Genomic DNA, 43,515 nt, shown 5'->3' on the forward strand with positions numbered 1-43,515 from the left:
GAGACCGAAGGCGTGACACTGGGGAATATCCATGAAAGTGAACGACTTTCTGGATTTCCCAGTTCCGGAACCTCAGTACAAGATACCCATCACGAAAAGTGCGGAAGAACCTTATTTCGTGCGGAACAAGGAGCCGTCGGTCGGGCTGTTCAGCGATCTGCTGGAGGGCGGGTCGGATCTGGTGGCGGCGCTGAACAGTCAGCTTCAGGCGCTGGCGCCGCTGATCCGGTCACCGGAGGCGGTGAACGGAGAGCTGTCGACGGACGATATTCATCTGTTCGCACAGCTGCACAGCCTGTCGATCATTGCCGGAATTATTTACCCGCCTGAGGTTGAGCGGTACCGGCAGGCGATGTCGCGGCTGTCGGGCGTGGCGCTGCTGGACGAGCACGCGATCTGACCGGTTGCGGTGTTTCCCTGGCGTGGTCTGTTCAGGCGGCGTCGGGGATGAGCGCGCTCTGATCGGTGCGGGGCTGTGCGGAAGTGGCTGTGTCGCCGGGCAGGCGGCTGATGATTTTATGGCCGGCGGCTTCGAACCGGTCGGGGCCGAACAGGCTCAGGACATGGGAGCGGGCGCGGGTTCCGACATCGCCGAGACGTTCGGGATGCAGCAGCACTTTGAAGAGGGTGTCCGCGAGCGCCTGTGGGTTTTCGGGCGGAACCGTCCAGCCGGTGACATCGTCTTTCACGGAGTGCGACAGTTCGCCGACGGATGAGGCGATGACGCCGAGGCCGGCCTGCATGGCTTCATGCGCGGCGATGCAGAAGCCTTCCCGCCGGGAAGGCTGTAGGTAGAGATGCTGGCCGGCGAGGAAGGTTTCGGTGTCGCTGGTAAAGCCGTTCAGGCTGAGGCAGTCCAGGCCGTATTCCCTGATCATCTCCTGGAGTCTGTTTTCCTCTTTTCCCTGTCCACCGATGGAGATTCTGAAAGGCGGCATGTCTTTCAGGGGCAGCAGACGGAGGGCGGCGCAGAGGATGTCGTATCCTTTGGCCGGGTGGAGGCGTCCGAGCGAACCGATGCGGATGGTCTCGCCGTAACGCCAGGGGCGCGCGGGTTTTACGTCCGGTGCGGCGGAGAAGATCGGCCATGTGCTGACCCGGCTTTCGGGCAGGGAGAGGCGGCGGCGGGTGAGATCTGCGACGAAGGTGGAATCGGCGATCCAGTGGCAGGAGAGGTGCCGCATCCTTTTCAGCAGGATGAGGTTGTCCCATTTCAGCCAGGCGTTGTGCTGCCAGCTGACGACGGGGATTTTCAGCTGCCGTCCGGTGATCTGCCCCAGCAGGGTGGCGCGGGTGAGGGAGGTCCAGATATGGGTCGGGCGGAGGGCGGCGACTTCCCGCGTGAGCCATGTGGACGCGGCGATGTGGTCCTTTTCGCCGCCATCGCGGGTTCTGATGTCGAAGCCTTCGTTTCGGAACCATGCTTCTGCCAGGCGGTCGCGCGGGGTCAGGACGAGGAGGGTGATGCTGTGTCCGGCGTTGCGGAGGAATGCGGCGACGGGTTTCAGGCCGGCTGCCGCGCCGCCGCCTTCGAGAGAATTAATGACGTAGGCGATACGCATAAGGCACTCCGCCAGTCCGGTTTCAGGCTGGTGTTCGGGTTGCGCCGCGGCAGGTGTCGGCGGGCGCGGGTCCGGGCAAACGGGGGGCTGAGGCTGTTTCGTGCGTGAGAGTGCCTGCGGGATGTCAGCGAAATGTGCAGAAGCGTATCGAACTGTAACCCGCGCATGACATAAGACGGATCACGCAACTCTGAGACGGATTGTGTTCTCCGGCGTGAGCTCTGGACGGATGTCGTGGCGATTGCGGATCGGTCTCTTTCCCGGTGCGCCGGTTACTGGTAGAGAGCGACTGTCGCGAGAGTGGCGGAACGGTAGACGCAGTCGACTCAAAATCGACCGCCGCAAGGCATGGGGGTTCGAATCCCCCCTCTCGCACCATCCAGACCGGACAGGTTATGACAGTTACCGAAGCCCCCGCCGTAAGTCGTCTCCGCAAACCGGACGTTCGCCCCGCCAATCCGGATTTTTCTTCCGGGCCATGCGCCAAACGGCCGGGCTGGACGGTTGAGGCGCTGTCTGGGGCGCTTCTTGGCCGGTCGCATCGTTCGCCTGAGGGGCGGGCGCGGCTGAAAGAGGTGATTGACCGCTCGGCGCGGGTTCTGGGGATGCCGGCGGCCTGGCGGCTGGGCATTGTTCCGGGGTCGGATACGGGCGCGGTGGAGATGGTGCTGTGGTCCCTGCTGGGGAGCCGGCCTGTCGATGTTCTGGCGTTCGAGAGTTTTTCCGCGACCTGGGCGAACGATATTACGGCGCAGCTTCAGCTCGATGCGCGGGTGCTGAAGGCGGAGTACGGTCAGTTGCCCGATCTGTCGCAGGTGGACTGGTCGCGGGATGTGGTTCTGGCGTGGAACGGGACGACGTCGGGCGTGCGGTTTCCGGATGATGCGGCGATTCCGGCGGAGCATGACGGGCTGGTGATCTGTGACGCGACGTCGGCGGCGTTTGCGATGGATCTGCCGTGGGAGAAGCTCGACGTTGTGACCTGGTCCTGGCAGAAGGCGCTGGGGGGCGAGGCGGCGCACGGGATGCTGGCGCTGTCGCCGCGGGCGGTGGCGCGGCTGGAGGCCGGTCCGGCGCCGCGGCCTTTGCCGAAGGTGTTCCGGCTGACCGCGAAGGGAAAGCTGATCGAGGGGATTTTTAAGGGCGACACGATCAACACGCCGTCGATGCTGTGTGTTGAGGATGCGCTGGACAGTCTGAAATGGGCTGAGAGTGTGGGCGGGCTTGCGGCGCTGAAGGCGCGGAGTGCGGCGAATCTGGCGGTGCTGACGACGTGGGAGGCGGCGTCGGACTGGGCGACGTTCCTTGCTGAGGATGCGGCGGTGCGGTCGGGGACATCCATCTGCTTCCGGATTACGGCGCCGTGGTTTGTGGCGCTGGATGCGGAGATGCAGGCGAAGGCGGCGAAGCGGATTGCCGGTCTGCTGAACGATGAAGGTGTGGCCTACGATATTGCGAGCTATCGCGATGCGCCGCCGGGTCTGCGGATCTGGGGTGGGGCGACGGTGGAGACGAGCGATATCGAGGCGCTGCTGCCGTGGCTGGACTGGGCGGAGGCTGAGGTCCGGGCGGAGTTTACGCGGTAGGGGCAGCGCTGCCGGTGTGGCTGGCCGGGGGTTTACGGAGCGACTTTCTGAGTGACTGCTGATGAGAATGGTGCCCCGGATGCAGGCGTAACCGGCGGTGAGCCTGTGTCGTCCGGTCTGGCGCGGCGGTTTTCCGCGCTGGCTTTTTCGCTGGTTTCCTCAATCGGGCCGCTCATGGTCTGCTCCGTGCCGGGCGCGTTTATTATGGTCTGGTATCAGTGCCATATCGGGCTGTTTCCGGCTTTTATCGGTCATGCGAGCCTCTGGGCGATGCTGGCTGTCAGTGTGGTCAGCGTTGTTCTGTATGCCCTGCTGCTGATGTACGGGATGGTGGCTGGTTTCTGGCTTTATGCGCTGCCTGTCCTGTTCCGGCGGCAGTGGTGGCATATTCATGAGACACCTGAGGAGCCGCCGGCGGGACGCGCGAGCGGAGGGTTCTGGCGGACGCTGAAGTCGGATGGCGCATGGCGGGCGTGGGTGCGGTCCGCTGTGTCTCTGGCTGTTATTCTGGGTTTTGTGGTGCTGATGACAGTGGAGAATGCGGCGCTGCACCATATGGCGTTACCGCATTTCGGCGTGGCCGCGCGGGCTCCGGCGCGGACACAGGCGGAAGGTCTGTCCGGCGTTATTCCGGCGGTTCTGGCTGTTCTGACCATTCTGACGCAGTCCCGTTTGCTGGCGGTGTTTATCGGCAATCTGCTGGCCTGCTGGGTGGCGACGCTGATCTGGAAGCAGCTTGCGGGGCTGGCTCCCGGTGGGCCGGTCTGGTCGCTGAGAGACTGTGTGCCGGTAATGCGGCGGCAAAAGCGGCTTTACTGGTATGCGGCGCTGGTGATCGTGGTGCTGCTGAGCATCGTGACGCGGGTGCTGGTCGAGCTGGCTCCTTTCTGGGGGTTGCTGTCCGGCGCTGTCGGTTCCGCGCTGTTTCCCGTCTGTCTGTGGTGGGGAAGCAGTCTCGCGCTGCCGAGAGCACTGCCGCCTGTACAGCCGGTGCATAATGTCGTGTCGCTGAAGGGCGTGGAGCTGTTTTTGTGGATCTGTATTTCACTGTTCATGCTGTTTTTCTTCATGCTGATCGGGGCGCTCAACGGCGATGACCAGAGCAGTGTTGAACTGCTCGTTTATTTTGGATTCTGTGGTTTCATAACACTGTGGATTGTCGACGCGTTTCCGTGGCGCAGGCGACGGCAGGCTGCTGCTCTGCTGCTGATTCCGGCCTCGGTATGGTTTGTCATGCTTGTGCTGCTGCCAGGGGTGGGGCCGCGCATGGCGCGTCAGTTCATCTCGGTGCTGAATTTTCGCACGTCTGGTCAGGAGCAGGTGTTCGTTACCGATGAGGTGAGCGACCGCATTACCGGGTTGCTGGATGCGTACAGAACGCCGGGTCCGGAGGTGTGTACGACGAGCGTGGGCGGGCGTTCGTTCCGGTCGGTTTCCGTGCGGGTTAACGGCGTGCGTATGCCGCTGGTGGTGTTGTGGAATGACGGGAGTGACAAAAGGGTTATCGGGTTCGACCGGGAGATGGCGCGTCCGGTTCCGTTCGATTTTCCGGCTGTTTCCGTTGATGCGGCCAGTGTGATCGAACTGCCGTGGCGCTGGGTGGCGGGATGTGATGAGACCGCTTTTCCCACGGGTCCGGAAGTGCCGGAGAGTGATAAAAGACCCCTGTAAGGGATTTAGTTTTCAGAAACAGGGCCGGAGTTCGCGTAATGAGAATCAGCCTGTTTCAGCAGGTTTTCGGTGTTGTCTGATTGCGTATGGCGTATTGCCGTTCCGGTGTGGGTGACGGGGCGCGAACTGATAGTTTTCGGGTCGGGGCCGCTGCGCCGGGCGGTGGCCGGAGACCGGGGACGATGTGTGCCGCGTGCCGGAGGCAGGTTCTGAGGGTGGCGGTGAGGAGGCTGCGGGTCCGGGACAATGCTCCTGCAGGTTCGCGCGGGGGTGGAAAGAGGTTCCTGTCTGCTCCGAAATAATCACGAAAGAATTTCCTGTTTTCGGCGTCGAATGCGGCGTGGAGGCTCAGTTGTCTCGGGTCTCTGATGCGGCCGCCCAGCCGGAAAATCCGGAAGTGGGAAATGACGTAGACCAGGCGGTCTCTCAGCCATGAGTAATTGCCGTGTCTGTCGTAGCGGGGGACGGCTGTGTTGACCTGCCGGGCGAGGAACGCCTGAAAACGGGTGAGGCTTTCGTTTTCGCGCGGGGTGTCGAAATTCATGCTGTCCGAGAGGCGAGAGAGATTGCAGACGTCCAGAAAATCTTTTCTGATGTCGCGGTCGCGGAACAGTTTTCTCTGAAAAAGCCGGGGTCTGATGGCTGACCGGCCAAAGATATCGGACCATTTTCCGAGCATGTTCCGATAGTTGTAATAATGCGAGCCGGTAAGATCCTCATTCTGGAAGTCCGCGATCCTGCGGGTGTCGCCGCCTTTTACGCCTGTGCTGTAAAGGCTTTTTCTGACTTCGGACTGTTCTCTGAAATAACAGACGATCTCGACTGAGGAAAAATTGCGGTAAAGAAAATCCCTGAGGGCTTCGATGCTCTCTTTGCTGGTCATTCTCCGGTGAAAATGTTCGGAACTGATGATCATGGTGTCGTGTGAGCGGGCGGCCTGTTTTATTTCCGCCTCAAAATCGTCGATGAAGGTTGCGAACCACACGGCTTTGCCGGCTTCGTCGCGTACGCCTTTATCGAGGAGGTAGTCGTCGATTTCCGGCTGGAACCAGGCGCAGAGTGCCCGGTTGTTGCCCGTTTCCGCGACGTCGCTGAGCGCGACGCGGTTTTCTGACAGAGTGGCTCTGTTGGCGTAGAGCCAGTTCTGGATCGACGTTGTTGCTGTCTTTTCCGTTCCGATATGAAGAATACATCGCATGTTCTGTCATCCGGATGTCAGCCTGAACCCGGAATGACCATCCATGCCGCAGTCGCTGCGCGCCAGCGGAAGTCGGTTTCTGTATGTATCGACTGGTGTCGGTTTCTCTCGTTCGTATCAGCCTGTTTCCTGATGGCTGATTCAGGGGGTGTCCTTTGCAAATGCGTTTGGAGCGGGTTTCGGGGCTTTGCTCCGAGCCCCACAAAGGGATGCGATCCCTTTGATCCCGGTTTGTGAAAATAAATGGGACGTAGAGGCTGAAGCCTGCTCAGGGCTCCGTCTGAAAAATATATAAGAGACTGTTTTAAAATCTTAAAATGGACAAAAACTTTCATAACAAACAGACGATATTATGTTTTTGAGTCCCGATCGTCTGTTTGTCTCACCCATGATCAAAACGTGATTCATGATAAGTCTTTGATAAAATAAAAGTTTTTGGGTGCCGCCTTTTTTCAAAAAGGCGGCGTTCCCTGAAGCTTTCTGAAAACTTCATCAGAAATGTCTTTGTAATTTATCTGACGTTTCACGAGCGGGCTTTTTAAATAGTTTCTGAATATTCTTTGGAATCATGAAACCGTCCGGACGAAGCTGCTTTGGGGGATGAGAAAACAGTGAGCGTCTGAAAGATATTTTCAGGCCGGGGGAAGCTTTATATTCAGTGTCTGGCTGAGCACATCGCGAAAGGCCCTGTTTATGGCTGTCTGAGAGAAGTGAGTTCTGATCAGTCTTTTTCCGATCCCGGATTGTTTTCGCAGAAAATCCGGATTGCGGCAGGCCAGGAAGATGGCCCGGGCGAAGGTCGGGGCGTCGGTGGCGAGGCAGTCTCTCTGATCGTCGTGCAGGGGGAGGCCTTCGGCGGCGACGGGGGTCATGATGACGGGGACGCCGCGTGCCCAGCTTTCGAGGATTTTGCCCTTGATTCCGGCGCCGAAGCGCAGAGGGGCGATGGTAAGGCGGGCGTCGGCGAAGATGTGCCGGATGTCGGGCTCGTATCCGCCGATGACGAGGCCGGGGCGGGCGAAGCTCAGCACTTCGCCGGTGATGGCGGACCCTCTGACGGTGATGGTGAGGCCGGGATCGAGCTTTTGCAGGACGGGGACGATGGCGTCGGCGAGCCAGCGGACGGCGTCGATATTCGGGGCATGGCCGAAATGGCCGAGGAAGACGATGTTGCTGCGGGTGTCGGGCGTGTAGCGGGTGGCCGCGACTTTCAGGGCCCAGGGAATTGTCACGACTTTTGCTGTGGGCAGGGCTTTTTGCAGGGAGCCGGTCTCTGGCGGAGAGTGGGTGATGACGAGATCGGCGCGCCAGGCGGCCATGCGTTCGCGCATTTCGCACTGCATGGCGAGATGTTTCAGTTCCGGGCGTTTTTCGACATCGGCCTGCCGTGCGAGGCGGATATGGTCGAGATCGGCGACGGACCAGATGATCCGGGTCATCGGGCAGAGGCGGCGGATGAGCTCCAGATAGACCGATGCATTGCTGAGACGGTGGAGATAGATGACGTCGAAGGCGTTGCCCGCGTTGCGGAGGATGGCTTCGACTGTGTCCCATAAGGGGGGCTGGAAGACGGTGATGCCGGCTTTTTCCAGGGCTCTGGTGCGGAGCTGACTGTCAGGGCATGGGAGAGAGGGAGCGAAGGCGACGCGGAAGCCGAGAGTCCGCAGGGCCTGCACGTGGGAGAGGATGGCGACGGAGCCGGCGTCGCGGTTGCTGTCGGGGAGGCTGTCGTCGATGACGAGGACCTGCGGCGCTTCGTCATCCTGTTCGTGTTCGTTGCGGCGTTTTCTGTGGCTGATGCGGCGTCTGAGGAGGCCTGCGGAGTCTTCCGCGTCCTGTCGGCGGATTTCGGCGATGCAGGACTGAAAGAAGGCGAGGGCTTCGGTGCGTTTGCGGTCGCCCTGCAGGCCTTCTGTGGCACGGGTGACGGCGGCGCGGAGGGCGTCGTCCAGGCCGCGTGAGGAGGGGAGAAGACGGGGGCCGCCGGGGAAGGGGATGTCGAGATCGGTGATGATTTCGATGGTGTGGCCGGTCAGCGGGCCGGGCCGGGAGGAAAACAGGAAATCGAAGCCGTAACGTCCGTGGCCGAGGCCGGCGTTGCGGAGGTCGGGGCGGAAGGCGTTGGCTTTCACGAAGGCGATCTGCTCGCCGTCCAGCATGATGCGGAGGCCGACGGCGCGGTCGGGGCGGTCTTCGTCGCGGACCCAGCCGGCGATGCGGGTGTGGTCGAGCATGTCGAGCGCGCCGGTGATACCGGCGGTCACGCCGCCGATGGCGGCGACGGAGGGGACGAAGCGCGGGGCGCCGGCGGCGGAGCTGCCGTCGGGGAGGCGGACATCGATCAGGGTGAGGTCGTTATCGGGGAGGCCGTCGGGCCAGATATGGCTGAAGGCGCAGCAGCCGTCGCTGTGGCCCGGAATGATCAGATCCTCGCGCCAGGATTCGGCGGGGAGGGTGGCGACTTCGATGCCGTTGCGCAGGATGCGGACGGGGACGGGACTGAAGGGATCATCCTCGTTTCTTGCCCAGCCTTCGACGGAAAGCTGGTCGAGTTTGTCGACATAGGCGCTGATGTTCGGGACGGGACTTTCCGGGTGGGTGGGCCGGGAAAGTCTGTCCGGTTTTGTCTTTTCGCGCACGATTTGCGGGGATCAGGCGGCTTTCGCGCGGGCGCTGGTCTGGCTTTCACGCACTCTGAAGCATTCGTTGCCGGTCAGGGCGATCCGGCGCGGGAGGCCGAAGACGAAGCGGCGGGTTGCGGGGCGGTCGCCCGGTTTGTCGGCAGGCCTGTCCGGGAGGACGGAGCCGATGAAGGTTTCGTCCATGAAGACGTCGAGCGCGGGGGCATCCGTCGCGCCGTGGGGCAGAGTGACATGGCCTTCGATGCTGCGGGCCGTGATGCTGTCGATATGGATGGTGACAGCGCTGTTTGTGGTGCCTACGGACTCGGGAAGGGCCAGGCGGGCGCGGATATGTTCGAGCGTAGCGCCGTCTTCGAGGCGGGGGGCGCAGTATTGCGCGGGTTCCGGCTCATGATCGGGCCAGAGTTCCGCGAAGGAGGCGGCGTTGTGGAACATGTTGCGGCTGTGGTCGTCCACGAAGCTTTCCGACGGGGCGCCTTCGGCGAGGAGGACGTCGTGGGTTTCGAGTTCGACGTGGAAATATTCGAGGGTTTCTCCGGTTTCGCCCCGGCGGATGGTGGTTCCGTTGAGGAGACAGTGGGCCGGAATAAGGTAGCCGTCGATGAACATGGCGTGCAGGGGCGAGACGGTGAGGTCGCGGCGTGGCAGGGCGTTTCCGAGGGAGCCTTTTGTGAAGACGACGGGGATGAGATCCGGATTGCCGCGGGCGAAGCGGCCGTCATAGGAGCGGTAGCCGATCCAGCGGATGGGGCGCAGGGCGCCGGAGGCGGTGCGGACGTGGTCTCCGGTTTTCAGGTCTTCGACGGGTGTTTCGCCGGTTTCGGTGGCGATGAGGGTGCCGCGGCAGTAACAGGGGGCGGGGGCGCCGTAATCGATCCGGGTCGATCCGTCGGAAGCCGCGCTCACGCTGAAGCTGCCGCTGTAATCGCCGAGCAGGGCGATCTGTCTGGTGACGTCGCCTTCTGTGATTGTCAGGATGTTATCGGCTCCGACGGAGATCTGCTGTGAGCCGGAGCCGGCGTATTTCAGGTCGGTCACGTCGATGGTGCCGGAGGTGTATGTGATGCCGCCGGTGATGATGGTCCCGGTGCTTATACTGAGAAGACCGCCATGGAGGACGATATTGTTCAGTGTGGCGCCGCTGGCGGCGTAGACAGCGCCGTCCTGATCGATGGTTGTGTGGATGGCGGTTGCGCCGGATTCCACGGTTTCCGTCGAAATGGCATTGAGCTGATAGTAGCCGGAGCCATATGGATTTATGACCCACGGGTTGGATATGCCGTCCATAACCGTATCGACGGCCGTGCCGCCGGACAGAATGGTCTGGGTGGACGGCACCGCGACGGTATCGTCGATCATTCCGAAGGAGATGGTGGATGTAAAATGGGCTCCGTACGATGTCCCGCCGGCATAGATGATCTGGGAGGCTCCCGAGATTTCTGAGTTGCTGGCTATTGATCCGCACATCGCGTTATAGCTGTTGCCGTAAACGCTCTGCCGGCCGCCTTCGATGGTGGAGTTGTATGAATTTCCGCCGGCGTCGACGATTTCGTTGCTCCAGAGATCGATGGTTGCGCTGTATGAGCTTGCACCGCTCTCATCGACGAGAATATCGCTGCTGACGTCTGCGGCGAGGATCGTGTAACCGGCGACTGCGTTTGTGACGGTTCCGTAGATATCTGCTTCGGTCGGGGTATCGCTGACAACGGCGGGAAAGGGTTGTCCTATGGTGATGCCTGAAACGGTTACGCCGGGCGCGAAAGCGATGGTGGTGTGGGACGGCATGACGAAGTTGCTGGTGTCCTCGGTGACGATCCGGCTCGCGGTAATGCCGGGAGGGCTGCCAGCGGCGAATGAGAGGGTGGTTCCGCCATCGCTTCCTGATGTCAGTTCAAAGGTCGAGTAGCTGTATGTGGCGCTGCCGAGACTGACGGAGCCGGCGACGCTGCCGTCGGGGCTGAGGATGTCCAGCGTGTTTCCGGACACCAGTTTTGTCGTCATGCCGGACTGCCAGTTCAGCGAGGCGAGTTCGATTTTGTCTCCGGGGCTGAAATCGGTGATTGCGCCGGGCAGGGCTGATGCGTCGGAGACGACCAGGGTGCCGCTGTAGCCGGACATGAAATCGACGGTGGCGGAAGCAATCTGTGCCGGATCGCTGACGAGAAGGGTGCCATTGGTGACGCAGAGCGTGCCCGAAAAGGCGGACAGGACCGGTCCGGCGCCGGTGAGGTCGAGTGTGGAGGTTCCTTCCTGGACGATCATGCCCGCGCCGGAGATGGTTCCGGTGTCCAGCTTCGCCGGGCCGGTGAAGACCAGCGACGCGCCGCTGTCGATGGTGATGTTTCCGGCGAGGGCGGTGTCGTCCGTGGCGACGAACGAGCCGCCGCTGACGACGTGAACGTCTGCGCCGGCGTTCAGTGTCGTTCCGAAGGCGAAGCCGCCGGAGGAGAGGGTCTGGAGACCGCCGGAGGAGACGGTGATGGCCGAGACGATGCTGTCGGTGACGGTCTGCGTCCCGCCGGACAGGATGGTGCCTGAGGTTGCGGCGGTGCCGGACGTTCCGCATTCGAAGACGGTCTGTGTTCCGCCGTTTCCGATGGTGAAATGGCTGTCTGTTCCGCCTTAGCTTATGGATTCGCTGCTGCTGGTGATGACCGTGCCGGTGGCGGCTGTGCCGGGGCCGATGGAGAGGGTCGCATTCGCCGGAATGTGGAGGCCGGATACTGTGGTGCCGGAGCCGGGTGAGATGACTCCGCCGCTCATGGACAGGCCTGTCAGGTCGGCGTCCGTGACTGTGCTGTAATCGCCGGAGCTGGCGAAGATGACGGAGCCGCCATTTCCGATGGTGACGTCTTCCAGTGTCGCGCCGCTGTGCATGGTCAGGGACGTGCCGCTTTCGACCAGCGAGCTGACGAGGTGGCTGTCTTCGCTGAGGATGACGGCGGTGTATTGTGAGAACTGCCCGGAGGTGATGGTGCCGTTTCCGAGGCTGATCCGTGCGCCGCTGGCGACCATGCTGTGAATGGCGCCGCCATTGTCGATGGTGGCTGAGAAGGCGCTTCCGGAGAGAGTGTCGATGGTTCCGCCGTCGACATTCAGGGTGGACGAGGTCACGGCGGCGGAGCTGACGGTGCCGCCCTGATCGACGGTGAGCTGTCCGGCGGTGACGGAGGCTGATTTCTCGGTGCCGCCGGAGAGGACGTGTTCGAAAGCGGTCGGGGTATTATAGCCGGAGGGGTAGCCGTAGAAGGAGGAGCCGAGGACGACGGTGCCGGAGGCGAGGCCGGCGACTTCGAGCGTGCCGCTGAGAACGTGGACACCGGAAACGGAGCTGTCCGGGCCGACGAGGGCGGTTGAGCCGTCGTAAATCACGGATGGTACGCTCGAAGATGATGTGTCTCCGGTCGTTTTCAGTAATATTCGGTTAATAATGAGAAACGCTTTTGTTATCCGGGAAAACAGCGGCTGTTCTGTTGATGAAGTGATGTTTTTCCGGTGAAATTTTCGGATGATGACCGGAATGATGCCGGGAGGACGGCATCGGTTACCGGGGATGTGCGGTCGTGGTCACCAGGGGATCCTGCCCGATAATGGCGCAGCTGTGATCCTGGAGCTCCTCGGCTGAGGCGCGGTTCTGGCGGGCGGGATCGGCGACATCGTCGAGGAGCAGAAAGCCCTTAGTGTTGTCGGAGAATGTTTCGGGGACGACGGCGAGGGTGTGGTGGCCCATCTCATGTTCGGGATCGCGGAGCGAGCGGGCGAGCAGGAGAAAGGGTTTTACGCCGGTGATATCCGGTGTGTTGATGCGCATGGCGCGGTAGGGGTGGCCGAGCAGCGGAGCGGGAAGCGGGGTCCAGGTCGTTCCGACGGCGCTGCGCATATAATAAAGAGCGACTTTCACGTCGGGCCGGATGCATTCGACATGGATGTGGAGCTGGTTCTGTGAGCGGCCGTCCTGCGAGTTGATGGCCAGGGCGACATCGCCGCGTGGCAGGCGCACGCCGTAGCCTTCGCCGACGCGGGAGACCTGTGTCCAGGCGTGGGCGAAGTAGTCCGGGGTGGCGGGGTCGCGGAGGGACGAGGCTTCCATGCCGGGGGTGCGGTCGGTCGGGATCAGCAGGTATTGCGACCGGCCTTCGATGCTTTTCAGGACGGCGATCCGGTGCGGCATATCGAGGACGGTGCAGGGGCCTTTGCCGGGGGGTGTTCCTGTGCTGCTGTCTGAGGCGTTACCTGGGGCGGCGCTGCCCGTTCCGGTCTGTAGCGGGACGCAGCGTTCGTGGACGATATGCCACAGGGCGTCCGGGTTTTTCGCGTGGGCGGCTGTTGCGGCTGTCAGGGCGAGGCAGGCGCCCGCGAGAAGGTGTCGCAACATGGTCGGTTCTGGCTCCGTTTTCGCGAATGGGGTCCGTGACGACCGGTATTGTTGCATATCCTCATCGGAATCGTCACCGCTGGCGAGTGGCGATTCAGGAGGATGCGCAGGCCTTTTCGCCACGGATCAGCCGGGTCCATTCCTCGCGCAGGACGGCGTCTGCTTCGGCCATGCCGGTGTTCAGTCCGAGCTGGCGGAGGCTGGTGACGCCGTATTCGCGGATGCCGCAGGGGACGATTCCCTCGAAGGCGGAGAGGTCGGGATCGACGTTCAGGGAGATGCCGTGCCAGCTGACCCAGCGTGTGACGCGGACGCCGAGGGCGGCGATCTTGGCTTCGGTTCCGGTGCGCGGATCGACGACCCAGACGCCGACGCGGCCTTCGCGTCTTTCGCCTTTCACGCCGAAGCGGGCGAGGGTGGCGATGAGCCAGTTTTCGAGAAAGCAGACATAGGCGCGCAGATCGCGGGCGGGGACGGGGCCGTGTTCGCGCTGGAGGTCGAGCATGAGATAGGCCACGCGCTGTCCGGGGCCGTGATAGGTCCACTGGCCGCCGCGACCGGCGGGGTAGGTGGGGTAGCCGCGCGGATTGAAGAGATCGCTGTCTTTTGCCGATGTGCCGGCGGTGAAGAGCGGGGGGTGTTCGAGAAGCCAGATTCGTTCCCGGGCTTCATGGGCGCGGATGTCGCGGACGGTCTGTTCCATCCGGGCGATGGCGAAGGGGTAGGGGACATATCCGGCGGATCGCTCCCACAGGACGGGGCGGATGCCACCGTCTGCGTCGCCTTCCGGGACCGGACGAAATTCTTCTTCGCGAATCGTGAGTTCTGCCGTTGCGGCCTGATCGGTCATGGGTTATACGCCCCTCCACTCCTCCGGTATCGCTCAGATGATGCCGGTTGTCACGGGCGGCCGTGGCGGAATGGTAGACGCGCAAGCTTGAGGTGCTTGTGGGGGAAACCCTGTGGAAGTTCGAGTCTTCTCGGCCGCACCAGTGATCCTTTTTCAGGATTAAAGTCTGTAAAATAATACGCTGTCTGTAATGCGGGACGGGGGATGATCCCCTGACCGCAGGTCAGAGCGTCGCGTCCATGGTATGTCATATATTTGCCGCGCTTTTTACGTTTTTAACCTCTAGAATGAACGGGCAGGACCGATCTACAGTCTCGCATCCGCCCGGAGTGCGCGTCTGTCGTGTAACTCCGCCTGCCGTATCATGAATGAGGGTATCATTTCGTGACAAAGCCTTTACGTAAAGCTGTTCTGCCTGTTGCCGGGCTGGGCACAAGATTCCTTCCGGCCACGAAAGCCATGCCGAAGGAAATGCTGCCTGTTGTTGACAAGCCCCTGATACAGTACGCAGTCGACGAAGCGCGTGCGGCCGGAATTGAAGAGATCTGCCTGATTACGGGGCGGGGCAAAGATTCTCTGATCGATTATTTCGATGTTGCATTTGAGCTCGAGCATACGCTGCGCGCGCGGAACAAGGTGGATGCGCTGAAGGCTCTTGAGCCGAGCAGCATCGAGGCCGGTTCCCTGATTGCGGTGCGTCAGCAGGAGCCGATGGGGCTGGGTCATGCGATCTGGTGTGCGCGCAGCTTCATTGGTGACGATCCGTTCGCCATTCTTCTGCCGGATGACGTGGTGCAGTCGGGTGTGCCGTGTCTGAAGCAGCTTGCGGATGCCTATTATGAGACGGGCGGCAGTGTGGTTGCTGTTGAGGAGGTGCCGCGTGAGCGCACCAACCGCTACGGCATTCTTAAGCCGGGCAAGGATGACGGGAAGCTCGTCGAGATCACCGGGCTGGTTGAGAAGCCGAAGCCGGAAGACGCGCCGTCAAATCTGTCGATCATCGGCCGTTATATCCTGACGCCTGAGATCATGCCGTTCCTGTCGCTTCTGGAGAAGGGCGCGGGCGGTGAGGTGCAGCTCACGGATGCGATGGCGAAGACGATCGGCAAAACGCCGTTCCATGGTCTGCGTTATGAAGGAGAGCGGTTCGATTGCGGCAACAAGATCGGCTTCCTTGAGGCACAGATCGCGTTTGCGCTCGAGCGGCCCGACCTTGCGGACGATGTCCGCGAATTTCTGAAGAAATACAGCGGAGCCGCGGCATGAGTTTCAGACATACTTTTGAGGCGACGAGCCTTCGCGAATATGACATTCGCGGCATTGTTGGCAAGACGCTGACGGTTGAGGACGCGTATGCGATCGGACGGACGTTCGCGAGCATCGTGATCGGCAATGGCGGCAAAACCGTTGTCATCGGGTATGACGGGCGTCTGTCCTCGCCGTCGCTGGAAGAGGCGCTGGTGAATGGCGCCGTGGCGTCCGGCGCGGACGTGACCCGCATTGGCCGTGGTCCGACGCCGATGCTGTATTTCGCTTCCGTAACGCTGAAGGCGGACGGGGCGATCATGGTGACGGGCAGCCACAATCCGGCGAATTATAACGGCTTCAAGATGATGCTGGCCGGCAAGCCGTTCTTCGGCGAGCAGATCAAGCATCTGGGCCATCTGTCGCATACCGGCGAAGTCGTCCCCGAGGCGAAGGGCACGGTGAAGACCATCGACATCAAAGAGCAGTACATCACCCGTCTGCTGAAAGATTACGATGGTGGCGACCGCAAGCTGAAAGTGGTCTGGGATAACGGTAACAGTGTTGCTGGCGATATCCTGAAGGATCTGCTGGTAAGGCTGCCGGGTGAGCACATCATCCTGAACGGTGAGGTGGACGGAAACTTCCCGGCGCATCATCCTGACCCGACGGTGGCCAGCAATTTGACGCAGCTGATCGATGCTGTGAAGAAGGACAAGGCTGACCTGGGCATTGCTTTTGACGGCGACGCGGACCGGATTGGTCTGGTTGACGATAAGGGCGAGATTCTCTGGGGCGATCAGATCCTGGTTCTGCTGGCGCGTGATGTGCTGAAGCAGCATCCGGGCGGCACGATCATTGCCGATGTCAAAGCCAGCCAGGTGCTGTTTGATGAGGTGAAGAAGGCCGGCGGCGAGCCGCTGATGTGGCGCACGGGTCATTCGCTGATCAAGTCGAAGATGGCTGAGACGAAGTCGCCGCTGGCGGGTGAGATGTCGGGGCACATCTTCTTTGCCGACAAGTGGTATGGCTTTGACGATGCGATTTATGCGTCGATCCGCGTGCTCGGTATTGTGGCGCGGATGAAGGAGCCGCTTTCGGCGTTCCGTGAGGCGCTGCCGCAGACGATTTCCACGCCGGAAATCCGCTTTGACTGCGACGACCATCGCAAGTTCAAGGTGATCGAGGAAGTGGCCGAGCGTCTTCGCAAGGACAGCGCGGATGTGTCCGAGATCGATGGTGTGCGCGTGAACACGCCTGACGGATGGTGGCTGCTGCGCGCTTCCAACACGCAGGCCGTGCTTGTCGCGCGCTGCGAGGGCAAGAGTGCACAGGGGCTCGAGAACCTCAAGAACGCCCTGACGATTCAGTTGGAGAAGTCCGGGCTTGAGAAGCCTGATTTCTCGGGTGAGAACGCGGGGCACTGATCTCAGTATCCTGAGTTTCAGTCTTCTGAGCGGGAGGCGTCTTGTCTGATCCGGACACCTTCCGCTCCTTTCTGGAACCCGGCCAGTGGGTGACGCATCCTGACCATCCCGAATGGGGGACGGGTCAGGTGCAGTCGGCCATTGGCTCACGGGTGACCGTTAATTTCGAGCATATGGGCAAGGTTACGATTGACGCCAGGGTTGTGACGCTGGTCATTTGCTGAGAGTCTGTGTGATGGTCCGGAGATGATGTTCTGTGTGAGCACTTCTCTGTAATATTCTGATTTTAAAATATATTTTTTGTTTTATGTGAGTTTTCCCGTGCCGGGTGCCTCACTGTTGCGGCAGGAGAGCCGTGCGCAGAGAGAGCCTTCACGCGAGTGTGGACTTCGCGCTATACAGGACCGATGCAGTCCGGTTTTACTGACAGTTCTGGCAGATCCATATCCTATCTCCGGGTTTCGGTGACGGACCGGTGCGACATGCGCTGTGTCTACTGCATGGCGGAAGATATGGTGTTTCTGCCGCGCGAGGATGTTCTCGATTTCGACGAACTGGAGCGGCTCTGCGCGATCTTTATCGGTCGCGGGGTCCGGCGTATCCGGCTGACCGGCGGCGAACCGCTGGTGCGGCGGGATATTGACGGATTTATCGGCCGGATGGGGCGCTGGCTGCGACCGGAGGATGGCCGCGGGCCGGGGCGGCTCGATGAGCTTACGCTGACGACGAATGGCAGCCAGCTTCCGGCTCATGCGTCGGCGCTGGTCGATGCCGGGGTCCGGCGGATCAATGTGAGTCTCGACTCTCTCCGGGCGGACCGGTTTGCGCGGATTACGCGGCGCGGGCGGCTCGGGCAGACGCTGCGCGGGGTCCGGGCGGCGCGTGAGGCGGGGCTTGCGGTCCGGATCAATACGGTGGCGATGGCCGGCGTGAATGACGACGAGTTTGACGATCTCATTCGCTGGTGTGGTGAGATCGGGGCCGATCTGTGTCTGATCGAGACGATGCCGATGGGGGAGACGGGCGAGGACCGGCGGGAGCAGTATCTTCCGCTGTCTGATGTGCGGCGCGATCTGTCCCGCCGCTGGACGCTGGAGCCGGTGCGGGCGGCCGCAGGTGAGGCGGGTGGCGCAGGGCCGGCGCGCTATGTCCGGATCGGCGAGACGGGGCGGCGGCTCGGGTTTATTACACCGCTCAGTCACAATTTCTGCGACACCTGCAATCGGGTCAGGCTGTCATGCACGGGACAGCTTTACACCTGTCTTGGCTCGGAAGGGGCAACGGATCTGCGGGCGCTGATGCGCGATGGCGGTTCGGATGCGGATATTCTGGCGGCGATCGACGGGGCGCTGGCGCATAAGCCGGCGCGTCATGATTTTCGTATTTCCGGTCCGGGCGGGGCTGCCGGGGCGATGGCAGGGGTCGGGGTGCAGGGGCCGGCGCGGCATATGAGTGTCACGGGCGGCTGAGTTCCGGATAGCTGAGGCTTGTCGCCGCCGGGTTTGAGGCTGCCGGGCTGTAGCGGCGCAGTTTGCTGTGGCTGAAACTGTCGCAAAAAACAGACGCGGACCGGTTCGGGTGTTGACGCTGTGTTTCCTGGAAATGACAGTGTTGCCGTAGCTGTTGCCGGGCCGGGTTCGCTGTTTCTCAACGAATCCCGTGTTTTATACCGGTCAGCATGGGCAACGGGGCCGGGAATGAGTGAGATCAGTAAAGTCAGTCCAGCAATCATGGAGGTCGTTGAACGTTCACTGGAGCAGATTGAGACATCTCTGGATGCGCGAGTCGTTCTTGCCGTGGATGCGGGCGCGTATGGCGAGGGCACGCCGTCGGCGGACAGCCCTTACTGTATTCAGTTTGTCTATGTTCACCGGCTGGACTGGTATCTGCAACTGACGCCCGGCGCTGACCGGATCACGCTGCCTGTTTCGGATGATTTTACGCTGACGGGGTGGGATATCGGGTTGCTTCTGAGAACCATGAAGAACGGGGACGCGGAAAAGACCGGGTGGCTGCGGAGTGCGGTGGTCTATCGGGCGGATGCGGATGTTCTGGCGCGGCTGCGCAGTTTTTCGGAGCGGAGCTGGCGGCGTTCTCAGGAATTCGCGCGGCAGCTGGAACGGGCGAAGGCGCTTTCGGGCACCTGGCGTTTCGGGAGCGATACGACGACGCATGATTTCGTCAAGGCGATGCAAGCGATTCTGGCGACGCGGTGGATTGCGGAGGATCGTGGTGCCGTTCCCTGTGATTTTGACGAGCTCCGCTCCGGTCTCGACGACGATCTGAACGAGGAACTCGGCAGGCTGCTTCAGGCGAATGCGGAGGCGTCGGCGGAGACTATCGCACCGCAGTCGCCCCGGTCTCAGGTTTTTTTCGGGAGTGAACTCCGGCGGCTGATGGACGTTGAGATCGGGGAAAGCGCGCAGGCGGATCCTCCGCCATTCGACCGCCTTTATGCGGAGCTGGTGCGCCGCTTCGGCTGAATTATCCGTGCGTCTGGTTGCGTGACGTCGGTCATGTGCTTCCGGCTGGGTGGTTTCCATCACGCGGTGCCGGCTATGTGAGTCTGGCCATTTGATTCTGGTCATTTGAGAACCGGGCAGACCCGTTCAGACTGATTGTTGCGGAGAAGGCCTTATCGTCTGGCGGGACCGGTGGTTCCGTCTGTGCGCGGTCACAGGAAAAGAAGGACACTCTGATGACGCAGAGTAATGAGACCATCACAATTCCCGGTTTGCCGTTTCCGGCATCCCGCATTGCCCTCGGGACCTGGGCGATTGGCGGCTGGATGTGGGGCGGACCGGATGACGACAATGCCGTAAAGACGGTTCATGAGGCGCTGGATCTCGGGATCAATCTGATCGATACGGCGCCGGTTTATGGATTTGGCCATTCGGAAGAGGTGGTCGGGAGAGCAGTTGAGGGGCGCCGTGACAAGGTGCTGCTGGCGACGAAGCTGGGGCTGAACTGGAAGGACGGCAAGGTTTTTCGGGACAGCCGGCCGGAGCGGCTGCGGCAGGAGGTCGAGGATTCGCTGAAGCGGCTGCGGACGGACCGGATCGATCTGATTCAGGTGCACTGGCCGGACCCGAAGGTGAGCATCGCGGAGGTGGCGCGGACGCTGGAGGGGCTGCGGAAAGAGGGCAAGGTTCTGGCTCTCGGTGCGAGCAATTTCTCGGTTGAGCAGCTTGACGAGTTCCGGGCCGAGGCGCCGCTGGCGGCGATTCAGCCGCCGTATAATCTCTTCGAGCGGGAGATTGAGAAGGACATTCTGCCTTATGCGAAGAAGCATCATCTGGTGGCGCTGGCCTATGGTCCGCTCTGCCGGGGGCTTCTGTCGGGCAGGATGACGGCGGAGTCGAAATTCGGCAAAGATGATCTGCGGAGTTCCGATCCGAAGTTTCAGGCGCCCCGTTTCGCGCATTATCTGAAAGCGGTTGAGGATCTGAAGGCGGTGGCGGACCGGCACGGGAAGTCCTTGCTGGCGCTGGCGATCCGCTGGGTTCTGGACCGGGGGCCGACGATTGCTCTGTGGGGGGCGCGGAAGCCGTCGCAGATCAGCGGTGTGGACGATGCTTTTGGCTGGTCGCTGACGAAGCAGGATATGCGGGATATCGATGAGATTCTCAGCCGGGATATTCCCGATCCTGTCGGTCCTGAATTTATGGCGCCGCCTGATGCCTGATGCCTGATGCCTGATGCCTGATGCCTCGCCGGACCGGGCGTGGAGGCTGCGGGCTGGTCGCGCGGTCTCCGGGCTGGGCGGGATATCCGGTTCGCGGTTTCGGTGTGACGCCAGGCTGAGGGGAGTCTAAGGTGCTTTGTGGAACGATTTTTGGTGAAAGCCGGAGATCGTTTCGTTTCTGGTTGTAATATCGAGAGTGGGAATGGTCCGGCGGGCGCTTTATGTGCCTGAGTCCGGCTGTCTTCCCGCGGTCTGTTCAGGGTGCTGTGCGCGCTTTGTGTTGCCGGTACGGCAACAGGTCGGTCAGAATATTATACTGGACGCGGCACGGTAAAAAGCAGTTAGTTTCGGTCTCAGGATGGTGCGGGTGGGGGATCACTCGGTCGCGCCGGGGGGCGCGACCATCCGTTCCATAACGCGGCGATTCATGCGAGAAGCGTGGATGGTGCGATTGCAGAACGATCGGAGAGCGTAAGAATGGCCAGTGCTGCTGAAACCCGGAGCGAAGATACGCGGCTCGCGGCGCTGGCGGAGCGGGCCAGGCGGGATCTGGATCTGATCCGGTATCCGCGTGAGGAGTGGATGCGTCGGGTTACGCATGATGGTCAGCCGGTGCTGGATGTGGCGATCATTGGGGCCGGACAGGGTGGTCTGGCGGCGGCTTTTGCTCTGAAGCGGCTCAACGTTGATAATGTGTGTGTGTTTGACCGGGCCTGTCGTGGTGGTGAGGGGCCGTGGGTGACGTTTGCGCGGATGATTACGCTGCGAACGCCGAAATATGTGACCGGTCCGGATCTGGGTGTGCCGAGCCTGACGCCGCGGGCGTGGTATGAGGCGCGGTACGGGGATGACGCCTGGGAAAATCTGAACAAGATCTCGCGTCAGGACTGGCAGGCCTATCTCGACTGGTATCGGGACACGCTGGATCTGCCGGTCGAGAACGATCGCAGCTTTAAGCATGTATCGTGGGAAGACGGTGTTCTGAAGCTGACCTTTGCGGATTCGCAGGGGAATGAGGCGGTTCGCTATGCCCGCAAACTGGTGCTGGCGACCGGGATTGACGGGGGCGGGTGCTGGAATACGCCGGCGTTTATCCGGGACAATCTGCCGCGCGAACGCTTTGCACATACGTCCGAGGCGATTGATTTCGAGGCGCTGCGCGGGAAGCGGATCGGCGTTCTTGGCGCCGGGGCGTCGGCTTTCGACAATGCGGCGACGGCGCTTGAGGCGGGCGTCGGGTCTGTGGATCTGTGTCTGCGGCGGAAGGTTGTGCCATCGGTCAATCCGTATCGCTGGATGGAGAACACGGGGTTTCTGTCACAGTTTTCGGCGCTGCCCGATCTGCTGCGCTGGCGGTTCATGGCGCATATCTACGATCTGAATCAGCCGCCGCCGCAGGATACGTTCTGGCGCTGCCGCAAACATAAGAATTTTGCGTTCCATACGGGCTGCCCCTGGGACAGCGTGAAGATGGAGGGCGATGAGATCGTCGTATCCACGCCGCTGGGTGAGAAGCGGTTCGACTTCGTGATTATCGGCACGGGCTTTACTGTCGATCTGTCGCAGCGTCCGGAGACGGCGTCTTTCGCCTCGTCCGTGGCGCTGTGGAAGGACCGGTTTACGCCGCCGGCGGGTGAGGAACATGCGGCGATCGCGGCGCATCCTTATCTGGGCGACGTGTATCAGTTTCTGCCGAAGGAGGCGTCGGACCCGAATGCAGCGATGCTGGCGGCGATCCATAATTTCACCTTTTCGGCGACACCGAGCATGGGGCTGTCCGGTTCGTCGATCAGCGGGATGCGGTTCGGGGTCGAGCGGCTGGCGCGGGGGCTGACGCGGGATCTGTTCGTGGCTGACGGGCAGTATCATCTGGACAGTCTGCTGGCTTATGACACGCCGGAGCTGGTGAGCACGGAGCCGCCTGTCGAAGTCTGAAAAACTGTTCGCAGACTGAGGGGCTGTATTGCGTGACCGGCCGGTCCTGAAGCCACGGGCCTGAATTTCCCAGTCTGAATTTCTGGCCTGAATTTTCCGGTCTGAATCGGCTGATCTGATCGGATATCCTGATGTTTCCGGTGGTGTTTCCCGGGGGCTCGCGGCGGAGGCGAAACGGGGTTACGCTGATGCGGTCATCGGTATTTCGGGCATGGGCCGCGAAGCGGGCGGCTGTGCCGGCGGGGAGAAGAAGCATGGGCGGAACTCAGTCTGAGGAAGAGGAGCGCGCCGAAGTGCTGGCGACGGCGCGGGATGTGGCTGTCATGGCGCGGCAGGTTGATCTTGTGATTTCCGAAGACTGTCTGCCGGGCGTGATTTTCAACACTGAGTTGCTGCGCGGCTATGTCGGGCTGGTCGACGGTCTTGTGCTGCCGGATGACTGCGAGCCGGCGTTCGGATACGTGCCATGACGCTGCGCGCTGCCACTCTGGCGAGTAATATTCGTTTCGGTCTGCGGAAGGCGCGGGACGTTATCGAGACCACCCTGCATACGCTGGAGACGCATGACCCGGCTTATGGCTGTGTGACCCGTCTGCTGTCTGAGCGCGCGCTCCGGGCGGCGGATACGATCGATGCGCGGATTGCTGATGGCGAACCTGTCGGTCCGCTGGCGGGTGTGCCGTTCGGGGTCAAGGATCTCTTCGATGTGGAAGGGATTGTGACGACGGCGGGGTCCACGGTGCTGCGGGAGAATGCGCCTGCCGTGCAGGATGCGGCCGTTGTGCGCAGGCTTGTGGCGGCGGGGGCCATTCCGGTGGCGACGCTGAACATGGATGAGTTTGCGTACGGTTTTGCGACGGAGAACGCGCATTACGGCACGACGAGGAATCCGCGTGATCCGGAGCGGCTCGCGGGCGGATCTTCGGGGGGATCGGCGGCGGCGGTGGCGGCGGGGATGCTGCCGCTGACGCTGGGGTCCGATACGAACGGGTCGATCCGTGTGCCGGCCTCTCTCTGTGGTGTGTGGGGGCTGCGGCCGACTCAGGGGCGGCTGCCGCTGCAGGGGGTTTATCCGTTCGCGGCGAGTTTCGATACGATCGGTCCGTTTGCGGGGACGGTCGGTGATCTGAAGCTCGGGTTTGAGGCGATGGACGGGAAGGCCAGGGGCGAGGCGCCGGATGTCGGCGCGCTGCGGGTCGCGCGTCTGGACGGCTGGTTCGGGCGTGATCTTGCGCCGGGGCTGGTCGACGGTCTTGACCGGATCATGGCTTTTTTCTCTTCCACAAAAACGGTGGAACTGCCGGAAGTGGCGCGGGCGCGGGCGGCGGCGTTCATCATTACGGCTTCGGAGGGAGGCAATCTGCATCTTCCCCGGCTGCGGCACCGGGCAATGGAGTATGATCCGGCGACGCGGGACCGGCTGATGGCGGGGGCTCTGCTTCCGGCTTCTCCGATCATTCAGGCGCACCGGCTGCGGAACTGGTTCCGTACGCATATGCATGAGGTGTTTCGCGATCATGACATTCTGATCGCGCCTTCGACGGTGGGGCCTGCGCCCCGGATCGATCAGCCGATGATCACGGTGGGCGGGAAATCCGTTTCGGCGCGGGCCAATCTCGGACTGTTCACGCAGCCTCTGACGCTTGCCGGATTTCCGATCCTGGCCGCGCCGCTGGCTCCGGACGCGGGCGGGGCCGGCGGGGCTGAGGCCGGTCTGCCGCTCGGGGTGCAGATCATTGCGGCTCCCGGACAGGAGCAGGCGCTGTTCGCGGTCGGGGCGGCGCTGGAGCGGGCCGGTGTGCTCGGATATCCGGTGCGCGGCGCGACGGAGGGCTGACGGACATGCTGCATACGGCGCGGTCTTTACGCGGCATGGTGACAGCGCCGCATCATCTGGCGTCTCAGGCCGGATTGCAGGTGCTTCGGGCGGGCGGCTCGGCCATTGAGGCGGTGGTGGCCACGGCGGCGGCGCTGGCTGTGGTGTATCCGCATATGACGTCGATCGGCGGGGACGGATTCTGGCTGATCTGCTGGCCGGACGGGCGGACCGAGACGATCGACGCCTGCGGCGGCGCGGCGGCGGCGGCTGATCTGGAGCTTTACCGTAAGGCGGGGCTGGACGCCGTGCCGTGGCGGGGGCCGCTGGCGGCGAACACGGTCGCCGGGACGGTCTCGGGCTGGGCGCTGGCGCTGGAGCGGGCGAAGGCTGAACGCGGTGGGGTGCTGTCTCTGGCGCAGATTCTGGCCGAGGCGATCCGTTACGCGGAGGAAGGCGTGCCGGTGACGGCGGGCGGTGCGGCGATCGCGGCGCAGAAATCGGCCGAGCTGAGGGCAGCGCCGGGTTATGCGGCGGTGTTCGAGCCGGACGGGCGGCCTTTGCTGGAGGGCGAGATTCTGCGGAATCCGGCTTTGGGCGCGACGCTGCGGGAGCTGGCTTCCGCCGGATTGCGGAGTTTTTATGACGGGGTGCTGGCGGAACGGATTGCGGCGGATCTGGCGGCGGCGGGAAGCCCGGTGAGCGCGGCGGATCTGGCGGCTCATAAGGCGCAGCTGCGGGCTCCGCTTTCGGTCCGGATTCATGATGCGACGCTGTTCAATATGGCGCCGCCGACGCAGGGGATTGCCTCGCTGCTGATTCTGGCGCTGTTCGACCGGCTGAAAGCGGATGAGGGCGAGAGTTTCGCGCATATTCACGGGCTGATCGAGGCGACGAAGCGGGCGTTCCGGTACCGGGACACGCATGTCGGCGATCCGGCCTATATGACGGTTGAGGCGCAGCATATTCTGGATGATGCGGCGGCGCTGGACCGGATGGCGGCGGCGATCGATCCGCGCCGGGCCGCGCCGTGGCCGCATCCGTCTCAGGCGGGGGATACGGTGTGGCTCGGGGCGACGGATGCCAGCGGGCTTTCGGTCAGCATGATTCAGAGCACGTATTTCGAGTTTGGCTCCGGGGTGGTTCTGCCGCAGACGGGCATTGCCTGGCAGAACCGGGGGGCGAGCTTCCGGCTGGCGGAGGACGGGTGGAACGCGCTCCGTCCCGGGCGGAAGCCGTTTCACACGCTCAATCCGGCGGGTGCGCGGTTCGATGACGGGCGGGTCATGGTGTACGGGACGATGGGGGGCGAGGGGCAGCCGCAGACGCAGGCGGCGGTGTTCTCGCGCTATGCCCGTTACGGCATGGGCCTGCAGGCGGCGGTGACGGCGCCGCGCTGGCTGCTGGGGAAGACCTGGGGCGAGGAGAGTGTCACTCTCAAATATGAGGACCGGTTCTCACCGGAACTGATCGGGCAGCTCGGGGCGGCGGGGCATGCGCTGGAGCGTGTGGCGCCGTTTACGTCGATGATGGGTCATGCCGGGGGGCTGGTGTATCATCTTGACGGGGTGATCGAGGGGGCGACGGACCCGCGCAGTGACGGGGGCGTGGCGGCGTGGTGAAGGAGGAGCCTGGCGCGGAGACGCTGTCCTCCGTGAGTCTGTCACCGGGCGAGCGGGCGGTGTCGCGGTGTGACCGGCTGGGTGAGGTGCCGTTCAGCGACGAGGTCGATCTGCTGTTTCGTCCATGGCTGGGTCCGGGGTTTCACGCCACGATCGAGGCGGTTTCGGGCTGGATGCGCGCGGCGGGGATGAGTGTTCGCCGGGACAGCGCGGCCAATCTGATCGGGCGGTATGAGGGGCTGGCACCAGGTGCGCCGGCGCTGCTGTTCGGTTCGCACCTGGATTCTGTGCGCGATGGCGGGCGGTATGACGGGATGCTCGGGGTGATTGCGGCGATCGAGGTTGTTTCCGGCTTTCATGAGCGTGGTGAGCGGTTTCCGTTTGCGCTGGAGGTGATCGGGTTCGGGGACGAGGAAGGGTCGCGCTTTCCGGTCACGATGCTGACGACGCGGGCCGTGGCGGGGGTTCTGGAAGAGGACGATCCGGAGGCGGCGTTTGCGAAACTGCGGGACGCGGACGGGGTGACGGTCGCGCAGGCGTTGTCCACGGCGGGTCTGACGCCGCTCGGGATGGCGGCGGCGCGGCGGGATGTGTCGGAACTGGTCGGGTATGTGGAGGCGCATATCGAGCAGGGGCCGGTTCTGGAGGCCGAGGGGCGGGCTGTTGGCGTCGTCAGCGGCATTGCGGCGCAGCGGCGCTTCGAGGTGAAGCTGCATGGCACGGCCGGACATGCCGGGACGATGGCGATGGGGCTGCGACGGGACGCGCTGGCGGCGGCGTCCGAGATGGTGCTGGCGGTCGAGACGATTGCGGAGTCCTTTGATGGCAGGGACGGGCTTGTCGCCACGGTCGGGTCGCTGCGGGTGTGGCCGGGTGTGGTCAATGTTGTGCCGGGGGATGTGGTCTTCACGCTTGATGCGCGTGCCGGGTCTGCTGTGACACGGGACCAGGCGGTCGACGAGATTCTTGAGCGGATCGCGGCGGTGGCGGCGCGGCGCGGGATCGGGTTCGAGGTTATTCCGCGTGAAAATCTTGCCGGCGTGCCCTGTGATCCGGAGTTGCGGGGTTTGCTGGAGGCGGCTGTGGCCGATGTGACCGGGGTACCGGCGCGGGTGCTGGTCAGTGGCGCGGGGCATGATGCGATGGTGATGGGGCGGCTCGTTCCCATGGCCATGCTGTTTATCCGGTGTGAGCAGGGCATCAGCCACAATCCGGCGGAGGCGGTTCTGCCGGCTGATGTCGATGTGGCGATTGAGGCGATGACTGATTTTGTGCGCCGTCTTGCCGTGGCGGGACACTGATCGACAAGAGGATGAGAGAACGATGACAGGAGCATTTTTCGGGCAGATCGACCCGCCACGGCGTCTTCTGATGGGGCCGGGGCCGGTGAATGTGCATCCTCGTGTCCTGCGGGCGATGAGCGCGGACATGCTGGGGCAGTTCGACCCGGAGATGACGGCCTATATGAATGAAACCATGGCGCTGTATCGCCAGGTTTTCATGACGGAGAATCGCTGGACGTTTCTGATTGACGGGACGGCGCGGGCGGGGATCGAGGCGGCGCTTGTGTCGCTGGTCGAGCCCGGGTCGCGGATTCTGATTGTCCGGGCGGGGCGGTTCGGGCTGCTGCTGTCGGAGATCGCGGAGCGGATCGGGGCGGATATCCGCACGATCGATCTGGAATGGGGCGAGGTTGCGACCCTGGAGCAGATCGAGGCGGGGATTAAGGAGCATCGTCCGCGGGTGTTTGCCTGCATTCACGGTGACACCTCGACGACGATGGCGCAGCCGCTGTCGGGCGTGGGTGAGCTGTGCCGGAAATATGATGTGCTGTCCTATGTCGATGCGACGGCGACGCTGGGCGGCAATCCGGTCGATGTTGACGGCTGGGGGATCGACGTTGTGACGGCGGGTCTGCAGAAATGCATGGGCGGGCCGCCGGGCTCCGCGCCGATCACGATTTCCGACCGGGCGGCGGAGTTCATTTTCTCGCGTCGTCATGTGGAGCAGGGAATACGCGGATCGGGGACGCAGGACGGGAGCGGCGCGCGGATCGGGTCGAATTATTTCGATCTGGCGATGGTCATGGATTACTGGTCCGAGAAGCGTCTGAACCATCATACCGAGGCGACGACCATGCTTTACGGGGCGCGGGAATGTGCGCGGGTGATGCTGGAAGAGGGGCTGGAGGCGCGGTTTGACCGGCATCGCCGGGCGGGGGCTGCGGTGACGGCGGGGCTTCGTGCTATGGGGCTGCGTGTGTTCGGTCATGATGCGCATCGCATGGCGAATGTGACCGGGGTGTGGATTCCGGAAGGGGTCGATGGCGAAGCGGTGCGTCTGCGGATGCGCGAGGATTTCGAGATCGAGATCGGGACGGCGTTCGGGCCGCTGATCGGGAAGATCTGGCGTATCGGGGCGATGGGGTACAATGCGATGAAGCATAATGTGCTCATCACTCTGGGCGCTCTGGAAGCGGCGCTGGCGGGGCAGGGCTGGCCGGTGCCGCGCGGAGCGGCCGTGGATGCGGCGCTGGCGGCCTGGAACGCGGGGACGGCCCCGGATGCGGGCGCTGGCGGGGAGAAGGCCGGGAAATGAGTGATTATCCCCGTGATCTGACGGGTTATGGTGCGATTCCGCCTGATCCGCGCTGGCCGGGCCAGGCCCGTGTCGCCGTTCAGTTCGTGATCAACTTCGAAGAAGGTGGCGAGAACAGCGTTCTGCATGGAGATGCGGGCTCCGAGGCGTTTCTTTCCGACATGGTGGGTGCGCGTTCGGTTCCGGGCGCGCGGGCCGTTGCGATGGAGAGTCTCTATGAATACGGCACCCGTGCCGGGTTCTGGCGGCTGTACCGGATGTTTACGGAACGCCGGCTGCCGGTCACGGTCTTTGGCGTGGCGATGTCTCTGGCGCGGTGTCAGGAGGCGGTCGAGGCGATCCTGAAGGCTGACTGGGAGATTGCCACGCACGGATATCGCTGGATCGATTACCAGGATGTTCCGGAGGAGGTTGAGCGGCAGCATATCGCGGAGGCGATCGCGATTCAGACGGCGCTGACGGGCGCGCGTCCTCTGGGCTGGTATCAGGGGCGGACGAGCCCGAATACGGCCCGGCTGGTCGCGGAGGAGGGCGGATTTGTCTACGACGCCGACTCTTACGCGGATGATCTGCCGTATTATGACAGGACGTGGGAGAAGCAGACCGGACGGCCGCAACTGATCGTTCCGTATTCGCTGGATGCGAACGATATGAAGTTCGTGGCGCTGAACGGGTTTACGGAAGGGGAGCAGTTCTTCCGTTATCTTCGGGATACGTTCGATCAGCTCTGGGAGGAGGGGGCGTCGCAGCCGCGGATGATGTCGGTCGGGCTTCATTCCAGGATCGCCGGACGTCCGGGGCGTGCCCGTGCGGTGGCGCGGTTTCTCGATCATATCCTGGCGCATGACAGGGTCTGGGTTGCGACCCGGCTCGACATCGCGCGTCACTGGCTTGAGGTGCATCCGGCATGACGCGCGTGTTCGACATCATCAACGGTATGGATGAGGACGCTTTCGTTGCGGCTTTCGGTGCGCTTTATGAGCATTCGCCGTGGATTGCGCGGGAGGCTTTCGCCAGGAGGCCGTTTGCGGACAGGGAGAGTCTGCTGGCGGTGTTCCGGGATGTGGTGGCGGGCGCGCCGGATGAGAAACAGCTTGTTCTTGTCAGAGAGCATCCGGAGCTGGCGCGGCGGGCCGGGGTGGATGAGAGCCTGACGAAGGCGTCTCAGTCCGAGCAGGCCTCGGCGGGGCTCGACCGGCTGACGCCGGAGGAATATGCGCGGTTCAATGCTCTGAACGATGCGTATCGCGAGCGGTTTGCGATGCCGTTCGTGATCTGTGTGCGGCTGAGCGACAAAGGTCTGATTCTGTCGGAGATGGCGCGGCGGGTGAGGAATACGCCTGAGACGGAGCTGCGGACGGCGCTGGCGGAGATTGACAGGATTGCCGCGCTGCGCTGCGCGGATGTGCTGAAACGGCTGGAGAGTGACGCATGAGTACGCTTTCGACCCATGTGCTTGATCTTGTCTCGGGTAAGCCGGCGCGGGGGGTGGCGGTCACGCTCTGGCGTGGGGAGACGGTGCTGTTTTCCGGCGTGACGAATGATGACGGTCGGTGTCCGGAACTCAAGGAGGTCGGGGCGCTGGAGGCCGGGGCTTACCGGCTGGAGTTCTCGGTGGCGGCGTATTTCCGGGCGCAGGGCGTGGCGCTGAGCGAGCCGCCGTTTCTCGATATGGTGCCGATCGCGTTCGGCATCGCCGAACCTGCCGAGGGTGCGGCGGGCGGTCACTACCATGTGCCGCTTCTGGTGTCGCCGTTCGGGTTCTCGACGTATCGCGGGAGCTGACGGGCGCCGGAAGGTACCCTGCGGCAGTTTATTCCGGGACTGAGCCGTCTCAGGCGGACGTGTTCGGGGCCGGTTTTTCTCAGGGCAGTCTGCCGTTGAGGTAATCTTCGAGCAGGGCGACATTGCGCAGGTTGGCTTTGAAGGCGGCATCGATGAGATCGCCTGCGACCGGGATGAAGTCGATGGCGGCTTCGATGGCGACGTTGACGAGCATGCGGAGCAGGAGGGGCGCCGGAGCGCCGAGTTTGCGGGCTTCCCAGACGATCCAGAGTGACACGAGGGTCATGATGACGGTGCCGCCGGCTGGCACGAGGCCGATGACGGCGTCCAGGCCGAAGCGGAATTTCGTGCCTGGCAGCTGGATCGAGGCGTCGAGCAGCCAGGCGAGGCGTTTCAGCCGCTCAAGGCGTGCCCGCAGAGGTTTGCCGAACGGGGGGAGGACGTCACCGGAGAATGTCTGGTTCGTTGTCATGATGTATCAGATTGGAAGGCGCGGGCGTCTGTGCAAGGGGAGCGGATTATCTGGCGGTATCGCTTTATCTGGTTGTTTTGCCGGTCTGACAGTGTTTTCGCGGGGGATGGGCAAATGGTCCGTACATCCTGTATGGAGCGGTGTCTGGTTATGCTGTCTGATGTGGCGACCGGGTAACTGTTCACACTCGCTTCTGACCCGGACATGACGATCCCAGCTTCCGTTCTTGTTGCGCGTGACAGTTTTCTGCTGGCGTTTCCGGCGCTGTTTTCGATTGTCAATCCGCTGGGCGCGTCGATCATCTTTCTGCAGGCGGCGAGCGGCCATTCGGGGCCGGAACGGGCTGCGCTGGCGCGGACGGTCGCGGCTTATTCCTTTATACTTCTGGTGGTGTCGATCTGGGCCGGAAGCGTCGTTCTGGCGTTTTTCGGGGTGTCCATCAACGCGCTGCGCGTGTCGGGCGGTCTGGTTGTGGCGGTGCGGGCGTGGAGTATGCTGCAAAGTCCGGAGGCATCCGAGCAGAAGCGGCAGAAGCAGGTCATTCAGGACGGCCAGCCGGTGGTGTCGCCGCACTGGAACGACATTGCGTTTTTTCCGCTGACGATGCCGTTCACGGTCGGGCCGGGTTCGATTTCAGTGGCGATTGCGCTCAGTTCCGGAGAAAACGGGTCACATTATCTGGCGTGGGAGACGGGGCTTTCGGCCGCGGCGGCGGCGGTGGCGGTGGTCGTCTGGGTGGCCTATGCCTATGCGGAACGGCTGACGGCGATGCTGGGCGTGACGGGCACGCGTATTCTGAGCCGGCTCGCGGCGCTGATTCTGCTGACGATCGGGGTGCAGATTCTGGCGGGTGGCATTCTGGGATTTGCAACGGCGTTTTACCACTCCCTGCACTGAAATGGGGGCTGATCTCCGGTCGCTGCGCCTGTTCCCGGTCGTGACATCGGGGCCGGAATCGCAGGTCGTGAGCGTCGGCTGGACCGTGTTTTGTCCGGCTGAATTTTATTCCTGAAAAAACCGGATCAGGTCGCATGATGTGGCCTTAGACGGATTCCCGCGCTCAGGTCGTGACGACATTGAGTGAACGGCACCCGATCATGGGATGCCTGGAAAAAGGGGAATACTGATGAACAGCTCCGTTACTCTTATGCTTATCATGGCTATGACGGTGTTTGCTTCGGTGGTGCTTCACGCGCCGCATCCCTGAGTGAATACCGGCTTTCCCGCTGCATCTGCTTTGATCATGCCGGGCGGGGTGCGGCGGAGTCCGCCGAAGGCGTCTGTGCGGGCGGTTTTTGCCCGGAGGAAGGGAGTACGCCGGCTTTCGGGCGTTCGTCTTCGTTGTGAATTGTTCTCTCTGACCGGGAGGCCGGGCCATAACGCCTGTCGATCAGGGGCTGTTTGTGGCGTCCGGGTATTCTGTTCTGATCAGGTTGCGAAGGCGCGGGCGATTTCGTGACGCAGGGCGGGGAGGACTTCCGTGGTGAACCAGGGGTTGCGTTTTTCCCATGCGCCGGTGCGCCAGGACGGGTGGGGCAGCGGGAAGTATTGCGGCAGATAATCGCGAAAATGTTCCACTCTTTCAGAGACTTTTCCTGGGCCGAGAATGGCGTTCTGGGCGTATGAGCCGACGAGAAGGGTGAGGCGGACATTCTTCAGTTCGGACAATACTTTTTCGCGCCAGAGGGGCGCGCATTCCGGACGGGGCGGGCAGTCGCCGCCTTTGGGGAGGCGACCCGGGTAGCAGAAGCCCATGGGGACGAGGGCGACGCGTTCGGTATCGTAGAAGGTGGTTTTGTCCATGCCGAGCCACGAGCGCAGGCGGTCGCCGGAGACGTCGTTGAAGGAGATGCCGGTTTCGTGGACTTTGGTGCCGGGGGCCTGGCTGGCGATGAGGAGGCGGGCACGGGGCGAGACGTGCAGGACCGGGCGCGGGCCTAGCGGCAGGTGGGTGGCGCAGGCGGTGCAGGCGCGGATCTGCGTGACGAGCTGTGCGAGCGTTTCGTCGCTCAACGAGCGTTCTCCGCGAGCGTGTCCCTGACGAAGCGGGGGACGATGGTGGTCGCCGGGCCTGAAGCGATTTCATCGAAGAGGGTGGCGTTGCCGGAAGGTACGAGATTCAGTTCGACGGTCCGGGCGTGACCGGAGGCCTCATGGACGAAGCCGGCGGCGGGGTAGACGGTCGCTGAGGTGCCGATGGCGACGAAGGTGTCGCACTGCTCCAGGGCGCGCTGGATGCGGTCCATATGCATGGGCATTTCACCAAACCAGACGATGTCGGGGCGCAGGCGTGGCCTGCCGCAGGACGGACAGGGGGTGTCGCGGTGACAGTCGGTGGTCCAGTGTGGCGTGGCGCCGCAGTTCAGGCAGCGCAGGCGGAGGAGTTCGCCGTGCATGTGGACGAGGTTTTTCGAGCCGGCGCGTTCGTGGAGATCGTCGATGTTCTGGGTGACGAGGAGGAAGGCGTCGTCGGTGTTGTCGCCGTACGCGGCTTCGAGTTCGGCGAGGGCGTGATGGGCGGCGTTGGGTTCGGCTGTGGCGAGTTCGCGGCGGCGTCTGTTGTAGAAATCGTCGACGGCTTCCGGGTTCCGGGCGAAGCCTTCCGGGGTGCAGACATCTTCGAGACGGACCTGCGACCAGATGCCGCCTTCGTCGCGGAACGTATCCAGACCTGACTCGCGGCTGATTCCGGCGCCGGTCAGGATGACGATGCGTTCCATGTCTGTCTCCGTAGTTTTGCGTTTTTGCATTCTTTACGGATATGGCCTCGCGGTGGCTGTTTTTCCAGATCGGCGGGATGGTGTCTGGTGATCTGGTCAGGTTTTGCGCACCATCAGGGATTCCACGCCCCGGAAATGAAAACTGTCTGCCCGGACCGGCGGCGTTTCCAGGCGCAGTTCCGGGCAGCGGCGGAACAGGAGAGGCAGGGCGATCTGCATTTCCAGGCGTGCGAGTGGCGCGCCGAGGCAGAAATGGATGCCGCCTCCGAAGGTGAGGTGTCGTGTTGCCTGGCCTGGTGAGAACAGATCGGGGCGCGGGGCGATTGCGGGATCATGGCTGCCGGCTCCGAGCAGCAGGCCGATTTTTTCGCCCCGTTTCAGGTGGATGCCGCTGATATCGAGGTCTTCCAGGGCATAGCGGGTGAACAGTTGCAGCGGCGTGTCGAAGCGGAGGCATTCCTCGACGGTTTTTGTCACAGCCTTTTCGCTGGCGAAGAGTGTTTCGGGCGGAATGCCGCTGTCCAGAATTGCGCTCACACCGTTTCCCAGGGCGTGGACCGTGGCCTCGTGGCCGGCGTTCAGCAGCAGAATGCAGTTTGCGACGAGTTCGTCATCGGTGATCTGCTCGCCGTCATCGCGTGCGTTCAGCAGGCGTCCGATCAGTCCCTCCCGGCTGCCTGTGGCCCGCAGAGTCAGAAATTCGCGGATGAAATCCGAGAAATCACGGGTTGCGGCCACGGCCAGGGCTTCGTCCTCGGTGGTGCGTCCGAAATGATACATCCGCACCATGCGATGGGACCATTCGAGCAGTTGCGGCCCGCTTTCATCCGGCACGCCGAGCATGCCGGTGATAATTCTAAGGGGCACCGGAGTGGCGAATGCCGTGATGAGGTCGAACGGTGCATGTTCGGGAAATTTGTCGATCAGATCATTGACGATTCCGGTCAGACGGGGAACGAGCGCTGCGATCTGGCTGGTGACGAAAGCGCGGTTCATCAGGCGGCGCAGGCGTGTGTGGCTGGCGCCTTCCTGTTCCAGGAGAGTCAGGTCATCGACCGCGTAAAAGGGTTTCACGGCATCGGGGACGGGGTCCCATCCGAGTTCCTCGCGGGTGGCCAGATGGGTCAGGCTGCGGCCCAGCCGGGGGTCGCGCAGGGCGGCGGAGATCGTTCCGTATTCGAAGAGGCACCAGAAACCGTACTGTTTCCAGAAGACGACCGGGGCTGTTTCGCGGATGATGCGCCAGGCGGGGTACGGATCGGCGAGGAAGTCCGGATCATGCGGGTCGAGATCGAGAGTTTTCGCTTCGCGGTCGATCTTCATCGCGGTGCTTCTTTGCTGTCCTGTCATGATCGGTCTTCTGGCTGTGCGTTCTGTTGCTGGCCGGGGTCGGCTTTTTCCGTTTTGTCGCGTTTTGGTTCCGGTGCGTTTCTTTCCTATCGTATTTCTGTCCTGACGGGGCGCGGGTGGTCCCGGGTCAGTCTGCGGAAGGGATATGCTCGCTGTATTCGGGCCAGCGGGCGATCAGTTCGGCGATGACGGGGGCGCCGGCACGTTCGTTATTATCGAAGGCGAGGGCCTGACCGGGGCCTTCATCGCCCATGGAACTGACCGGGTCCTGTCCTGGCGGCGGCATGTCGAAATTGCTGGCTGAGCGCAGGACCATGATGCGCTGCGCGTCGACATAGCCGCGCCGGGCCAGCAGGCGCATTTCGCTCTGGTTGGTCTGGCTTTCCTCGTTGGTCATGACGAACTGGCCGTGTCCTTTCGTCCAGAGCGCGACCCAGCGTTCCGCCCAGCGGTTGCGGGAGGCGCCGTGCCAGTAGCGCAGGGCGCCGAGGGTCTCGCCCATCATCACGAACGGGGCTTTGCGGGCGTTCGGGTAGCCTTTCCATGCCGCGCGCCGGCGGGCGATTTCGGGGTCGTCATCCATTTTCACGGTGCGGCTGACGGCGAAGGCCCAGCGGGCGAGGCCCTGGTTGAGAGGATAGGCCTTGCTCAGTTCTTCGATATCGGTGACGGAGCCGTAATGGTTGGGGTCGGAGGGAAGGGCGTCCGGCCTGTCGGCGCCGATTGCGTAGAGCCCGTAAGGCCAGGATTTCGGTACGTCGCGGTCATCGATTTCGCGCAGGGCGTCACCGTCCACGACCCAGCGCGCCCAGGCGACGCTGCCGACCGAGGTGGTGTTCGGGTCCGCGCCTGAGATGCCGGTGAAGATCCAGTAGGTTCGGTGGAGATCGAAATGCGGGTCGAGCGCGAGGGCCATCAGATCCGTTGCGCCGTCGCGCAGGACAAGGCCGTACACGCCGTCCGGGTTTCGTCTCAGGATGGGGCGGGGCACGCCGCGCACGGGGACGATCTCGTCGAGATGTTCGCGTTCGACCCAGTCCTGATATTCACCGGGGACATCGCCTTTGTCTTCGCCGTTTTCCCAGCCGGCGACCACGATGACTTTGGGCGCGAGGATCGCTGTGGTGGCCGGCGACTGTGTTGCCGGTTGTGTTGCGGGGGTGGCGCAGCCGGCGAGCGGAAGGACTGACAGCAGGGTGGTGGCGAGCAGGCGCGGGGCGAAGCGTTTCATGCGGGTGAGTATGCACAATCGTAACGAATGTGCCACCGGATCCGGATCGGACTGTCCCGTCGGGTTCAGCGGTTATGAGGCCTGTTCTGCACCGGATTTTTTCCCCGGAGGCCATTACCGAATAATATTTTTGGAGAATTCCGAACGGGTTGCACGCGATCAGTTTCCTGTCGGCCAGGCTGAAAGCAAGATATGGCCATAGCATGACATGATGAGAGAGAATCTGCGCAGCGCGGTGAGGCCATGTTCAGAAGCGCTCCGGAAGAAGGAACCTCCGTGCATGCGGCGTGCCAGTTGTTCCAGCAGGTCGTTTCCTTCCTTCCCGTATTTGCCTATGCCGAGACGAAAGAGAATTCGCTGAATTTGATAAAAAGAGCCAAGCGTTCTGTATTTATTCGAAAAAAATATAACAAAAAGATTGATAATCAGGATAAATTTAAAATTTTCAGATGTCTGAAACGAAGTATAATTGAGTTACATTTAGGCAGAAAAAATTATGAATGGCTGGTGCTGTGAAATATTGCGTTAAACCCGATTCCGGGCGTCTGTTTCCGTTCAGCCGCTATAATGACCCTCGTGGTGGCGGATCGTCGGCACTGGAGCGTAATATTTTGCGCTACAGAGCTATCGAGATCACGCTCTATCTTTTCTATAACGAAGAAATACGAAATTTTATGTTAACGGATGTGTATCCAGTTGCGATCTGTGAGAATTTTTATGCGATTTCCGAAGTTCCCGATAAGAAACGGTTGAGCTGTCTTCTGGACAGATTATTGCGGGATGCTGAAGCGGCGAATAAATTATCCATTGAAGATGCAGATACCTTGCGGCAGACGTTTCTGGGTGCCGGTCAGGAAGGAAAAAAACTTAAGATTGCATTTGCATTCGCAGTTAAAATCGGGATTTTTAGTGAGGAAGAGGCATCTGAATTGCAGATGCTTCTGGGTTATCGGAATGATATTGCACACAGAATTCATCTGGTGATGTCCGATATAAGCCGTAATTATGAGGCAATTAATTACACGAACTATTTCCGTCCAAAATATAAATATGAGGCTTTAGGAAAGCTGCGTGTATTCCGAAATATAATACCAACGCGTATAGCGAAGAAATTAAGACGTACATTGGGACTTAACAGTGCTTTGTTTGAGATGGCTGAGCATGTTTTTGAGCTGGATTTGAGAAGACTAGATCGGCTCATTGCGAAACAGATTGTTCGTGAACGTGAACGCTATAAGAAAATCAGCGGAGAATTTAACCTGCAGGGAACAGAGCTTGTGGAAGATCTGTCACCACGTTTTCCTGCAAATCACCGTTCCAGTCGTACAAGCTGCGGAGATAACTATATGCCGGCGACTGGTCATCTCACTAAACGCGGTGTTGAAATTTGCTACCGGCTTTTTGATATGGGAAAGACTCCATTAGCAGTCGCTTATTTAATGGGGATGTCTCTCCGTTCGGCGAAACGACGTCAGCAAAACTGGATCAAATCCGGTGGCTTTTCGCGTATAAGGGCAGAAGTTAAGCGATATGACATGTATACAATGCAAAAATCAGGAACTGAGATGATCTCAATGAAAAAAACGGGTGAAGGGGTCTGAGACCCCTTCCGGGTGCAGGGCAGAGCCCTGCGTTTGTCCCGTTTATAAAGTCCTCAGCGGACTTTGCTGAGGATGTAGTCGGTAAGCTTCGTGGCGTTCTGCCCGGCGTCGCCTTTGTCGGCGGCGATGTGGAGGTCTGGTTTTTCCGGGGCTTCGTAGGGGGCGCTGATGCCGGTGAAGTTTTCGATTTTGCCTTCACGGGCGGCGCGGTAGAGGCCTTTTGAGTCGCGTTCCTCGCAGGTGGCGAGGCTGGTGTCGATGAAGACTTCCTCGAACTCCTCGCCGATGATTTTCCGGGCCAGAGCACGGTCGGCGCGAAGCGGGGAGATCAGGGCGACGAGGACAACCTGCCCGGTCTGAGCGAGGATTTTCGCGACTTCGGCGGCGCGGCGGACGTTTTCGTGACGGTCGGCTTCGGTGAAGCCGAGATCGCTGCACAGGCCCATGCGGAGTGTGTCGCCGTCGAGGACGTAGGCATCGATACCGTCCGAGTACAGTTTGCGCTCGGCGAGACGGGCGATGGTGCTTTTGCCGGCGCCGGAGAGGCCGGTGAGCCAGATGACGCAGGCTTTGTGGCCTTTGCCGCGGGCGCGTTCGCCGGTGCTGACTTCACCGCCCGAGGGGTGGATGGCGTGACTGCCTGCGGCGACGGTGGCCGGGCCGAGGAGCGGTGCGCCGCCGACGATGCGCTGGTTGCGATCGACGAGGACGCCGCGGCCGTCTGACGTACCGGGCGAGAACGGGTCGAACTGGATGGCCTCGCCGGCGACCAGGGTGATTTCCGCGAAGCCTTCGGGACCGACTTCATCGGCCTGCTGCTCGGTCAGGTCATCGAGACGCAGGACTGAGTCGATGGAGGCGACGGTGACCTGATGTTCGGCCGTGGCGAGGCGCAGACGGAAGGTCTCGCCGGCGCGGAGCGGTTCCTGACGGAGCCAGAACAGGTTAGCGCGGATGCGGGCGGATTTTTCCGGGGCCTGATGTGGCGAGTACAGGAAATCGCCACGGGCGGGGATGACATCCGGCTCCAGCACGAGGGCGACGGATTCACCGGCGGCGGCCTCGTCACGCACGGGGGCGCTCCAGCGTTCGATGGAGGCGACGCGGGCGGTACCGTTCTGGCTGCCGATGCTCAGCTCGTCGCCGACGCGGACGACGCCGCGCTCGATCCGGCCGACGACGTAGCGTTTGTCATCGAAGCGGTAGACGTCCTGGACCGGGAGGCGGAATGGGAGCGTGGCACGGATGTTACCGTCGGGGACTTCGGCCAGGGCTTCTGTGAGGATCGGGCCTTTGTACCACGGCGAACGTTCGGAGCGGCTGGCAATGTTGTCGCCGTCGCGGGCCGAGGCCGGGATGAACAGGGAGGGGGTGAGATCGAGCTGGGCGAGCAGACTGGTGACGGACTGCTCGACGGCGCGGACTTTCTGCTCGTCGAAGTTCAGCAGATCGACCTTGTTCAGCAGCACGATGATGTGACGGATGCCGATCAGACGCAGCAGCATGGCGTGGCGGCGGGTCTGCTCCTGGGCGCCTTCATTGGCGTCCACGACCAGCACGGCGGCGTCGGCGTCGGCGGCGCCGGTGATCATGTTGCGGAGGAACTGACGGTGGCCCGGTGCGTCCACGATCACGAACTGGCGGTTGCCGAGACGGAAGGGGATGCGCGTTGAGTCGACGGTGACGCCCTGGTCGCGCTCGATCTGGAGGCTGTCGAGCAGGAAGCTCCATTCGATGGTCAGGCCGCGCTTTTTCGAGGATTCGATGATCTGCGCGACCTTGCCTTCCTCGAGGTTGTCGGTGTCGTAGAGCAGGCGGCCGATCAGGGTGGATTTGCCGTGATCGACGTGGCCGACGATGACGATGGGGGTTGCGGATTCAAGGGCCACGTCGCGGTCGATCGGGTCGATGACGGTGGTGGCGGTGAGTGTTTCGCTCATGTTCTGTGTTCCCGTCGCTCAGAGATAACCGGCGACGCGGAGCCGCTCGAATGCGTCTTCGGATTCATGATCCATGGCGCGGCCGGCGCGCTCGGATGTGCGTGTGGTCTCAAGTTCGGTGATGATTTCGGCGAGAGTGGAGGCTTCGCTGTCGATGGGCGAGGTGATGTCCTGGTCGCCGAGCGAGCGGTAGCGTTTGCCGTTTTTCGAGAAATAGAGATCGACGATGGGGATGCCTTCGCGCTCGATATAGCGCCAGATGTCGATTTCGCGCCAGGCGAGGAGCGGATGGACGCGGATATGGACGCCGTCCTCATGCGGGGTGGCGTACTGGTCCCAGAATTCGGGCGGCTGGTTGCGGATGTCCCATTTGTGGGAGGCGCCGCGCGGGCTGAAGACGCGTTCCTTGGCGCGGGTGCCCTGCTCGTCGCGACGGATGCCGGCGATGACGCCCTGGAGCTTATGCTTCTCGATCATGGCGGCGAGGCCGGCGGTTTTGCGGGCGGCCGAGCGGGCGGCGGGTGGCAGGGTCGGGTCCATTTCCTCGACGGGCGGGCAGTAGCCGAGAAGGAGGTCGAGGTTCCATTTCTCTGTGTATTCGTCGCGGAACTTATACATTTCCGGGAATTTTTTCTCGGTGTCCACGTGCATGACGGGGAAGGGGACGCGACCGAGGAAGGCCTTGCGGGCCAGCCAGAGCATGACGTTGGAATCCTTGCCCAGCGACCACAGCATCGCGAGCGGCTTCAGCTTCCGGTAAGCCTCGCGGAGGATGAAGACGCTCTGTGCTTCGAGCTGATCGAGATGATCCATAGTCCTGGGAAACCTTCTGTTGTCAGATCGCGGCTGTTTGTCAGGCCGGCTTGTGGATACCGCATTCGACCTTGTTCTGCCCTGCCCAGCGACCGGCTCTCGGGTCATCATGGTCGCCGACGGGACGGGTGCAGGGTTCGCAGCCGATTGACGGGTAGCCCTTTTCGGCGAGCGGGTGACGGGGGAGGTTGCGGCGGGTCATTTCCGCGTCGATTTCCTCTGCCGTCCAGTCGGCGAGCGGGTTGATTTTGATCCGGCCCTCGCCATCGGGTTCTACGATTTCCATACGATGGCGGGTGACGGCCTGGGAGCGTTTCCGTCCGGTTACGAGCGCGGGGAATGGCAGGGTTGCGAGATCAAGCGGCTCGACCTTGCGGAGCTGGCAGCAGGCGTCGGGGTCGAACGCCCAGAGCTGGGATTGCGGGTCGCGCTGTTCCAGTTCCTTTTCAGGAGGGTGGATATCGCGGACGTTTGTGAGGCCGAGCGTGCGGGCGAGATCGCGGCGGTAGTCCAGCGTTTCGGGAAAATGCATGCCGGTTTCGAGGAACAGCACCGGCAGGGACGGGTCGATATCAGCCACGAGGGCGAGCAGAAGGGCGGATTCCGCGCCGAATGACGACAGGATGGCGAGTTCGCCCTCAAGTGCGATCGCGGCGGCGCGCAGGATCGCGCTGGCGTCGCTGCCTGCGTTCCGGATCGTCGCAATCTGCTGCTGAGTGACTGTCATCTCGGTTGTTTGCCGGGTGTTGTACGAGGAGGAAACGTAATTCAGGGGCACCATGTAGGGCTTTAACGCCATGACATCAAGTGAATGGACGATCGCGGAGTGTGTGGTTTTCAGAGTAGCGCGTTAATTCACTGTTGTTTGTCGTGAATAACATGTGTCAGGCTGGGGTGCCGGACAGACCGTCTGCGGGATGCGTCATGATGAGGTATCTGGCGGGTTCTGTCCGTTTGTTCCGGAGGTTTCCATGAAACTTTATTACAGTCCGGGCGCCTGTTCGCTCGCATCACATATCATCCTCAGAGAGACGGGGATGCCTTATACTCTGGAGAAGGTGGATCTTCAGAAAAAGGTCACGGAGACGGGGCAGGATTTCTGGAAAATCAATCCGCGCGGGGCGGTCCCGACGATCGGGATTGAGCCGGGGGTTATTCTCACGCAGAATCCGGCGATTCTTCAGTATATTGGCGATCATTCCGATGTGGCGGCGTTCAGACCGGCTCAGGGCTCCATGGAGCGGGCGCGTCTGGAGGAGGCGCTTGGGTTCTGCGGCGATCTGCATGTGGCTGCGGGCGGCCTTTTCGCGCCGGGTCTGACCGGAGAGGCGAAGGAGAAGGTGCTCGCGGGGCTGAAGCGGCGGCTGGATCAGCTTGAGACGTTTCTGAGTGCGGATCGGGATTACTGGCTGCCGTGGGGCTTTACGCAGGCGGACGCCTATGCGGCGGTGATCATGAGCTGGCCGGGGCATATGGGCGTGGATATTTCGGGTCATAAGGTGGCCTGGGCGCTGCAGCAGCGGGTGATGGCGCGGCCTTCGGCGCAGGCGGCGATGAAGGAAGAAGGCCTGACGGGGAATGACACCGGGCTGCACTGAGGCGGCACGGTTCCTGGCGGGACGGGTGGGGCGGTCAGCTCTGTCCGTCCCGTTTTTCAGTTGTATGCCCGGGTTCGTTTTTCTGCCTGTTCAGATGATCCGGTGAATGAACGAAATCTCGCGGCCGACATGATGAATAGAGTGAAGATGAGTCCGGTTGTGAAACCATTTCTGCCGGCATTTAAAGTATTTCAGCATGTCCGCATCATGATGAAGGCGGTTATCGGCTTCAGCATGGCTCTGTTTCTGAATGGTCTGGCCCGTGTCATTTTTCCATGACCTGATCAGCAGTTATACGGGTATAAGGATTTTTTATTTCACGGTGAAAATGATTATTTTCGTTTTTGTCCTGACGATTCTGTCTGGTCTTTGTTTCATGCGGTCTGGTTTGTGGAGTCCGCTGGATATTGCGGTATTTTGAAACGCTTTCGTGAAGGGCACCGGTGTTTTCGGGTCAGATCATGTTGGGGTGTTATTGTCTTCCAGAGCGTCTTTCAGTGAGGTTGTGAACTGGCCAGGCGCCAGCGGCTGGGGCTGGGAAGGGGCGGGGGCCCAGGCGCTGAGGATGGCCATGTGCAGGGGCGTTGCGATGGTGCCGTCCGGGCCGGCGTGGCGGTCTTCGAACAGGGAGAGGGCGGCGGGGAACAGGGAAGCCGGGGGTGTTCTGCGGTCGCGGAGCGCGACGGCGTTGCCTTCGCCGGCGGCGCGGAGGTCGCGGAGAAGGGCGAGGCCGGAGCGGTAGCGGATATCCATGGTTTCGGCGTCCACGACGGGCAGGGCGAAGCCGGCGCGCTGAAGCAGGGAGGCGCAGTCGCGAAGGGCCGGGAAAGGGGAGATTCGTGGCGAGACGCCGCCGCTGATGGCGAGTTCGGCCTCGCTGAGGCATTCGCGCAGGCCGGAGAGGGTCGGCAGGACAGGGATGCTGGCGAGAAAGAGGCCGTCGGGTTTCAGGATGTGCCGGATCTGGGCGAAGGTGCCGGGCAGATCGTTGACCCAGTGCAGGGAGAGATTTGCGACGACGAGATCGAAACGGTGTTCGCCGAAGGGAAGAAATTCCTCGTCGACGCAGACGGAGGGCGGGGGCGCCTGACGGGCGAGCTTCGGAGAAAAATCACAGCTGATGATGTCGATGCCGCGGGCGCGGAGACCGGGATATGTGGCGCCGCGTCCGCCGATATCGAGAGCGAGAGGGAAGGTACGGGTGAGGTCGTCGAGGCGTTCGAGCAGGCGGTCGGCGGCTTCACCGAGGAGGTCTGCGACGCTGCCGAGTGTGGAGGCGGCGCGGTCGCGATGCAGCCGGACGGCTTTGCGGTCGAATGTCAGATGCTCGTTCTGCATGGGGAAGCATGTGCGCCTGGTTGTGCGCTGTGCCAAGGGGAGGCACGGTGGCTGGCATAAACGTGTCCGGAAGTACGATGTTCGGATCAGAGGTGCGGACGGATATCGGGGATGTGGAGATCGGATGGCGGGGCTGATTGATTCCGGGCGTCTAGGGCGTTTTGCGAGAGGGGCGGGGCGGTTCGCGCTGGATCTGGTGCTGCCGCCGACATGCACGGCCTGCGGGGTGGAGGTGGATCAGCCGCATTCGCTCTGTCCGGACTGTTTCGTCCGTGTGCATCCGATTGGCGCGCCGCGATGTGATCAGTGCGGGGTGCCGCTGCCGGCGGAGAGTCATCTGGGCGTCGACGCGGAAATCTCACAGAAGGGTTGTACATCGGGTTAGATTATGAAAAAGTCTGTTTTGCACAAAAGAATTTTTCATAAGCAATAAACGAACCCGATGCAGACAGAGT

The 43,515-nt window shown here is 62.1% G+C and carries 41 protein-coding genes, 2 tRNA genes and 1 pseudogene; 27 read left to right on the plus strand and 17 right to left on the minus strand.

The features are described from left to right. Window positions 1-31 precede the first annotated feature (31 nt). A complete protein-coding gene (locus GOB93_RS16290; RefSeq protein WP_173584559.1) occupies window positions 32-400 on the plus strand; it encodes a glutathione S-transferase family protein in 369 nt (122 codons plus the stop codon). A gap of 31 nt (window positions 401-431) precedes the next feature. On the opposite strand, the gene GOB93_RS16295 is transcribed toward GOB93_RS16290, so the two are convergent. After that, window positions 432-1,562, minus strand: a complete 1,131-nt coding sequence (locus GOB93_RS16295; protein WP_173584560.1) for a glycosyltransferase family 4 protein — start codon at window positions 1,560-1,562, stop codon at window positions 432-434. Between the two features lie 294 nt (window positions 1,563-1,856). On the opposite strand from GOB93_RS16295, the gene GOB93_RS16300 reads away from it, so the two are divergent. From GOB93_RS16300 to GOB93_RS16310, 3 genes are all read left to right on the plus strand, one after another. Further along, window positions 1,857-1,940: transfer RNA gene (locus tag GOB93_RS16300), tRNA-Leu, on the plus strand. 17 nt (window positions 1,941-1,957) lie between these two features. Then, on the plus strand, window positions 1,958-3,148 hold the full coding sequence (locus tag GOB93_RS16305) for a phosphoserine transaminase (protein ID WP_173584561.1): 1,191 nt from the start codon (window positions 1,958-1,960) through the stop codon (window positions 3,146-3,148). 51 nt (window positions 3,149-3,199) lie between these two features. Next, on the plus strand, window positions 3,200-4,819 hold the full coding sequence (locus GOB93_RS16310) for a hypothetical protein (RefSeq protein ID WP_173584562.1): 1,620 nt from the start codon (window positions 3,200-3,202) through the stop codon (window positions 4,817-4,819). Window positions 4,820-4,874: 55 nt separating this feature from the next. On the opposite strand, the gene GOB93_RS16315 is transcribed toward GOB93_RS16310, so the two are convergent. From GOB93_RS16315 to GOB93_RS21105, 3 genes are all read right to left on the minus strand, one after another. Then, window positions 4,875-6,017 (minus strand): hypothetical protein, encoded by a 1,143-nt coding sequence (locus GOB93_RS16315; RefSeq protein ID WP_173584563.1) that lies wholly within the window; start codon window positions 6,015-6,017, stop codon window positions 4,875-4,877. Between the two features lie 632 nt (window positions 6,018-6,649). Further along, a complete protein-coding gene (locus GOB93_RS22140; protein WP_173584564.1) occupies window positions 6,650-8,656 on the minus strand; it encodes a glycosyltransferase in 2,007 nt (668 codons plus the stop codon). A 12-nt stretch (window positions 8,657-8,668) separates the two neighbouring features. Then, window positions 8,669-10,921 carry a Hint domain-containing protein gene (locus tag GOB93_RS21105; protein WP_194300100.1) on the minus strand — a complete coding sequence of 751 codons (2,253 nt, stop codon included), beginning with the start codon at window positions 10,919-10,921 and terminating at the stop codon, window positions 8,669-8,671. Here GOB93_RS21105 and GOB93_RS16335 point away from each other — a divergent pair. Continuing rightward, the gene (locus GOB93_RS16335; protein ID WP_173584565.1) at window positions 10,896-11,057 is read left to right on the plus strand and encodes a hypothetical protein; all 162 of its coding nucleotides are present in this window, start codon (window positions 10,896-10,898) and stop codon (window positions 11,055-11,057) included. The genes GOB93_RS21105 and GOB93_RS16335 overlap by 26 nt on opposite strands. Window positions 11,058-11,089: 32 nt before the next feature. Here GOB93_RS16335 and GOB93_RS22280 read toward each other — a convergent pair. Continuing rightward, window positions 11,090-11,185 (minus strand): annotated as a pseudogene (locus tag GOB93_RS22280) (hypothetical protein); the annotation flags it as partial. Between GOB93_RS22280 and GOB93_RS21110 the strand changes: the two are divergent. Continuing rightward, window positions 11,139-11,285, plus strand: a complete 147-nt coding sequence (locus GOB93_RS21110) for a hypothetical protein (protein WP_194300101.1) — start codon at window positions 11,139-11,141, stop codon at window positions 11,283-11,285. The pseudogene GOB93_RS22280 and the gene GOB93_RS21110 overlap by 47 nt on opposite strands. Here GOB93_RS21110 and GOB93_RS16345 read toward each other — a convergent pair. The 3 genes from GOB93_RS16345 to lipB all read right to left on the minus strand — a co-directional run bounded on the left by GOB93_RS16345 (window position 11,282) and on the right by lipB (window position 13,884). After that, window positions 11,282-12,031 carry a hypothetical protein gene (locus tag GOB93_RS16345; protein ID WP_173584566.1) on the minus strand — a complete coding sequence of 250 codons (750 nt, stop codon included), beginning with the start codon at window positions 12,029-12,031 and terminating at the stop codon, window positions 11,282-11,284. The two genes, GOB93_RS21110 and GOB93_RS16345, sit on opposite strands and share 4 nt — an antisense overlap. A 172-nt stretch (window positions 12,032-12,203) precedes the next feature. Continuing rightward, window positions 12,204-13,034: a CDP-diacylglycerol diphosphatase gene (locus GOB93_RS16350; RefSeq protein ID WP_173584567.1), complete on the minus strand. Its 831-nt coding sequence runs from the start codon at window positions 13,032-13,034 to the stop codon at window positions 12,204-12,206. A 94-nt stretch (window positions 13,035-13,128) separates the two neighbouring features. Next, window positions 13,129-13,884: a lipoyl(octanoyl) transferase LipB gene (gene lipB, locus GOB93_RS16355; RefSeq protein WP_173584568.1), complete on the minus strand. Its 756-nt coding sequence runs from the start codon at window positions 13,882-13,884 to the stop codon at window positions 13,129-13,131. A gap of 56 nt (window positions 13,885-13,940) precedes the next feature. Between lipB and GOB93_RS16360 the strand changes: the two genes are divergently transcribed. The 16 genes from GOB93_RS16360 to uraH all read left to right on the plus strand — a co-directional run bounded on the left by GOB93_RS16360 (window position 13,941) and on the right by uraH (window position 29,997). Continuing rightward, window positions 13,941-14,026 (plus strand) — tRNA-Leu (locus tag GOB93_RS16360). 242 nt (window positions 14,027-14,268) lie between these two features. Next, entirely contained in the window at window positions 14,269-15,150 is an 882-nt protein-coding gene (gene galU / locus GOB93_RS16365) for a UTP--glucose-1-phosphate uridylyltransferase GalU (RefSeq protein ID WP_173584569.1), read from the plus strand. Next, window positions 15,147-16,556, plus strand: coding sequence for a phosphoglucomutase/phosphomannomutase PgmG (pgmG, locus tag GOB93_RS16370; RefSeq protein ID WP_173584570.1), 1,410 nt, complete (start codon window positions 15,147-15,149; stop codon window positions 16,554-16,556). The genes galU and pgmG overlap by 4 nt, the downstream gene beginning before the upstream one ends. A gap of 41 nt (window positions 16,557-16,597) precedes the next feature. Then, on the plus strand, window positions 16,598-16,780 hold the full coding sequence (locus GOB93_RS16375) for a DUF3553 domain-containing protein (protein WP_173584571.1): 183 nt from the start codon (window positions 16,598-16,600) through the stop codon (window positions 16,778-16,780). Window positions 16,781-16,963: 183 nt separating this feature from the next. Next, window positions 16,964-18,025: a GTP 3',8-cyclase MoaA gene (gene moaA, locus GOB93_RS16380; protein WP_173584594.1), complete on the plus strand. Its 1,062-nt coding sequence runs from the start codon at window positions 16,964-16,966 to the stop codon at window positions 18,023-18,025. Between the two features lie 228 nt (window positions 18,026-18,253). Next, a complete protein-coding gene (locus GOB93_RS16385; protein WP_173584572.1) occupies window positions 18,254-19,039 on the plus strand; it encodes a DNA polymerase beta superfamily protein in 786 nt (261 codons plus the stop codon). 215 nt (window positions 19,040-19,254) lie between these two features. Then, complete coding sequence (locus GOB93_RS16390) at window positions 19,255-20,241, plus strand: aldo/keto reductase (RefSeq protein WP_173584573.1); 987 nt, start codon at window positions 19,255-19,257, stop codon at window positions 20,239-20,241. A gap of 477 nt (window positions 20,242-20,718) precedes the next feature. Then, window positions 20,719-22,176, plus strand: a complete 1,458-nt coding sequence (locus GOB93_RS16395; RefSeq protein WP_173584574.1) for an NAD(P)-binding domain-containing protein — start codon at window positions 20,719-20,721, stop codon at window positions 22,174-22,176. Between the two features lie 254 nt (window positions 22,177-22,430). Beyond that, entirely contained in the window at window positions 22,431-22,646 is a 216-nt protein-coding gene (locus tag GOB93_RS16400) for a DUF4089 domain-containing protein (RefSeq protein WP_242010855.1), read from the plus strand. After that, complete coding sequence (locus tag GOB93_RS16405) at window positions 22,643-24,013, plus strand: AtzE family amidohydrolase (protein WP_173584575.1); 1,371 nt, start codon at window positions 22,643-22,645, stop codon at window positions 24,011-24,013. The genes GOB93_RS16400 and GOB93_RS16405 overlap by 4 nt, the downstream gene beginning before the upstream one ends. Window positions 24,014-24,018: 5 nt before the next feature. Next, complete coding sequence (locus GOB93_RS16410) at window positions 24,019-25,614, plus strand: gamma-glutamyltransferase family protein (RefSeq protein ID WP_173584576.1); 1,596 nt, start codon at window positions 24,019-24,021, stop codon at window positions 25,612-25,614. Window positions 25,615-25,637: 23 nt separating this feature from the next. Further along, complete coding sequence (locus GOB93_RS16415; protein WP_173584596.1) at window positions 25,638-26,915, plus strand: allantoate amidohydrolase; 1,278 nt, start codon at window positions 25,638-25,640, stop codon at window positions 26,913-26,915. A gap of 22 nt (window positions 26,916-26,937) precedes the next feature. Further along, window positions 26,938-28,212, plus strand: a complete 1,275-nt coding sequence (locus GOB93_RS16420) for a pyridoxal-phosphate-dependent aminotransferase family protein (RefSeq protein ID WP_173584577.1) — start codon at window positions 26,938-26,940, stop codon at window positions 28,210-28,212. Further along, complete coding sequence (gene puuE, locus GOB93_RS16425) at window positions 28,209-29,123, plus strand: allantoinase PuuE (protein WP_173584578.1); 915 nt, start codon at window positions 28,209-28,211, stop codon at window positions 29,121-29,123. Before GOB93_RS16420 ends, puuE begins: the two co-directional genes overlap by 4 nt. Beyond that, window positions 29,120-29,647, plus strand: coding sequence for a 2-oxo-4-hydroxy-4-carboxy-5-ureidoimidazoline decarboxylase (uraD, locus tag GOB93_RS16430; protein WP_173584579.1), 528 nt, complete (start codon window positions 29,120-29,122; stop codon window positions 29,645-29,647). The genes puuE and uraD overlap by 4 nt, the downstream gene beginning before the upstream one ends. Then, window positions 29,644-29,997 carry a hydroxyisourate hydrolase gene (uraH, locus tag GOB93_RS16435; protein WP_173584580.1) on the plus strand — a complete coding sequence of 118 codons (354 nt, stop codon included), beginning with the start codon at window positions 29,644-29,646 and terminating at the stop codon, window positions 29,995-29,997. The genes uraD and uraH overlap by 4 nt, the downstream gene beginning before the upstream one ends. Window positions 29,998-30,076: 79 nt before the next feature. On the opposite strand, the gene GOB93_RS16440 is transcribed toward uraH, so the two are convergent. Then, window positions 30,077-30,469 carry a DUF4112 domain-containing protein gene (locus tag GOB93_RS16440; protein WP_173584581.1) on the minus strand — a complete coding sequence of 131 codons (393 nt, stop codon included), beginning with the start codon at window positions 30,467-30,469 and terminating at the stop codon, window positions 30,077-30,079. A gap of 204 nt (window positions 30,470-30,673) precedes the next feature. On the opposite strand from GOB93_RS16440, the gene GOB93_RS16445 reads away from it, so the two are divergent. Continuing rightward, window positions 30,674-31,366: a MarC family protein gene (locus GOB93_RS16445; RefSeq protein ID WP_173584582.1), complete on the plus strand. Its 693-nt coding sequence runs from the start codon at window positions 30,674-30,676 to the stop codon at window positions 31,364-31,366. A 531-nt stretch (window positions 31,367-31,897) separates the two neighbouring features. On the opposite strand, the gene GOB93_RS16450 is transcribed toward GOB93_RS16445, so the two are convergent. The 4 genes from GOB93_RS16450 to GOB93_RS16465 all read right to left on the minus strand — a co-directional run bounded on the left by GOB93_RS16450 (window position 31,898) and on the right by GOB93_RS16465 (window position 35,770). Beyond that, entirely contained in the window at window positions 31,898-32,482 is a 585-nt protein-coding gene (locus GOB93_RS16450) for a uracil-DNA glycosylase family protein (protein ID WP_173584583.1), read from the minus strand. Continuing rightward, window positions 32,479-33,189 (minus strand): NAD-dependent deacylase, encoded by a 711-nt coding sequence (locus GOB93_RS16455; protein WP_173584584.1) that lies wholly within the window; start codon window positions 33,187-33,189, stop codon window positions 32,479-32,481. Before GOB93_RS16455 ends, GOB93_RS16450 begins: the two co-directional genes overlap by 4 nt. 96 nt (window positions 33,190-33,285) lie before the next feature. Beyond that, a complete protein-coding gene (locus tag GOB93_RS16460; protein WP_242010856.1) occupies window positions 33,286-34,539 on the minus strand; it encodes a cytochrome P450 in 1,254 nt (417 codons plus the stop codon). 127 nt (window positions 34,540-34,666) lie between these two features. Then, window positions 34,667-35,770: a purine-nucleoside phosphorylase gene (locus tag GOB93_RS16465; protein WP_173584585.1), complete on the minus strand. Its 1,104-nt coding sequence runs from the start codon at window positions 35,768-35,770 to the stop codon at window positions 34,667-34,669. Between the two features lie 243 nt (window positions 35,771-36,013). Between GOB93_RS16465 and GOB93_RS16470 the strand changes: the two genes are divergently transcribed. Both GOB93_RS16470 and GOB93_RS16475 read left to right on the plus strand, forming a co-directional pair. Further along, window positions 36,014-36,286: a hypothetical protein gene (locus tag GOB93_RS16470; RefSeq protein WP_173584586.1), complete on the plus strand. Its 273-nt coding sequence runs from the start codon at window positions 36,014-36,016 to the stop codon at window positions 36,284-36,286. Next, window positions 36,271-37,371 (plus strand): hypothetical protein, encoded by a 1,101-nt coding sequence (locus tag GOB93_RS16475; protein ID WP_173584587.1) that lies wholly within the window; start codon window positions 36,271-36,273, stop codon window positions 37,369-37,371. Before GOB93_RS16470 ends, GOB93_RS16475 begins: the two co-directional genes overlap by 16 nt. Window positions 37,372-37,424: 53 nt before the next feature. On the opposite strand, the gene cysC is transcribed toward GOB93_RS16475, so the two are convergent. The 3 genes from cysC to GOB93_RS16490 are packed head-to-tail and all read right to left on the minus strand — an operon-like array spanning window position 37,425 to window position 40,851. Continuing rightward, entirely contained in the window at window positions 37,425-39,311 is a 1,887-nt protein-coding gene (cysC, locus tag GOB93_RS16480; protein ID WP_173584588.1) for an adenylyl-sulfate kinase, read from the minus strand. 18 nt (window positions 39,312-39,329) lie between these two features. Next, window positions 39,330-40,124 carry a sulfate adenylyltransferase subunit CysD gene (gene cysD / locus GOB93_RS16485; RefSeq protein WP_173584589.1) on the minus strand — a complete coding sequence of 265 codons (795 nt, stop codon included), beginning with the start codon at window positions 40,122-40,124 and terminating at the stop codon, window positions 39,330-39,332. 40 nt (window positions 40,125-40,164) lie between these two features. Beyond that, on the minus strand, window positions 40,165-40,851 hold the full coding sequence (locus GOB93_RS16490) for a phosphoadenylyl-sulfate reductase (RefSeq protein ID WP_173584590.1): 687 nt from the start codon (window positions 40,849-40,851) through the stop codon (window positions 40,165-40,167). A 244-nt stretch (window positions 40,852-41,095) separates the two neighbouring features. On the opposite strand from GOB93_RS16490, the gene GOB93_RS16495 reads away from it, so the two are divergent. Continuing rightward, window positions 41,096-41,722 (plus strand): glutathione S-transferase N-terminal domain-containing protein, encoded by a 627-nt coding sequence (locus GOB93_RS16495; protein WP_173584591.1) that lies wholly within the window; start codon window positions 41,096-41,098, stop codon window positions 41,720-41,722. Window positions 41,723-42,181: 459 nt separating this feature from the next. On the opposite strand, the gene GOB93_RS16500 is transcribed toward GOB93_RS16495, so the two are convergent. Beyond that, entirely contained in the window at window positions 42,182-43,060 is an 879-nt protein-coding gene (locus GOB93_RS16500; RefSeq protein WP_173584592.1) for a methyltransferase domain-containing protein, read from the minus strand. Window positions 43,061-43,184: 124 nt separating this feature from the next. Here GOB93_RS16500 and GOB93_RS16505 point away from each other — a divergent pair, with 124 nt between their 5' ends. Continuing rightward, window positions 43,185-43,445, plus strand: a complete 261-nt coding sequence (locus tag GOB93_RS16505) for a double zinc ribbon domain-containing protein (protein ID WP_242010857.1) — start codon at window positions 43,185-43,187, stop codon at window positions 43,443-43,445. The last annotated feature ends 70 nt before the right edge of the window (window positions 43,446-43,515 follow it).

It is taken from the genome of Acetobacter musti (assembly GCF_011516835.1).
GTDB lineage: Bacteria > Pseudomonadota > Alphaproteobacteria > Acetobacterales > Acetobacteraceae > Acetobacter > Acetobacter musti.

Coding starts and splice junctions, on each gene's coding strand:
- GOB93_RS16290 (WP_173584559.1), top strand. CDS start 32: ATGAAAGTGAACGACTTTCTGGATTTCCCAGTTCCGGAACCTCAGTAC.
- GOB93_RS16295 (WP_173584560.1), bottom strand. CDS start 1,562: ATGCGTATCGCCTACGTCATTAATTCTCTCGAAGGCGGCGGCGCGGCA.
- GOB93_RS16305 (WP_173584561.1), top strand. CDS start 1,958: ATGACAGTTACCGAAGCCCCCGCCGTAAGTCGTCTCCGCAAACCGGAC.
- GOB93_RS16315 (WP_173584563.1), bottom strand. CDS start 6,017: ATGCGATGTATTCTTCATATCGGAACGGAAAAGACAGCAACAACGTCG.
- GOB93_RS21105 (WP_194300100.1), bottom strand. CDS start 10,921: ATGATCGTCCAGGAAGGAACCTCCACACTCGACCTCACCGGCGCCGGA.
- GOB93_RS21110 (WP_194300101.1), top strand. CDS start 11,139: ATGGCCGAGACGATGCTGTCGGTGACGGTCTGCGTCCCGCCGGACAGG.
- GOB93_RS16350 (WP_173584567.1), bottom strand. CDS start 13,034: ATGTTGCGACACCTTCTCGCGGGCGCCTGCCTCGCCCTGACAGCCGCA.
- lipB (WP_173584568.1), bottom strand. CDS start 13,884: ATGACCGATCAGGCCGCAACGGCAGAACTCACGATTCGCGAAGAAGAA.
- pgmG (WP_173584570.1), top strand. CDS start 15,147: ATGAGTTTCAGACATACTTTTGAGGCGACGAGCCTTCGCGAATATGAC.
- moaA (WP_173584594.1), top strand. CDS start 16,964: ATGCAGTCCGGTTTTACTGACAGTTCTGGCAGATCCATATCCTATCTC.
- GOB93_RS16385 (WP_173584572.1), top strand. CDS start 18,254: ATGAGTGAGATCAGTAAAGTCAGTCCAGCAATCATGGAGGTCGTTGAA.
- GOB93_RS16390 (WP_173584573.1), top strand. CDS start 19,255: ATGACGCAGAGTAATGAGACCATCACAATTCCCGGTTTGCCGTTTCCG.
- GOB93_RS16395 (WP_173584574.1), top strand. CDS start 20,719: ATGGCCAGTGCTGCTGAAACCCGGAGCGAAGATACGCGGCTCGCGGCG.
- GOB93_RS16400 (WP_242010855.1), top strand. CDS start 22,431: ATGGGCGGAACTCAGTCTGAGGAAGAGGAGCGCGCCGAAGTGCTGGCG.
- GOB93_RS16405 (WP_173584575.1), top strand. CDS start 22,643: ATGACGCTGCGCGCTGCCACTCTGGCGAGTAATATTCGTTTCGGTCTG.
- GOB93_RS16410 (WP_173584576.1), top strand. CDS start 24,019: ATGCTGCATACGGCGCGGTCTTTACGCGGCATGGTGACAGCGCCGCAT.
- GOB93_RS16420 (WP_173584577.1), top strand. CDS start 26,938: ATGACAGGAGCATTTTTCGGGCAGATCGACCCGCCACGGCGTCTTCTG.
- puuE (WP_173584578.1), top strand. CDS start 28,209: ATGAGTGATTATCCCCGTGATCTGACGGGTTATGGTGCGATTCCGCCT.
- uraD (WP_173584579.1), top strand. CDS start 29,120: ATGACGCGCGTGTTCGACATCATCAACGGTATGGATGAGGACGCTTTC.
- uraH (WP_173584580.1), top strand. CDS start 29,644: ATGAGTACGCTTTCGACCCATGTGCTTGATCTTGTCTCGGGTAAGCCG.
- GOB93_RS16440 (WP_173584581.1), bottom strand. CDS start 30,469: ATGACAACGAACCAGACATTCTCCGGTGACGTCCTCCCCCCGTTCGGC.
- GOB93_RS16445 (WP_173584582.1), top strand. CDS start 30,674: ATGACGATCCCAGCTTCCGTTCTTGTTGCGCGTGACAGTTTTCTGCTG.
- GOB93_RS16455 (WP_173584584.1), bottom strand. CDS start 33,189: ATGGAACGCATCGTCATCCTGACCGGCGCCGGAATCAGCCGCGAGTCA.
- GOB93_RS16460 (WP_242010856.1), bottom strand. CDS start 34,539: ATGACAGGACAGCAAAGAAGCACCGCGATGAAGATCGACCGCGAAGCG.
- GOB93_RS16465 (WP_173584585.1), bottom strand. CDS start 35,770: ATGAAACGCTTCGCCCCGCGCCTGCTCGCCACCACCCTGCTGTCAGTC.
- GOB93_RS16470 (WP_173584586.1), top strand. CDS start 36,014: ATGTTCAGAAGCGCTCCGGAAGAAGGAACCTCCGTGCATGCGGCGTGC.
- GOB93_RS16475 (WP_173584587.1), top strand. CDS start 36,271: ATGGCTGGTGCTGTGAAATATTGCGTTAAACCCGATTCCGGGCGTCTG.
- cysC (WP_173584588.1), bottom strand. CDS start 39,311: ATGAGCGAAACACTCACCGCCACCACCGTCATCGACCCGATCGACCGC.
- cysD (WP_173584589.1), bottom strand. CDS start 40,124: ATGGATCATCTCGATCAGCTCGAAGCACAGAGCGTCTTCATCCTCCGC.
- GOB93_RS16490 (WP_173584590.1), bottom strand. CDS start 40,851: ATGACAGTCACTCAGCAGCAGATTGCGACGATCCGGAACGCAGGCAGC.
- GOB93_RS16495 (WP_173584591.1), top strand. CDS start 41,096: ATGAAACTTTATTACAGTCCGGGCGCCTGTTCGCTCGCATCACATATC.
- GOB93_RS16500 (WP_173584592.1), bottom strand. CDS start 43,060: ATGCAGAACGAGCATCTGACATTCGACCGCAAAGCCGTCCGGCTGCAT.
- GOB93_RS16505 (WP_242010857.1), top strand. CDS start 43,185: ATGGCGGGGCTGATTGATTCCGGGCGTCTAGGGCGTTTTGCGAGAGGG.